This is a genomic window from Candidatus Symbiopectobacterium sp. 'North America', assembly GCF_015762685.1.
GTDB lineage: Bacteria > Pseudomonadota > Gammaproteobacteria > Enterobacterales > Enterobacteriaceae > Symbiopectobacterium.
On sequence record NZ_PEHF01000039.1, the window covers coordinates 1 to 42635 of the forward strand.

Genomic DNA, 42635 nt, shown 5'->3' on the forward strand with positions numbered 1-42635 from the left:
ATTTAAGCAAGCCCAACATCAATCGAAAATCAGTGTTGCAAAAACGGGGGTGACCATAGATTTTTTTGGCGCAGTCTGGCCATTAGCGCATGGTTGATGTTGAAACTTGTAACACTACTTGGTGATTATGTTTTGATGGATATAACCTAATGAGTTACAATTTTATTGATGCTGAGCATGGATGCGCAGATGGAAAAGAAAACTCCACATACCCGTCTGCACGTCGTGCAGGCCATGGTTGCAGAGGGAAACGTTAGAGCAACACGATCGGCGCTTGATTCAGCAGACGAACTGAATCTCGATTTTGATGGCATGTGTTCAGTAATAATGGCGCTGACCTGTCAGGATTTTTACAAGAGTATGACGACATACCACGATCATACGGTGTGGCAGGATGTGTACCGCCCGACGATAAAGGGCATCAGATTTTATATGAAAGTGACGATACTCGAGATGTACTCATCGTCTCATTTAAGGAGAAGTAGAATGAAATGTCCTCAGTGTGGCGGTGCCGAAATGGAACAACGTGTAAAAGATGTTCCCTATTCATGGCGTGGCAAAAAAACGATGTTGCAGCAAATCCGTGCGTTGCATTGCCCTAAGTGCGGTGAAACGGTGATGGACAAAGCCGAGTCGGCTGAGTACATGGCGAAAGTGGTCGAGTTTAAGAATTCGATTATTAATGACACGGTCAAACCGGGGTATATCATGAACGTGCGAAAGAAACTCGAATTATCGCAACGGGAAGCCGGGCGGATATTTGGTGGCGGTGATAACGCATTTTACCGGTATGAAGCGGGAAAATCGCAGCCCCATCCTTCTACGGTGAAATTGCTGAAACTTCTCGATCGCCACCCTGAGTTACTCAATGAAATTTGTGGTTGAGTTGAGCAAAAATCGATGGTGGTTCACGACATCTTTCGCCTGAATAACCCGTAGGCCGCGCTGCCGGTAGTCGCAGTGATAATCAGCGGTGGCCACAGGCTGTGCCATACCACGCTGAAATCGGCCCCTTTGAGGTAAATCTGCTTGGTGATGTCAGTAAATTGGCGGATGGGATTTACCCAGGTCAGGTTCTGTAACCACAGCGGCATGTTTTCCACCGGTGAGACGTAGCCTGAGAGTAGGATCGCGGGCATCAGAAAGATAAACACGCCGATGAACGCCTGCTGTTGCGTGGCGCACAGCGACGAAATCAGTAAACCAAACCCCACCAGCGACAAGCCGTACAGTAGCATCGCGGCATAAAACAGCAGCAGTGAACCCGCAAACGGAATCTGGTAAGCGAAGATCCCTGCCAGCAGCACGATGGTGGCCTGACCGGTGGCGACAATCAGTGCCGGGACCGCTTTACCAACGAAAGTTTGCCAGGTCGCCAGCGGTGAGACCAGCAGTTGGTCGAGTGTTCCCTGTTGACTGTTCACGCTCCCGCGCTACCGAGAGCGCCGTCACAATCAATACGCCGATGGTAGTAATCATGGCGATAAGCGAAGGCACCACAAACCACTTGTAGTTCAGATTCGGGTTATACCAGTGGCGCACCACCAGTTCGCTCTGGTTGTTGCGCGTTTTCCCCGCCAGTAGTTCCCGTTCATATTCCTGAACAATCTGCTGTATATCATTTGCCGCAATTTGCGCGCTGTTAGAACGCCGTCCATCCAGAATGACCTGAAGCGAGGTGCTGTTGCCGTTGGCAATATCGCGGGAGAAATCGGGCGGAAAGCGCACCAGCAATAACGCTTTCTGGTTATCGGTAGTTGGCGTGATGGCCTGCGGGCTACGCAGCGTGAGCACCTGAGAGAAGGTGCGCGCGTTGGCGATGCGCTGTGTCAGTTCAATCGATGCGGGGCCGCTGTCTTCGCTATAAATAGCGATGGTAGCATTGGTGACATCCAGCGTCGCGGCGAATGGGAACAGAGAGACCTGAAGCACCACCGGGAGCACTAGCAGGCTGCGGGTTTGCGGTTCGCGCAGCAGCGATTGAAGCTCTTTCACGATCAGCGTCCATAAGCGGTAAAACATTGCGATCCCTCCCTAATCCAATCTGCGCCGCGTTTTCAACGCGGTCAGCCCGATGAAAAACAGCGTGGCAAGGCTTAAAAAGCCCAGATTGATCAGCAAGATGCTGACCACGTTACCCGTGAGGAATAAGCTTTGCAGCGTACTGACGAAATAGCGTGCGGGAATGACGTAAGAGACAGCTCGCACCAGCGCCGGCATGCTGTCAATCTCAAAGATAAACCCGGAGAGCATGACCGCCGGCAAGAATGCAGCGTTCAGCGCCACCATCGCCGCATTGAACTGGTTGCGCGTCAGGGTGGAAATCAGCAGTCCCATGCCGAGGGTGCAGGCGAGAAACAGGCTGCTAATGCCAAACAGTATCCAGAGCGATCCGCGGTAGGGAACATGCAGCACGAAGACGGCCACCACCATGCACAGCACCATGGCTATCATACCCAGCCCATAGTAGGGGATCAGCTTGGCCAGCAGCAGCTCTGCACGCGTAACTTGCGTTGACAGCAGCGCTTCCATGGTGCCGCACTCCCATTCTCGGGCAATCACTAACGAGGTCAGGATGGCACCAATCACGGTCATGATAATGGTGATGGCACCGGGAATGATAAAGTGTTGGCTGACCGCTGCCGGGTTGAACCAATAGCGCAGCTGTACCTCTATGGGTTGTGAAAATGTTCCCCCTTGAGCCAACGCGCGCTGCTCCTGCCAGACCCTCCAAACCCCTTGCACATAGCCGGAAACGAAATTGGCGGTATTAGGCTCACTGCCGTCAGTGATCACCTGGAGCGGGGCCAGCCCTCCGGGTTGTGACAACTGCTCGGCAAAATTGCCAGGGATGGTGATCAAACCGCGAATGCGCCCCGCTTGCATCAACTGGATCAATGTTTGGCGATCGCGGCTGATGGTTGGTTCAATATAGGGGGAGGCGGCAAAGGTTTGGGCTAAATCGCGCGCCGCTTCACTCTGTTCTTCCAGCAGGATACCGACGTGTAAGCGACTGGAGTCGAGGTTGATGCCATAGCCAAAAATAAACAACAGCATCAATGGGATGACAAAGGCAATCAGACTGCTGCTGGGATCGCGCACAATCTGCTTGCTCTCTTTGCGACACAATGCCCGCAAGCGTCGCCAGGAAAAGGCGGTGCTGTCCGAGACGGGGTTGCTGTTGGCATTAGTCATGGGCGTTCTCCATGGCGTAGGCCTGAATCAGGGCGATAAACGCCTGCTCCATGCTGGGATCGGGCATGTCTGGCGTAACCGCCTGTTGCTTTAAGGCATCGGGTGTGCCGCTGGCAATCAGTTTGCCGCGATAAAGCAGGCCGATACGATCGCAATATTCCGCCTCATCCATAAAGTGAGTGGTCACCATGACAGTCACACCCCGGCTGACCATGCCGTTGATGTGCATCCAGAACTCCCGGCGGGTGAGGGGATCGACGCCAGAGGTGGGTTCGTCAAGAAACAGAATATCCGGCTCGTGCATTAAGGCGCAGGCCAGGGCTAAGCGCTGTTTGAATCCAAGCGGCAGGGCGTCCGGCGTTTGTCGGCTTATCGGCGCAAAGTTGAATGCCTGCGTCATAGCCGCGACTTTCTCGCGTTGTTGGTGGCCACGTAGACCGTAGACGCCAGAGAAAAAGCGCAGGTTTTGTTCAACCGTCAGGTTACCGTACAGAGAAAATTTCTGTGCCATATAGCCCAGATGTTGACGCGCTTTGCCTGAGCTGATTTTAAGATCCAGGCCCAACACGCGCGCATGGCCTTCACTGGGGGTGAGCAAACCGCACATCATCTTGAAGGTGGTTGATTTTCCTGCGCCATTGGGGCCGAGCAGGCCGAAAATCTCGCCGCTTCGCACGGTAAAATCGACCCGATCGGTCGCGACAAATTCACCAAATTTTTTGGTCAGATGACGGGCTTCTATCACCTTGCCATCGCCGTCATCGGGAATGAGCGGAATAATGCGCGCCAGTGAAGAATCCCCTTTGGGGCCACCACCTAACAGGTCGATAAAGGCATCCTCAAAGCGCGGGGCTATCGCTTCGATGTTATCTGGTGTCAGCGGGAGCGTATCACACAGGCTGGATGGGGTTGCGTCTGCCTTCAGCATCAGACGCAAATACTTGCCTTGAATCACGCCGTCACTGACGGTGGGGTGCTGCAATGCCTGTTGCAGCAGCGTGCGGTGTGCAACGCCATCGGTATGGGCCAGCACACAGCGACCGGCCATGGTGGCGGTAAGATCTTGCGGCGCACCGCGATACAGCAATTCGCCGTTATTCAGCAGCAGCACATCACGACACTGCTCTGCCTCATCGAGATAAGAGGTGCTCCACAGGATCAGCATGCCGTCGCCAGCGAGTTCGTGCACCATGCGCCACAGCTCGCGCCGTGAGATTGGATCAACCCCAACCCCCGGCTCATCCAGCAACAGTAAGTTAGGCTGGCCCAGCAGAGTACAGGCCAGCCCCAGCTTCTGCTTCATACCGCCAGAAAGCTTTCCAGCCAGACGCGTGGTAAACCGCGCTAGGTCGGTAAACGTCAGCAAGCGTTCAAAGGTTTCCTGACTCTGTGTGCCGGTAATACCGCGTAGGTCGGCGTAAAGCGTCAGGTTTTCCATCACGCTCAGGTCTTCATACAGCCCAAATTTCTGCGGCATATAACCAAGGATGGCGTGCAATTGCCGGTCATCCTGTACCGGATCGAGCCCCATCACGCGCAGAGTACCACTACTCGGTGTTAACAGACCGGCCAGCATGCGAATCAGCGTAGTCTTACCCGCGCCGTCTGGCCCCACTAAGCCGATAACCACACCCGCATCAAGCGTGGCAGTCAGCGGTTTCAGCGCGGGCGTGGTGCTGCCGGGGAAGGTTTTTTCTACCCCGTCCAGCGTAATGCGTGGTATGGGGCTGTTCATGGCGTTACGCTGTCAGTGGCGAAGCGCGACGTCACTGGCATGCCTTGGCGCAGCAGATCGTCCGCATCGTTCACGATAATACGCAGCCGATAAACCAGATCGGTGCGCAGCGCCGGGGTTTCTACACTTTTAGGGGTGAATTCTGCGCTGGGGGGCACAAATCCGATCGTGCCGTGGTAGGGATGGTCTGGACGGCTGTCAGTATAAATTAGCACTTCTCGTCCTGGTTTCGCTTGCCCAAGCTGTGGCTCATCAATGTAGGCACGAATCCATACCGGGCGGGTCAACGAGAGCGTAAATACAGTGCCGCCCGCGCTGAGCATACTGCCTGCTTCTCCGGCGCGGGTGAGGATCACGCCATCAGAAGGGGCGGTTAGCGTGGTATCGCTCAGATCGAGAATGGCCTGCGCCTGTACTGCTTGCGCCTGTGCCAGTGCCGCCTCAGCGGCGGCAATCTCTTGCGGGCGGTTGCCGCTTTCGAATTGGCCCAATTTCTCTTTAGCGGCTTGCAGCGTAGCAAGTGCCTGTTGACGCGCCGAACGGGCATCGTCTAGCGTATTTTTTGCCACGGCACCCTTGCCCCACATGCCTTGCTGGCGTTGATAGAATTTGTCGGCGTACTCATAGGCGGCCTGCGCTTGGTCCACTTGAGAACGCACTTGAGCAACCTCTTCACGCCGATAACCTTCCTGAAGCAGTGCCAGCTGAGCCGCTGCGCTGGCAACGTTGGCGTCAGCCTGGCGCAGCGCATTATGGTGCGGTGCGGTATCCAGCGCCGCGATCGCCTGTCCTGCCTTAACGCTGTCCCCCTCATCCACCTGCAAAGTTGCCAGACGTCCACTGACGCGAAATGCCAGATTCACCGTGCGAATATCCATGTTACCGTACAGCGTGATGGGCGTGTCACGGCGTGCATAGTGCGCCCAGCCAGCATAGAGTGCGGCTGCCAGCAGTAAAAGCACCAGAATGGTCACGCGCAATTTAACTTTATTGATGGAAGGCTTCCCTTTTTGACCGGCTAAAGGCATCAGCGCTCTTGTGCGGCTCTCAGGCCGTCAAGCACCAGAGCTATGTGTTGTGTCACCACGTCGTTAATCACCAGGCTCTGTTCCAAACCGATGTCGTCCCAGCCCGCTCGTAGTCGTATGGTTTCTCCGGCAAAGCGGAACGCCAGTGCTTCACAGATCAGCGCATGGCGTGGATAACGGTTCTGCGATCGTTGCTGTTTAGCCTGGTGTAGCCAGCGACCAGTAGCGTCATCAACTGATGCATGGGCGCGATAATGCGATCGTGCATCAGCGGATAGGCATCTGTCGGTGACAACTGTTCGCGCGACATAAAGCGGCTGAAGTGCAACGTTTCCGGGCTGGTCATCAGCCGGGTGAAGTTCAGCACCAGTTTTTGCAGATACGCCATGTAGCGCTCTGGCGTGGCTGCGGGCTGTTGCAGATACTCGGTAATTTCTATGCGCAAAGGGAGATAGGTGTGCGCCACTTCATCGGCAATAGCGCTTGCCACCGCGCGATATAACCCCTCTTTGGAGTGAAAATGATAGGTGATAGCGGCGATGTTCTGCCCGGCACGGCGGGCAATGTCGCGCGTGGTGGCGGCTTGCAGGCTAAACTCGCCAAACACCTCAAGGGCTGCCTGTAACAGTTGTTGCTTGGTGTGGTCGCCTCGTGTAGGCGACGTTGCCGAGAAAAGCATGGCATAAGCCCCATTCAATCAATCGTATGATTAAATTTAGTGGTTTTTTGGATTTTTTATGTGATCTGGTTCTCAGTTAACAGGTGCGATTGTTTCTTCTACACGGGGGCAGGCACTGCATCGGCGATTTCAGACGACAAACGTTTTCTATATCCCTTTAATTTATAATGAAAAATGTGTGATTGTTAGTGTAACGAAAATATAGCGTAAAACTTGTTATTGCTGTTGTTGAATAGTAATAATTACCATTAATAATCTCATTATCTATAGTGCATAAACATCAACGGCCTGGCTGCTTACGGCCTGCCGTGCACTAGTAATGAATTCTGTCCGCCAACACCATTCCTAATCGGAGTGGCGTTGGGCGGATTTTTTTATGCCGGGCCATGTGGGGTCCCGGTGTCTCATTACCAGGTGAAAACAGGAGGAGCGCGTGATTCGGATGCGCATGTTATTGGCGGCAGCGCCGTGGGTCTGGGGGGTATCGCAATGTGCTTATGCAGAAGGTACAAATCGAACCGCAGGAAATGATGAAATGGTGGTCAGCGCGTCGCGTTCCAACGTGGAACAACCTAAAGCACCGCAGATGGTAACCATTATCAACCGTCAGCAAATTGAGCAACAGTTGCGCGTAACATCAGATTCATCGCAAGTGTTGAGTAACTTGTTGCCTGCCTTTTCTCCTAGCCGACAAAAAATGAGCGGCAGCGGTGAAACCTTCCGCGGTCGGTCTGCGTTGATTTTGGTCGATGGCATTCCACAATCGAATCCGCTACGCCCCACCGGACGTGAAATGCATACCATCGATTTTTCCATGATCGAGCGGATTGAGGTTATTCACGGGGCCAATGCCACGAATGGTTTGGGTGCGACTGGCGGTGTTATTAACCTGATCACCCGTCGCCCTGAAAACGGGGCGTTCAATCAGCATGTTTCCGTGCAAACCACGCTGCCCACAGAGAAAATCCGGGGCGAAACGGCCAGCTATAAAACCATTTATCGCGTCGATGGTCGCGTGGATAAACTCGATTATCTGGTGTCTCTGGGGTATGAAAATCAAGGGCTTTATCTTGATGGCAATGGACGGGCCATCGGAGTGGGTAACACCCAGGGCGATACCATGGATTCCCGCGCTTGCGATGTGTTGGCCAAGGTAGGGTACTGGCTTAATGACGATCAGCGCGTGCAATTGAGCGTCAACCGTTACCACATTCGCGGAGAAAATGACTACCTGAGCGTCGATGGCGTGCGTGCGCAAGGTATTCCGACCACATCCGCGCGCGGTACGCCACCGGGCGATGCGCCGTTTAACAGTGTGTGGAGCACGGGCCTTACTTACGATCACAACAATCTGGCGGGGTTCAAACTCTCGACGCTGTTATTCAGCCAGGAGTATGAAGCGCTGTTCGGTGCCACCAATTCGCAATCGTTCCAGGACACGACCACCGCGCCCAACAAAACGCTGTAAGATCAATCTCGCGCGGTATCCTCCAAACTTGGTGCAAAACTCGCACTCACACGTGACGACCTTCTGGAAGATACATTGAAAGTGACGGCGGGTTTTGATGTGTTGCTTGATAAGAACAAGCAGGATCTCTATCTGACCAAACGCACCTATGTGCCGGAAATCGAATACACCAACTACTCGCCTTTTTTACAAACCGAGTACGCGCTGCTGGATAACGTGACGCTGCATGCGGGTGTACGTCACGAAATTGCCAGACTAAAGGTTGATGACTATCGCACGCAATCAGCAGATGCAAAAGGTGTCTATGACGGCGTGGCGGTAAAAGGTGGAACTCCCAAGTTCAACCAGACGTTATATAACGTTGGCATTGTCTATTCGCCGTGGGAACCGCTTAGTCTGTTCGCCAACTACTCGGAAGGGTTTGGCATGCCTGATGTCGGACGTGCACTGCGCGATATTGACACCAAGGGTGTCGATCTGAGCTGGGCGAATAACGTCAAACCGGTGGTTACCAAAAATATTGAGACGGGTTTCCGGGTGCAGCAGGGTGCTGTTGATTTTGAAGCCAGCTATTTCCGTTCCAGCGCGAAACTGGGGGATTCCGTTACGCTTAACAGCGATGACGATTTCGTTTCCAAGCGCGAGAAAACCCGCGTGCAAGGGGTTGAGGTCCGAAGCGGTTATCAGATTAACGAGCAGCATAAAGTCAATCTTTCCTATGCCCATACCGAAGGTAAACGCGACAGCAATGGTGATGGCAAACTGGATAAAAAGATGACTGGCCTGAACATCGCGCCGGATCGGGTGATTGCCAGTTGGTCGGCAAGTTGGACGGAGAAGGTGAACACGTTTGTCCAAGGCAACTATGCCTTCAGCCGCAGTTTTGATGATGCCGGACTAGGGTTCGACGGTTATCTGCTGGTGGATGCTGCCGTTGGCTACAAACTGCCTTATGGCCGTGTGAATCTGGCGGTTGCTAACATGCTGGATAAACAGTACATCACCTACTATTCGCAGTCAGTGGAACTGGGGACTGCGGCCAATACCCGCTATTTCTCCGGGCGTGGACGTACCGTGACATTGGGTTACTCCATTGATTTATAAGTGTTACTTATCCCGTCTCGTGGCCCGTGGCTGCGGGATGGGAAGATACCTGATGTTATGGTTGGTGCTGCTGTTCCTGTCGTTACAGGTTACAACAGGCTGGGCGCGTCAGGTGTCACACGCGCTTGGCGTAACCGTGATTAACGGGCAACCTAAACGGGTGGTTACCCTGTTTCAGGGGGCAACGGATACGGCTGTCGCGTTGGGGATAACGCCGGTAGGCGTCGTGGACTCCTGGATTGAAAAACCGATGTATCGCTATTTGCGTGGTGCGTTAGGTGATGTGCCCCATGTCGGGTTGGAAACGCAGCCGAATTTGGAAGCCATCGCATTGCTTAAACCCGACATGATCATTGCATCACGTTTTCGCCATGAACGGGTGTACACCTTGTTGTCGCAGATCGCCCCCACGGTGGCGATGGAGGATGTGTTTGAATTCAAACGCACCGTACAACTGATGGGGCAGGCTCTGGACAGAGAGACGCAAGTACAGGGCTTGCTCACCGCCTGGCAGGAGCGAGTATCGGTATTGCGCGACCGCCTGCGTGCTCATTATGGTTCACAGTGGCCACTCCGCGTTTCCCTGATTGAGTTTCGTGATGACCATATTCGTCAATATTTAGCACGCAGCTTTGCCGGCTCAGTGCTCTCGGAAGTGGGTTTATCTGGCCGGAAACGCAGGCAGATTCGCTCAGCGTGATGCGCAAACTGAGTACGCCAGAGAGTCTGCCAGTGCTGGACGCCGATCTGTTTTTTGTTTTTATGCGCTCGGAAAAACCAGCGGTGACGCAACGTTACCGCACCTGGACAGCGCACCCGTTATGGCAACGCCTGATTGCCCCACAACGCGAGCAAGTCTACACCGTGGACAGTGTGGCCTGGAGTTTGTCGGGAGGCATTTTAGGTGCGAACCGGATATTGGATGAGATCGCACAACGGCTGCTGCCTGCGGAGACAACGCCATGAGGCCTGTGTGGGTGTTGTGTGGCGGGGTGCTGCTGTTGATCCTCTCCAGCTTTGCCAGCCTGATGGTCGGGGCACAACCGATCGCGCCGCGCGTCGTGCTGGCTGCATGGCTTCACCCGGATGGGACGCAGCTCGAACATATTCTGGTGCAGACCACGCGTCTGACACGCACCTTGATGGCCCTGACGGTCGGCGCCAGTCTGGCCGTTGCTGGGGTGCTGATGCAGGCGATGACGCGCAATCCACTGGCCTCACCGGGGTTATTCGGCGTCAATGCCGGGGCGATCTTCTTTATCGTCCTGAGCAGCATTTGGTTAGGTGCTGCATCACTGGCTACGTTGGTGTGGTCCGGATTTCTCGGTGCGGCAGTCGCGGGAGGATTGGTGTTCGGCATCGGCTCGTTGGGGCGAGGGTCTACAAGCCCTGTGAGAATTCTGCTGGCAGGGGCAGCGATCACGGCACTTTTCCTCTCGTTTACCCAAGCGATGTTGGTGATCAATCAGGACGGATTGGACAGCGTACTGTTTTGGCTGGCTGGCTCGGTGGCTGGACGAGAGAGCGATCTGCTGATGCCCTTGCTGCCCTATGTGGTGGTGGGGTTGGTATTCAGCAGGGTACTGGCACCGCATATTAATATTTTGGTTGCGGGTGATGACGTGGCACGCGGGTTAGGGGTGCGTACCGGATGGATTCGCGGCCTGATGGGCGTGTGTGTGATTGCGTTGGCGGGCAGTGCGGTGGCGATTGCGGGTAACATCGGTTTCATTGGTTTGATTGTGCTGCACATTGCCCGTCGGTTGTGTTCCCACGACCACCGTTGGCTGATCCCCGCGAGCGCTTTGCTGGGCGCTTGTCTGCTACTTTGGGCAGATATGGTGGCGCGCGTGGCGATTTTACCGCAGGAACTGCCGCTGGGGGTCATGACCGCCGTGCTGGGGGCACCTTATTTTATTGCGTTGGTTCGGCGGGAGGCGCGTCATGGCTAACGCTTACTCGCTGCGTATCGGCATGTTGTCTTGTCGGGTGGATAGCTGCGCGTGTCTTTGGAATCTTGCACTGCTCGGTGTAACGCTGGTGACGATACTCTTGGTGCTATCGCGAGGGGCTGTGCCGCTCTCTCCGTGGGAGGTGATGCACATACTGTTGGCACCGCACCAGACTATCGAGGGTAACGCTTTTATCGTCTGGGAGCTGCGCCTGCCTCGCGTCGTGTTGGCGGTGATGGTGGGAGGGGCATTAGCGCTTTCGGGGCTGATATTACAGAGTCTGGTGCGCAATCCGTTAGCGTCGCCCGATCTGCTGGGGGTTACCAGCGGCGCGTCTGCCGCAGCTGTCGCTTTTCTCTCTTTCGGCGCGGGTGTGCTCGGGCAGCATTGGATGCCGTTGGCGGCCATTGCGGGAGCCTGGGGAACGGCGCTGCTGATCTAACTGCTGACCTGGCGACGCGGGGTATCGCCTTACCGTCTGGTATTGGTTGGGGTAGGGATCTCCGCTTTGATGGGAGCAGTGGCGACGGGGTTGCTGCTGCTTAGCCCATTCAATACCACACTCTCGTCATACATCTGGCTGACCGGCAGTGTTTACGGTGCTAACTGGCAGGATGTGGCATCTCTGACTGGATGGCTGGCGCTCATCGCGCCGCTATTGGTATTACTGGCGCGCCATGTGCCGATCCATGAGTTGGACGACGATGTTGCCACGAGCGTGGGTGCCACTCTGGAGCGGCGACGTAGCGCATTGCTGTTGCTGAGCGTTGCGCTGGCCGGTAACGCGATCGCCCATGCGGGGGCGATCGGCTTCGTGGGGTTGATTGCCCCCCATATGGCGAAACGTCTGGTAGGTCGAGCCTTTGTTGGCAGTCCGCTGGCAACGGTATTGATCGGTGCCAATCTGGTCGTGGTGTCGGATTGGGTGGGGCGTACGCTCTTTTTACCGTTGGATTTGCCAGCAGGCATTTTTATTTCTGCGTTGGGCAGTCCTTTTTTTCTCTATTTACTGATTCGGCAACGTCATCATTAAGGCATAACGATGAATTCACCAAACCCTTTCCCGCTCTAAGGACGTGCACTGACGTTGCAATATGACCGACAGGTGATTATTGAACATCTGGATTTGCAAGTGCCTGCCGGGTGCATCACGGTATTTGTCGGAAGCAACGGATGTGACAAAAGCACCTTGCTAAAAGCCTTTGCCCGTTTGCTCTCGCCAGCCTCTGGCAGTGTCATGCTCAACGGTGCGGATATTCATCGCCAATCAACCCACGCCATCGCACGTAAGCTGTCAATTTTGCCACAGACACCGATTGCTCCAGAGGGAATGACCGTGCGTCAACTGGTTGCTATGGGGCGCTACCCTCACCAAAGTTGGCTACGCCAGTGGTCGACGCAGGATGAAGAAAAAGTGGAGCAGGCGCTGAACAGCACCGGGCTGACAGCGCTGGGCGAGCGGGTAGTGGATACGCTGTCTGGCGGGCAACGTCAGCGAGTGTGGATCGCCATGACGTTGGCGCAGGATACGGATATTTTGCTGCTGGATGAGCCAACCACCTATCTCGATTTGGCGCACCAGATTGAGGTGCTCGATTTGCTGCGCGAGCTCAACGAGCAACACAGTAAAACCATCGTCATGGTAATGCACGACTTGAATCTGGCATGCCGTTATGCACATCACATGGTGGCGGTTCACCAGCGAGGCGTATTTGCGCAAGGCGCGCCGCAGGCGATCCTGACGGAAACGCTGATTAAAACCGTATTCGATCTCGATAGCCGCATCATCGCTGACCCAGTGTTCGGTACGCCGCTCTGTATTCCACTGGGTCGTTATGCGCCGAAACAGCAAAGTTTGCGCGATACGTGATCTTTCCTTTCACGCCGAAGAGCGGGCAGATCTCGCCGATCGTTTTAACTTGATTGCGATGGCAGAGTACCCGTTCAGCAGCGCGGTGCCGGTATCGACACTCCTGGATACGTCGTCTTGTCAGCGTATGTTGCAACAGCTTGCTCCACGATTTGGGGCCCCCTCTCTGGGTATTACCGCGTCGTTGTTAAGTAAACGCGTGGCTTTTCTTACTACAGCGGCTGCCTTTTATCCCTTATCGATGTACAACAAAGGGCTAAACATGGCGCTGACGAACTGCCTGTTGGATACGCGTCACGATGGACATCTTTGGCAGTCGCATATGGTGATGGACGATTTATCGCTCTCAACGCCCCTGTCGGATTTGGATCGCGCGAGTTGGCGTGATGCCTTGCTACGTGGCGTATTTGCGGAACATTTGACGCCGTTGTGGCATGTGCTGTCGGCCGCGTCAGGCATCTCGTCGCGGATTTTGTGGGAGAATACCGCTGTACGGCTGTTTTCTCTGTTTGAACATCGGATGCAAGCCTCTGATACGGCGACAGAAGCGCGTGTAAAACAGGATTTTTACTATGTGGTTCACGAGGCTCCTGGCGCACTGTTTGGATTAGACGTTAATCCGCTTACCGTCTATTTTCGCCCGCTAACCTGGGTACCGGCGAACGGTGAGTGGATCCGCTTTCGTCGTACCTGCTGTTTTTACTATAAGGCCTCTCAGCCGCAGGAGTTCTGTCAAGCCTGTCCTTTGCTGAGGCCCGATAAATCGCATCGGTTACCTTTTAGGAACAGGCGGGGATTGTCAAAAGCCCATTTGTACAGGTGTTTGAGCGCATCGGTATTCCCTATGCTGCGGATATTTTTAACTTTGTCATTCTGACGGCGATCTTATCAGCGGCTAATTCCGGTCTTTATGCCTCGGGGCGTATGCTGTGGTCGCTTTCAAATGAGAAGACGCTGCCTGCCTGTTTTGCCCGCCTTACACGGTGCGGTATTCCGCTGATAGCGATCTCGGTCAGTATGTTGGGCGGGTTGTTGGCCCTGGCCTCAAGTATCGTTGCACCCGATACGGTATACGTGGCGCTTTCTGCCATCTCCGGGTTTGCCGTGGTTGCTGTGTGGCTCAGTATTTGTGCGTCTCATATTGCTTTTCGTCGTCACCATCTGCGTTCCGGGCGTTCATTGTCGGAGCTTAATTACCGCGCACCCTGGTTTCCTTTTACCCCGATCGCTGGTTTTTTACTTTGCCTGCTAGCCTGTATCGGGCTGGCATTCGATCCCGCGCAGCGTATTGCCTTGTGGTGCGGATTGCCTTTTGTTGCCATGTGCTATGCCGGGTATTATTTCACGCAGAGGCAACAGACACGTGAATTACCTGAGGAATTGGATAATGTTACCTGAGAATCCCCTTGCCGCGCTGCTGGAGCAGTCACCCGTGGTGATCCTGGGTGGTGCGCTGGCTACCGAACTGGAGGCGAGCGGCTGTGATTTGTGCGATCCGCTCTGGTCGGCGAAAGTGTTGATGGAAGCTCCAGAGTTAATTTATCAGGTGCATTACGATTATTTTGCTGCCGGGGCGCAATGCGCCATCACTGCCAGCTATCAGGCGACGCCGCAGGGGTTTGCGGCGCGCGGGCTGAGCGAAGCAGAGTCGTTGGCGCTGATCGCGCGCAGCGTTGAGCTGGCGGTGCGTGCCCGTGAAGATTATTACGCGGCACATCCCGATGTGGGCGTACTGTTAGTGGCGGGCTCGGTCGGGCCCTATGGGGCTTTTCTGGCGAATGGGGCTGAGTATCGTGGCGATTATCATCTGCCACAGGCGGAGATGATGGCATTCCACCGACCACGTATTGCGGCGCTGATCGACGCGGGCGTTGACCTGCTGGCGTTCAAAACCCAGCCCTCGTTGCCGGAGATGGCCGCGCTGTTACAGTTGCTGCGTGAGTTTCCCACTATCACTGCCTGGTTCTCGTTTACGCTGCGTGATGCGCAGCACATCAGCGATGGCACGCCGCTTCGTGACGTTGTGGCGCTATTGGATAACCATCCGCAAGTCGTGGCGATGAGGGTAAACTGTGTCGCATTGGAAAGTGCGACGGCGGCGTTAGCGCATTTATCCTCGCTGAAAGCGTTGCCGCTGGTTGTCTATCCTAATTCCGGCGAGCATTATGATGCGAATGCCAAACGCTGGAGCGCAACCGGGGAGCAGGCGTGTTCGTTGACCGCGCATTTGTCAGCCTGGAGAGCTGCGGGCGCGCGCCTGATCGGTGGGTGCTGTCGTACCACGCCGCAGGATATTGCCGCTGTTTCTCATGCGTGCAAGCATGAGTCGCACCATTATTGATGGAGAGATCATGACCAACCAGACTGAGGGCGCTCGCCGTGCTTATCGTCAACTGTGTGAGACACTGGGACTCACCTTACCCATCACCTTTCTGGATATCGCTGCGGAGCAAACCGTTGTCGTGGCATCGCCGGACGCTGATGCGCCGCGGCTGGCGTTAGGGTATGAGAAAGCCGCCGCGACTTTTTTTCGCCATCTGCCCCCGACGCCAGACGAAATGGAACGGGCAATCATGACCGTAGAGGATGAGGTCACCCGCATTCGCCAGCAGGTGGATACGCAACATCCCCTTTATCTGTGCGATCCGGCCCTGACGTCATTGGCCGATACTACCGGCGTACCGGCCAATGCGCACGGTTGGCATATTGAGCAGGACGATATCGAGCGACTGTTTAAACGTTTCGAGCAGGTGATGCTCGGCTGCCCTGCCAGTTGGGAAGCCATTCCGCTGGACAACGCCTTCACGGCCCGTTTGCTGATTCTGCGCGAGTTTATGCACCACTTGGGCTATCTGTCGGTATTTATTGTTAATACCACTGCCAGCGAGTCCCCCTAACGCTTGCCTCTGCGCGTGGTCTCGCGGTAAGGTCAGATTTTCTCTGGCCGTTGGTAGCGTGTTTATGGACATCCACGATCTGAATGACAACCCCGCGCACATTGCTGGTGTTGCCGCATTGCTCTACGCCGAATGGTCGGCGTTTCCCCGCTGGTCGAGTACGCCAGCAATTGAATCTGCTATACGCCAGCGCGGCGTAGCGACCGATCGCGCGTTCTCTCTGGGGATGTTTGCTCACGATGACCATGCGGTTGCTACCGCCAGTATCATCCGCTATGAACTGGACGATTGCCCAGAACGAGAATACTGGCTGGGGGAAGTGGTCACGGTCCCGTCTCAGCGCGGTAAAGGGTTGGCTACTGCGCTGGTCAATGCTTGCGTGGCACGCTGTCAGCAGCAGGGCATTGAGATGCTGTATTTGTATACGCCCGACAAACAGGCGCTCTATGCCCGAATGGGGTGGCAACCGCTGGAGCAGCGCCCGGTAGCGGGAGAAATTGTCACTGTGATGTGTTTATCGCTCGGAAAGTGAAACATGCTGGCAGACTATGTGATGAAGTCTATTATCTGTGGTAGGTTTGACATAGTAGCGGATATGCAGGCTGTGTTTTATCCAAAGGGACAGCCGTAAGCAATGCCATGAAGAATCTTGGCAGCGCAGGCGGCCTCGCCGTTCACCGGACGTGGAGAAGAGTCATGACGACACACTTTTTGGGGAAATATGAGATCGAGCTGAAATTCAAGATTAAGGATATTAGCGAGTTTCGTGACACTTTATTAAGTCTTCATCCAGAAGCTTTCGTGTTTGAGAATAGTGAATACGATATTTATTACGATGACCCACTCGCCTCGCTACATAAAAGAAATATGAGCATGGTGTTACGGTCTATGTCACCTTCTGGAATTAAATTATGGATTGTTAAAGGTCCAGAGGAAAGACATTGCGAGGCTGTTAATATCGAATCATTTGAAAAAGTAGACAGCATGTTGCATACGTTAGGCTATATTTCCATTCATCATGTAAATAAAACCCGCAGTATCTATTTCCTCGATCAGTTCCACATCACGCTCGACTATATTGCTATGCTGGGACACTACGTGGAAATATAGGTCATGACCGATGATGAGGCTGCGTTGCCGGACCTGGAAGAGGCCTGTGTGCAGTGCACACTGCATCTGGGGCTGGATATGGAAAATAAAGAGCCTCGCTCATATCGTCAATTATTGGGTTTTTGACGGTGTCAACCTGGATTAAACTCGATGCATAGAATTGGCAAAAGGATTTATCATTCTATGATCGAGTTAAAATAATTATTCTGTTATCAGCGTAGTATCTGAATAAGCACCGTCGTTGCACGTCGTACACCATGATTAAAATCCATGATGGGGCCGCGCGGTGTGAATTATGTTGTGAAAACTTTAACGCGTTGTATAAAGATGTTCTGGGGCGAATTGATTTTTGAGATATCGGTGGTAAAAGTGGCAGGCAGTAAATATTATATCACCGGCTTTTGTAAGTAAAAAAATCAATCGTATTTACTTCATCCTGCAAAATAACAGAATAAAGGAACCGAATTATGAAAAAAAGGTTCTGTTATTCAGTGTGCTGGCACTCGCTTTTTCTTCCATGGCGCAAAGTGAGACGCCCGAATCTACCGATCTGGTGATCATCGGCGCGGGTGGCGCAGGCATGTCTGCGGCCATTGAGGCACATAACCAGGGTGCAAAAGTTATCCTGCTGGAAAAAATGCCGTTTGCCGGGGGCAATACGGCGCGCGCCGAGGCGGGGCTAAACGCTGCCGGCACCCATTATCAAAAGGCCAAGGGTATTCAGGACAGCCCGGAGTTGTTCTTCCAGGACACCATGAAAGGTGGCCGTAACATCAACAAACCCGATCTGGTGCGCACGCTGTCTGAACGTGCAAAAGACTCTGTGCAATTCTTGAAGGATAACGGCTCTGAGTTAGCCGATTTAACCCGTACTGGCGGTGCCAGTGTGGATCGTACCCACCGGCCTGCCGGCGGTGAACCGGCCGGTAGTTTCATTGCGACCGCATTGATCAAAAAGGTAAAAGCGCTGAATATCGATTTGTGCACCAATACGTCCGCCACGGAAATTGTGCAAAATGACAAGGGCGAAGTCACCGGCATTAAAGCGAAAGGCAAAGATGGCAAAGAATTTGCGCTCAATGCTAAAAAAGTGATGATTACGTCAGGTGGATTTGGTGCCAACTTTGACATGATCAAGCAATACGATCCGAAACTCGCCAACTTCAAAACTACCAATGCGCCGGGTTCACTGGGCGAAGGGGTTAAGATGGCGGAGAAAATCAACGCCAAGCTGGTGGATATGGAATATATCCAGATTCACCCCAGCACCGTGCCGGGTAAAGAGATTCTGATCACCGAAGCTGTGCGTGGCGACGGCGCGATTTTGATCAATGAAGCGGGCAAACGTTTTATCAACGAATTGCAGACGCGCGATGTGGTTTCTCAAAGTATCCTGAAACAACCGGGTGCTCACGCTTATCTGGTCTTTAACGATGATTTGGTGAAACAAAATAAAACCATCAACAGCTACTTCAAGCAAAAACTGGTGGCTGAAGGTGATACACCGGAAGCGTTGGCAAACGCTATCAAGGTTGATGCCAAGCAGTTGCCGTTAACCCTGAAAACCTATACCGGCTACGCAAAAGCCAACAAAGATACTGAATTCGGGCGTGACAGCTTTAAACAGGCGCTGGATACCGATAAATATTACGCGATTGAAGTAACGCCGGGCATCCACCACACCATGGGCGGTATTGCTATCAACACCAAAGCGCAAGTGGTCGACAAAGACGGGAAAGTCATTCCGAACCTGTTTGCAGCGGGTGAAGCGGCAGGTGGTGTCCGCGGTGCTAACCGCCTGGGTGGTAATTCATTGGCGGATATTGTTACCTTTGGCCGTATCGGTGCCGATGAAGCCGTGAAAGAAATCAAAGCAGGTAAATAAGTCATATTATTTAGGGGACGCCGCTTCGTGAGCAGCGGCGTTGCTATTATCACAAAATCAGAGAAAGCGAGAAAATTATGAAAAAAATCGTTCCATCGTTGGTGGCTGCTGCTGCCTTGTTGTTTGTTGCCTCAGCCGGCGTTCAGGCTGCCCAAACGTATAAAGACGGTACCTACACCGGCAAAGCGCAGGGTAAAGAAGGGAAGATCGAAGTTTCGGTGAAAATCAGCGAGGGCAAAATTGCCAATGTGGAAGTGGTAAAACACGAGGATACAGAAGCGCTGATGCTCGGTGTTATTGATAATATCGTGCCGGAAATTGTGGAAAAACAAACGGCAGACGGTATTGATGCGGTAACGGGTGCCACCATGTCGAGTACTGGTGTACTGGAAGCTGCGAAACAGGCGCTGGCACAAGCGAAATCCTAATCAGTCAGACGCCTGTGGCCGATGTCACAGGCGTTATTACCATCCACACTTTTTATTCCTCTTTATTATAAATACCACTGCTATATCCTCCCTTTTATCGATAATTTCGAAGCGGTTATTATTTCCTTGAATAACGGTTATCACTGAATGTTTTCGTTATGTTGATATCATGCGGAATATTGATAACAAACTTGTTTAATCATGCTGGCGTTTAATTTACCGGTAGTGAAAAGCGTCGAGGGTTATCATTTCATGATCGAGTTAAAATAATTATTCTGCTAAGGGTGTAGTATTTGAAAAAGCAGCGCCGTTGCACGTCGTATACCATGATTAAAAGTCATGATGGTGCAATGCACTGTGAATAGTTGTGACAATACTATTGAATAAAGGAATATATCATGAAAAGAAAGGTGCTGTTATTCAGTGCGCTAGCACTCGCTTTTTCTTCTATGGCGCAAAGTGAAAACCGGGAATCTACCGATCTGGTTATCATTGGTGCCGGTGGAGCGGGCATGTCCGCTGCCATTGAAGCACACAACCAGCGTGTTAATGTTATTCTGTTGGAAAAAATGCCGTTTGCCGGGGGAAATACTGCGCGCGCGGAGGGCGGTTTAAACGCGGCGGGAACGCCTTATCAAAAAGCCAAAGGAATTGAGGATAATCCTGAGCTGTTCTTTAAAGATACGATGAAAGGAGGGAGGAACATTAATAATTCTGAATTGGTACGTATCCTTTCAGAGCAGGCGAAAGACTCCATTGAATTCTTGAAAATCAATGGCGCTGAACTGGCTGATGTGTCGCGAACGGGTGGCGCCAGCGTCGACCGCATTCACCGACCCGTGGGCGGGGAGCCAGCCGGCAGCTTTATTGCTACGGCGCTGATCAAGAAAGTCAAAGCGCTTAATATCGATTTGCGTACACGCACTTCCGCGACGGAAATTATCAAAAATGATAAAGGTGAAGTAACGGGAATTAAAGCCAAAGGCAAAGAGGGAAACGTTTACACTATTGATGCCAAGAAAGTAATGATCACTGCCGGTGGATTTAGTGCCAACTTTGACATGATTAAACATTACGATCCCAAACTGGTTGGTTTTAAAACGACGAATGCGCCAGGTTCCTTGGGTGAAAGGGTTAAAATGGCGGAAAGCATTAACGCCAAGCTGGTGGATATGGAATATATCCAGATTCACCCAACCACCGTCCCCGGAAAAGGCATTTTGATCACGGAGGGTGTTCGCGGCGATGGTGCTATTTTGGTCAATGAACAAGGGAAGCGTTTTATTAATGAATTGCTGACGCGTGACGTGGTTTCGCAAAACATTTTAAAACAACCTAATGCGCATGCTTACGTGATATTTAATGACGCGCTGGTTAAACAGAACAAAATCATTGATACCTATTTTAAACAGAAATTGGTGTTTGAAGGCTATTCTGTTGAAGCGCTTGCCACTGCCATCAAGATGGATCCCAAACAGCTGTCTGCCACGCTTGCGGCCTATACGGGCTATACGAAAGCGAAAAAAGATACTGAGTTTGGCCGTGAAAGCTTTAAGCAAGCATTGGATAGCGGAAAATATTACGCTATTGAAGTGACGCCGGGTATCCACCACTCCATGGGCGGTATCGCCATCAACACCAAAGCGCAGGTGGTCGATAATCAGGGCAAGGTGATCCCGAACCTGTTTGCAGCCGGTGAAGCGGCGGGTGGGGTACACGGAGCTAATCGCCTGGGGGGGTAACTCACTGGCAGATATCGTGACCTTTGGCCGTATCGGTGCTGATGAGTATGTGAAAGAAATTAAAGCCGGTCAATAAACATCACCCAACGCAGCGCCTGTGACTGAGTTCACAGGAGTTATTGTGTGTTCTTGCGTTCAGCGCCTAAGCAGGAAGAATAATCGCTGTTAAACTTTGTCACAAAAGCTTTTTCTGCTGCGCAGTGCGTAGCGGCGAGCGCTAACTTATAATGCCCGGGTTGTTACCAATACCGTAACCGTTATTTATTTAAGACTTTAAATAATAATTAAAAAAATAAGTTTTCTCTGCTTGTATTGCTGCTACTGTCCGCACCTATGACATTCACCCCCTCCGTATTGGCGAAAACGGCTGCGCCAGCCATTGCCAGTACACATCAGGAGATCGCCTCAGGCAGTGCGATGGTGGTCGATCTGCTTGATAATAAAGTGCTTTATTCCGCTAACCCGGATGCGGTGGTGCCTATCGCCTCTGTCACCAAACTGATGACGGCGCTGGTGGTGCTTGATGCGAATTTGCCGTTGGATGAAGTTATCTCAGTTGATATCAGCCACACGCCGGAAATGAAGGGTGTTTATTCTCGCGTGCGCCTGAACAGTCAGATCAGCCGCCGCGACATGCTGCTGCTGGCTCTGATGTCCTCCGAAAACCGCGCCGCTGCCAGTCTGGCACACCACTATCCGGGCGGCTATCAGGCGTTTATCGCTTCGATGAACGCCAAGGCCAAAGCATTGGGTATGACGCACACCCGCTACGTGGAACCGACGGGGCTGTCAATTAACAACGTCTCTACCACGCGTGACCTGGTCAAATTGCTGATTGCCAGCAAGCAATATCCGCTGCTGAGCCAGTTGAGCACCACGCAGGAGAAAACCGCCACCTTCACCAACCCGGGCTATAGCCTGCCCTTTCGCAATACCAATCATCTGGTCTACAAAAATGACTGGAATATTCAGTTGACCAAAACCGGGTTTACTAATCAGGCGGGCCATTGTCTGGTAATGCGTACCGTGATCAATCAGAAACCGGTAGCGCTGGTTGTACTGGACGCATTCGGTAAATACACCCACTTTGCGGATGCCGCGTTAAGCTATAAAAAGCAAAAATCGCTAGCCTCACGTGCACCGGGTCAGGTGGCGCGAGTTACAACAGATATTGAATAATGCGTTTTAACGCTGACGCTTTGTAGCAAACCCTGACGGACACCTTTTCCGTCGGGTTTGGTTCCTCGCCGTCAGGCGCGAAAATCCTCCACCACCACACGCTTGCCGTTATCCGTGACTTCCTCTTCGTGCGCCGGTTCGCGCCAGGTTTCAGCCAACGCGCTGGTGTACCAACGTTGCATGGCGGGTTGCCCTAACAGGTGTTGGCAGTAGCTATTCACGGCTGATGAAACCGGCAAATTATACGTTTGAATGCGAAATACCACCGGCGCGAAAAAGGCATCCACGGCGCTGAAGGTGTTCCCTGCCAAAAACGGCCCGCCAAAACGCGTAAGACCTTCCGTCCAGAGCACATCAAGGCGGGCTAACTCATCGCGCAATGCCGCTGACAGCTCCGGTATCGCTACGCGTACACCACAGCTCATAGCACACTGGTTGCGCAACGCGGTAAAGCCTGAGTGCATTTTCGCTGACGCACAGCGGGCCTAGGTGCGAGCCGTACTCGCTTCGGGCCACACGCCGCGATGGCGTTCAGCCAGATATTCAATGATGGCCAGCGAATCCCACACCACCTGATTATCATCGACCAGACAAGGCACTTTTGCTGTTGGAGAAAAGGCTTTGAAGGCGTTTTGTACCGCACCTGCGCTAAACGGCGTCAGCTGTTCGGTAAAGGGAATATCGAGTGCGGTCATCAATACCCAGGGGCGCAGTGACCAGGACGAATAGTTTTTATTGGCGATATGCAGTTGATACATCGTTAATGATGCTTCAGGCAGTTTAGCGGTGGGAGAGATCAGTAGGAGTATCATGAAATGCGACTAATGACACGCGGTAGATGAGAGATGGCGCAGGATTGCGTAATTCTTTCAGTTTTTACTAAAGACAATCAGAACAAATACATTATGATTACGCGCTGGATATTTTGACGACGTTACTGACGTCATTTTCAAACCTCACAGGCGCTCCCCGATGACGTGGAGTGCGGCATGCTCGGGCTAGAATAACGAATGAAATTGCTTACCTCTTTGACGATTGCGATTGGCCTGGCCTGCTCTCCGGCCGGAGCGCAACTGACCAACACTGCACCTGTTGCGGCACAAAGCAATGCAGCTCATCAGGCGCAGCGTGATGCCTTTGTCTCCGATCTGCTGCGTAAAATGACCACCGACGAAAAAATTGGGCAGTTACGCCTGATCAGTGTGGGAACTGATAACCCGAAACACGTGATCTGCGAGATGATCAGAGACGGGCAGGTGGGCGCGATTTTCAACACGGTAACGCGTCAGGACATTCGAGCGATGCAGGATCAGGTGATGGAACTGAGTCGCCTGAAAATTCCGCTGTTTTTTGCCTACGATGTGGTGCACGGTCATCGAACCATTTTCCCAATTGCGCTGGGGTTAGCCTCTTCCTGGGACATGAACAACATTGCAAAAAGCGCACGCGTCTCTGCTTATGAAGCCACCGAAGATGGGTTAAACATGACCTGGGCGCCGATGGTCGATATCACCCGCGATCCGCGCTGGGGGCGGGTATCGGAAGGCTTTGGGGAAGACACCTGGCTGACCAGCCAAATTGCGCGCGTGGTGGTGAAAGCGTTTCAGGGCGAGGCACCGACCGACAGACATTCACTGATGACCAGCGTCAAACATTTTGCCCTCTATGGTGCGGTGGAAGGCGGACGCGATTACAACACCGTGGACATGAGTCCACTGCGTATGTTTCAGGATTACTTGCCGCCCTATAAAGCGGCAATTGATGCCGGCAGTGGCGGCGTGATGGTCGCTCTGAACTCCATCAATGGCGTGCCTGCAACCGCAAATCGCTGGTTGTTGAAAGAGTTACTGCGCGATCAGTGGAAATTCCAAGGGATTACCATCACCGATCACGGGGCGATTAAAGAACTGATGAAACACGGTGTGGCGAGCGATCCACGTGACGCGTCGCGCATTGTTCTGAAATCTGGCATCGCGATGAGCATGAGCGATGAGTACTTTGTGAAGTACCTGCCTGAGTTGGTGAAAAGCGGTGCTATCACCATGCAAGAACTGGATGAGGCTTGCCGTCAGGTGCTGAACGTGAAGTATGACATGGGGCTGTTTGCCGATCCTTACCGCATGCTGGGCGCTGCTAGCAGCGATCTGGTAGATACCAATGCGGAAAGCCGCTTACACCGTGCCGAGGCGCGTGATGTTGCCAAACGCAGCCTGGTGTTGCTGAAAAACCGCCTCAACATTCTGCCACTGAAAAAATCGGGCGTGATTGCGGTGGTGGGGCCGTTGGCGGACAGCAAGCGCGATACCATGGGCAGTTGGTCTGCGGCCGGATTAGCGCGCCAAACGGTGACCGTGTATCGCGGTATTCGCACTGCGGTGGGAAATGACGCGACGGTATTTTATGCCAAGGGCGCTAACGTCAGTAATCACAAAGGCATTATCGATTTCCTGAATCAATACGAAGATGCGGTACAGGTTGACCCGCGTTCGCCGCAAGAGATGATTGATGAAGCGGTGGCGGTGGCGAAGAAATCTGATGTGGTGGTTGCGGTCGTTGGTGAAGCAGCCGGTATGGCCCATGAGGCTTCCAGCCGTTCCAACATTGATTTACCGCAGAGCCAGCGCGATCTTATCGCCGCGCTCAAAGCCACCGGCAAGCCGTTGGTGCTGGTGTTGATGAACGGTCGCCCACTGGCGCTGGTGCGCGAAGATCAGCAAGCGGATGCGCTGCTGGAAACCTGGTTTAGCGGTACGGAAGGGGGCAATGCGATCGCCGATGTGCTGTTTGGTGATTATAACCCGTCAGGCAAGTTGCCGATGTCCTTCCCGCGTTCCGTTGGGCAAATCCCAATTTATTACAACCATTTGCCAACTGGCCGTCCATATACGCCGGAAAATCCCGGCAAGTACACCTCGCATTACTATGACGAAGCCAATGGCCCACTGTATCCGTTTGGCTACGGCTTGAGTTACACCACCTTCAGCCTGTCGGATGTGAGCATGTCCAGTCCGCTGATGAAACGTAACGGCAGTGTGAAAGCGAGCGTAACGGTCACCAACACCGGTAAGCGTGCAGGCGAAACCGTGGTGCAGCTATACCTGCACGATGTGGTCGCTTCTATCAGCCGTCCAGTCAAGGAACTGCGTGGTTACGAGAAGGTGATGCTGCAACCGGGCGAAAGCCGCGTTATCAGCTTTACCATCACTGAAGATGATCTGAAGTTCTACAATGCGCAAATGCAGCAGGTTGTCGAACCGGGCAAATTTGAGGTATTTATTGGTCTGGATTCACAACGTGTAAAACAACAGAGCTTTACGCTGCTCTGACAACCGTCGCGCACTTACGATCCTCGACCTCTGCCGGGGATCGCTTTCGCTAACGGCATCGCTGGCGCGGTGGCATCAACCGCCGTGAACCAGAATGATATAGCCGACCAGCATCAGACCGCTAATCCCGCCTAACGTCATCAATTAGAACAAGCCGATCATGGCGATTTTGCCGAGGTTCATAAAGTTATCCTTTTGTTAATCGCCATAAATTATAAAGCCTATCGCGTATGAAACAAGCGGCCTGAACGATTAACGGTGTCAGCCCAGCCATAAACCCAGCAACAGATAACCGCCAAACAGCATCAAAATAGCCCCTGCTCCGCGTTCAATCAGATAAAGGGAGAGCTGCAACGTCTGCTGTAGCCGTTGTTGACCTATGGTCGCAGCTAATGCGATATCCCACAGTAATACCACGATGAACATCCACCCGCCGCTGACGGCTTGTTGCTTCAGAGTAACGGATGGGCCAAGAATACTGGCCATCAGGCTGATAAAAACAGCATATTTTTGGGGTTAAGCAACGAGGAACCCAGTCCGAGTAGTAACTGATGTGCCAGTGAAGGTACGCGCAGCGTCTCCGTGATCGTTAGCGCGGTAGTTCGTGCCGAACTGCGTACCAGCTGTGAACCGATCCACAGCAGATACAGCGCCCCGGCGAGTTGCAGCAGAACAAAAAGCACTGGCATTTGCTGAATGGCAGCATCGCCCATAATGGCCAGCAGGATATAGCAGCCGTTGCCCAGCGCGATGCCAATACAAATCCCGATACTGCCGCGCAGGCGGTGGCGCAGCGCGAAGGCCGCCAGCAAGAAGAAATCGGGGCCGGGGCTGAGCAATGCGACAAAATGTGCTAAGGCAAGCACGGGGAAATGGGCAGGAAACAGGGTATCAATAACCATAACAGTGACCTCAACGAAATAAACGAGGCCAAGTCTAGAGGGCTTGTCAGGCTAATTATTGTCAAATAGTGATCGTGGTAGACGGAGATTCACCCGCTTGCTGATATTGCCTCGGTGTTGCCGCCGTGTGCAGCACAAAGATTTTGTGAAAATGACTTTGATCGCTAAAGCCGCTTTGGTATCCGGCATCGGCCAGCGGTACGCCTTGCTTAATCAGCGTCTTGGCATATTCAATGCGCGCATTGTTAAGGAAAGCCATGGGCGTGAGGCCGGTATCTTCACGGAAATGGCGTACTAGAGTTTCCCGGCGCAGATGTAGCTTTTCTGCCAGCGTGGTCAGCGACGGCGATGTTTGCAAATTGCTGAGCAAGCGCTGGCGCATATAGCGCGTGGTGGATTGCTCTGCGAGTGGCTGTTGTGCAGCGCAGTAACGGGACAACAGCGTGGACACCAGCGCGTTCAACTGTGGTGTCGCGCTGTTTATATCGTGGCGATAGAGACTGTTGAGCAGTTGCAGGCCATCGCCAAACAGGGCGTGATCTTGCACGTGCACCGGGTGGCAATGAATCGCCGCTATTGGCTGTCCGCACTGTTGGGCCAAAAGCGTCCGGCACCAGGCTGCGTCGAGGTAAAACATATGATAGCTGCGCGTTTGTCCGGGCAGCGGGGTACAGCTGTGCGGCTGCGGGTCGATCAAAACCATATCACCGGCGCGCAACAGGTGGTCTGCACCGCGATAGTGGCAGACGGTGCTGCCCGCCACGAACAGGCCGAGGGAGAGTTGGGTGTGTGTATGGGTTTTATAACCCTGACTGCTGCACCAGGTCGAACGGCATTCAACCTGAGGCAGGCGCGGAGAAAACCAATTTTTTGCTTGACGCGGTGCACCGCCGCCATGAGAAAGACTCTTTATCACGATTTGCTTTACCCTACTGGCTGCGTGCGGGTTTGTCGAGGGGAATGGCGGCTGACGTTTGCCGCTGTCTGTGGGACAATAGTCGCAGAATTGGACAGACATTGAGATGGCATGGCGCTTACTCCCACAATCAAGCAGCAAATCGACCAGTGGTATAAGGCGCTGCAACAACATATTCCTGATTTTATCTCCCGTGCTCCGCAGCGACAGATGATCGCCGAAGTGGCGAAAACGTTGGCGAGTGAATATCCGCGTCACGTGGTTATTGAGGCGCCTACCGGCGTGGGCAAAACCCTGTCCTACCTGATTCCCGGTATCGCGATTGCACGCGCAGAGAGCAAGACGTTGGTGATCAGCACCGCCAATATCGCGTTGCAGGACCAGATTGTCACCAAAGATCTGCCGTTGCTGAAAAAATTTATCCCTGAGCTCACATTCACCGCCGCTTTTGGCCGGGCGCGTTATCTCTGCCCGCGCAATCTGGTGGCGCTGACCTCCGAGACCGCACAAGGGGATTTGCTGGCATTTCTCAGTGATGAACTGGAACCAGTCAGCAAAGAAGAGCGCGGGGCGTGTCTCAAGATGGCGAAAGCGTTTCAAGGGTATGAATGGGACGGGATGCGCGACCATTATAGCCTGACGATCGAAGATGCTTTATGGCGTAAGGTCAGTACCGATAAAGCCAACTGTCTGGGTAAAAATTGTCACTATTATCGTGACTGCCCATTTTTTATCGCCCGTCGCGAGATTGAAAATACGGAAGTTGTGGTGAGCAATCACGCCTTGGTGATGGCGGCAATGGAAAGCGATTCGGTGCTGCCTGCCGCGAAAGATCTGCTGTTGGTGCTCGATGAAGGGCATCACGTGCCGGATGTGGCGCGCGATTCGCTGGAAATGGCGGGGGACATTACCCCGGCGTATGTCAAAGCGCAGATGGACAGTGTGATCCAGTTGGTGGCGACCTGTATGGCGCAGTTCCCGCCAAAATCGCCGCCGCGTTTGACTAACCCTGAACGGTTGACAGCGCACATTGAAGAGATGGTCGAGCAGAACGCCGCCTTTGTTGCCATGAGTGAGCTGTTTCTCCAGGGCGAAGGGCAAGAAAGCGATTATCGCTTCCCGATGGGGGTTATGCCGGAAGAGATGCGCCAGGTGTGTGTCAGACTGCATAAACTAACGGATGGCCTGCGCGGCTTAACCGAATAACTGTCTCACGATCTCGGAGAGAAAACCGGCAAGCACGATGTAGTGCGGGTTCATCAGACGCTTTTACGTATGAGCCGTGCGATGGGCTGTCTGGAGAGTAAAACGCAACTTTGGCATTTGGCCGTGCTGGAGAAAGTATCCAATGCACCGGTATCCAAATGGCTACATCGGGAATACCGCGAAGGGCAGTGGCGGCTATCGTTGCACTGTGCGGGAATTCGCGTCTGTGACCAGCTCGACCGATTGCTGTGGCGCAATGTTTCGCACGTGGTACTGACCTCCGCGACCTTGCGCTCCCTGAACAGTTACCAGCGGCTGAAAGAACCGTCAGGCCTGGATGAAGATGAGGGCGATCGTTTTATTACGCTGGATTCGCCTTTCAACCACTGTCAACAAGGCAAGCTGGTGATCCCGAAAATGCACTGTGAACCCTTGCTGGAAAATGAAGTGCCACATATTGCTGAAATGGCGCGTTTTTTCCGCCAATCATTGGCCTAGCACGCGCATAAAGGAATTCTGGTGTTGTTCGCCAGCCAAAGAGCGATGCAGCAGTTTCTCTCACAGGTCACCGATTTGCGCTTAATGCTGCTGGTGCAAGGGGATCAGCCGCGTTCGCGCCTGATTGCGTTGCACCGACAACGTGTGGAGGCGGGCGACGTCAGCGTACTGGTTGGTTTGCAATCTTTTGCCGAAGGGCTGGATTTGAAAGGTGAACTGCTGTCGCAAGTGCATATTCATAAGATTGCCTTTCCCCCGATTGACAGCCCGGTGATCCTGACCGAAGGGGAGTGGTTAAAAAGTCAGAAACGCCATCCCTTTGTGGTGCAACGCCTGCCAGCCGCTTCATTTAATCTGATCCAGCAGGTCGGGCGTTTGATTCGCAGTCATACCTGTTTTGGTGAAATCGTTATCTATGACAGACGCTTGTTGACCAAGGGATACGGAGCGCAACTGTTGGCGGCGTTGCCGGTATTTCCCATTGAACAACGTGATGTGCCAGCCTGATATAAACATGCTATTTTTGCAGAATGAGATCGATCTTCTTTTTCGCGGGAGAACGCATGGACTTTACCACCGTCATCAAAGAGATCGGGCGGGGGAAAAATCACGCACGTGATTTGGATCAGGACGCTGCCTACTCGCTATATCGTCATATGTTGCAAGGTGATGTGCCCGATCTGGAACTGGGCGGTGTACTGATTGCCTTGCGAATCAAAGGGGAAGGTGAAGCAGAGCTGCGTGGTTTCTATCAGGCCGCCAGCGAGCAGGTGTTGCGCTTGCACGCGCCTGCGGATCGCCCGATGCCTATTGTCATCCCTAGCTACAACAGTGCGAGGCGCCAGCCCAATCTGACGCCGTTGCTGGCATTGTTGCTGGTTAAATTGGGCTTTCCGGTGGTGGTTCACGGAGTTGAAAATGACCCGACGCGGGTAACCAGCGCGGAAATTTTGCAAGCGCTCGGGGTGAAAAGTGCTAGCAGTGCCAAGGCGGCGCAGTCATTGATTGATGAAGGGTTCCCGGTATTTATTCCGATTTCTGCCCTGAGTCCTGCCTTGGACAGACAGTTGCAACTGCGCTGGCGCATGGGCGTGCGCAATAGCAGCCATACGTTGGCTAAATTGTTGACGTCGTTTGGCGAGCAAGAGGCATTGCGTTTGACCAGTGTTTCTCATCCGGAATACGTCACTCGGCTTAATCAGTTTTTCCTCAATATTGAGACCAGGGCCTTGCTGATGCACGGCACGGAAGGTGAGGTCTATGCTAATCCGCAGCGATGCCCTGAAATTCATTTTATTCGGGGTCAACACAGCGTAGTGCTGCAACAGCGTCAGGATATTGTTGTAGCACCGGATAAGTTGCCGATTGCCCGTGATGTACCGACGACCGCGCGTTGGACAGCGCAGTGCCTGGCGGGGGAAATTGCGGTACCTTATGCCCTGCGTTTACAGCTTGCTTGCTGTCTGGTTGCTGGCGGTATGTCTCCAGCTATGGAGCAAGCGGTGGCGACCATTAGCAAACGTTTTGGCTAAAATGCCTGCACACTCAAAATCTGATATTATCTTTGATACCCTGAAAAACCAATCGAATGCATTTTGTATTCACTGGTTTTTTTTCGATATGTCGTATACATTATCGCTGGTCGCCGTTAGATTTTCGTTTAAACTTCTGACAATACATTTCCATAATAAAAATATTGCTAATGCCTTTTTGATTTTAGATTCTATCGCGTAAAGTACGGCACGCAAACCCTGATAATACCTTTATTTGATATTCATTTTTTCTTTAGTACGCGATCATATTGAAATGAGTGATCTTGAGGGGGGAAATAAATTATGATGCCCATCAATAACAGTAATCAGCCACATTTTACTTTGCCAAATGATACACCCACAGTCGCACAGACCTTTCAGTCAGGTAGTACTTCTCAAACGACGACAATATTCCATGATCATAGTGAGTATCATACAGTCTGGTCATCCTGGAAAGAGGGAACTCCTGTAGGCGGAGGTGAGAAGAGAGATATTGCTGTAGAGAGAATGCATTGTGCCTTGGCAATGAAGTCTGCTTTTCTTGACCTTAGCGGACTGAACCTAAGCTCATTGCCTGATCTTATTCCTGAACAACTGGAAGAGCTCTATTTGGATAAAAACCAAATCCACGTACTACCTGAAAACATGCCAGAAGATCTTAACTAATTGATTGTTAATGACAATGAACTAACAGCTCTACCTAAAACACTACCAAAGAACCTTTTAGTGTTATCTGCTTGTAATAACCAACTTGAATCATTGCCTGACCTTATTCCTGATCAACTGGAACAACTCTATTTGGATAAAAATATAATTCACGTATTACCTGAAAACATGCCAGAAGACCTTCAAGTATTGAGCGTTAATGACAATGAACTGACTGCTCTACCTAAAATACTGCCAAATAATCTTTTAGTGTTATCTGCTTGTAATAACCAACTTGAGTTATTACCGGATATCTGGCCCGAAGAGCTTTATAAAATCACATTGTGCCGTAATGCCCTAAAGAAATTTCCTGAAAACTTCCCCTCATCTCTTAGTATTTTGAAAATAAGTCATAATCAATTAGGTGGTACCATCGGTCGTCTCCCAGACAAGCTAGAATATGCAGATTTACATCATAATAAATTGAATGGGTTACCTGATGCATTGCCAAAACACCTGCAAAGAATCGACATAAGCAATAATAATTTAGAAATTCTCTCTGAATGCATTCTGCTCAGTACTGAAGATGTTTTAATTTATCTTAGTGGAAATCCACTTTCAGAAAATACAATCCAAAAATTGCACTCCCATCCGAGAAACTCTAGTGACAGTGGGCCGATTTTTATCTTATCCTGAGGTCAGCGTTGTGATCAGTCCCATTGGTATCAGAAAATTAAGTGAGCTTATTCAATAAAACCCAGTTTAAACTGTGCCTTATCTGCCAGAGATATTAATTCTATGTTTTCTGAATAAGATCGAAGTAAAGGGAAAAAGACAGAACCACCAATGATACTCCGACTTTTCGAGACTTCCGGGTGCAATCCCCAAATATTTTGGTACGTCATCGGAACCATCTGATTATCAATCGCTACGTTCCCGATATACAACATGATATGCCCTGGAATGTAAACCAGAGTAGTAAAAGGTTTACCACGTTCCTTGAGATAATGTATTCGTGTGTTTACATTTTCTCTACTTAGATCAACAATCTTGGATGTGGCCAGTATTTGTTCTTCAGAGTTTCTGGGTAAAAATATACCAAAAGGCATCAGCAAACTTCTTATCTCAGCAGAGCAATCATTGTAGAAATTATAATTTCCCCAGCCGTAGGGCCTACCGCTCATCGATTTTAATAGTGTCGCAATATTACCTTGCGTCATTTTCCACGGCATGGCAACAAACTCATCATCCGTCAATTTGACCCACCGAATTTTCGCTATACCGTCACTGTTACCCACAGGCACAGCGACTTCAATATGACCAGGATATTTATTCTTGAAGGGTAAAACCGTTCCGGGCCTTGCTGTAAAATAATATTGACCACGTTGTTGAATAGAGACCTGCACCTTAATAATGGCGCCCAGATTTCTTCTGGTCAGGGAAACCCACTTTGTTACAAATTTCTGATCCACCATAGCGATATCTTCACTGTGAATCCACCCAGTCACCGTGGGGGACACAATATACTGCCAGCGTTTATCACTGCTGGCAGTATATTGGCGTACCAGGACGTATAGAGGATATCTGTAAATTATCAAAGGGGTATCCTTGCCCCGCTTGGCGAGGATTGTCGTAAGTAGGATCATCCGTTGGAAGCCCCCTGATAAGGGTTTCTCTTATGACAATATTCCGGCCGGAAGAGCGATAAATATCATCAATGTCGATATATGCATTATTTCTCACGTCCTCCTTCCATCGGGTTGAATGGATCCTAAAATTTTCTCCCCAGAAAATACTGTCTTTACCAAGGAATCTGTCAATGCTCGCGTTGCGGATACTTACCGCTTCTTTACTTAGAATTGATGCAATGTAATGAGGATTCCAAGGGGATCTGTCTTCAGACCCCATTCCGAAAAGGTGGGATTTAAGAGCCGAAAAATACCTTTTTTGGGTGACTGTATTGATAAGAGGAACATCTGCCCTGTCCGAATCTGGAGGAAGCCATTTATCGACCGACTGTGAATAGTCCTCTATCGGGAAAAGGGATTTGGTCGGGTCGATATAATTCAACGTTGCATAGCTGGCGGACATTGAGGCTTCAATGCGTGGTTCGAACTCAGAGATATGGCACGCCGATAACAACAGCGTAAAAATCAAGCAACAGGCATTTTTTTTACCTGGCATCCGAATTCTTTTCATACCCTATCTCCGGTCACAGCCCTGTCAGTCAGCCCTCAACACAACAATGCCTGGCTTTGAATGCATGTATTCCATAAATTGCGAGTCCACCACTTTCCTGTTCGAAATCAGAGAGGACGCATTTCGGAACCAAACTTGCTCATCATACCGGACGACAATACCAACATGCGATACATCCAAGCCCTCAAGCGGAGAGTAAACGCCAACATAATCTCCCGTTTTCAGGCGATTCAGCTCCTGTTCGTTAATCGCCTTACCTGGGATATAATTTATTATGCGTGGATGAATCCCCAGTCCCTGCACATATTCACCGCCATCAGGTCTGCGGTTAAGTTGTTTTTCAATCCTGACAAAGGCTGGTCTGATGTCACGTCACGGGCATTGCGTGGTTCGGTGGCAAACCAGTCTGAGAAGAAATGCCGCCGACTGAGATAGTTAACCTTGCCGTCTACGTAACGCGTTTTGACGAGATTATGTAGAAACGTTTTCTGGTCATGGCTCCGGCTAAGGGCTTCAACATAATCAGTCAAGGTGAAACAGTCTACGCCGTTAAAATTAGCAACAAGGACTTCAGGAATGTCAGCCCCACCGATGAGCGTGCTGGCTTTATAGGGGGTTCCCAGAAAAGCGGATGACACACGGCTTATAACTTCACCGTGGTTTTCCTCAGCATACGGAACAACGTCCGATCGGACAATTCGGTTTACTTTTCCCGCAGTGGCGCTGTCTATAATAGTTTGGTATTTTTCTGCACCGGGAGAGGCGCATGCCGTAAGGTACAATGACACCAGCAGAACTGCATATGCCTTTATCTTCATCATCATCTCCGTTAAAGTTGCGAATCTTTTGTTTTACCGGAGATGGCTTTTGTTTCTATCAATAAACGACATTGGTTGATTTTTTATTAAAGAAAATGCGTATTTATGTTATTGAGCGTGAGATTCATCACATGAAGCAATTTCTTGCTGTGCCTCCGCATCACTATAAAGGCAGTTCAGCCTTTGCGGTGCATCCCCCATTATTATGGACAATGCCGATTCGCTGGTGAGTATCATCAACGCGCTTCGTGAGCGCTTGTTGCCCAGCAGGATGTAGCGAGGTGTCGGACCATCATCTATGCAAGCTAACACATCAAAAGGTATGATTAAGTAAGCCTTGTTAAGCCTGACCTTTGTGGTAAGTGAGAGCAGAAGGGCGGCTTGATTTTTACAGATAAACACCCTTATAGGCGCTTGGATCAATTTTAGAAAGGGATGCATATGCAACATGCTTTGGATTATTTTAATACCCTGAACCGCGACTATCTCGCCGTGCATCAGGAGAAAGAAACATGCTTTTGGCAACACTATATGGGCATTGGCGATGACAGCGCAGCGGAGAAATTCTCCACTACTGAAAGCGCCTATAAACGCTTTATCGCTGCGCCTGAACGTTTGAAAGAATTGCGCACTTATATCGCAACCCTTGAGTCTTTGCCGAACCAGGGGCAGGACTCCCAGGCAGCCGCGTTAATTCATGGCTTGCAGGGGTGGTATCGTTTTTTTGATTGTAATGTGATTGAAGATCCCCGGGCACAAGCGCTGATGGATGAGATTATCGCTGCGGAAAGTGCACTCTATACGCGGCGAAAAAGCTATGAGGTGACTCACCTGAATGCCGATGGCGTCAAAGTCGCTGCATCCTTGGGTGAACTGCTCACCAACCAGGCGACCAGCGACAATGAATCTTATCGCCAAAGTTCGCAACAGGCTCTGCGCGATGTGGAACAGTGGTTATTACACCATGGTTTCCCTGAGCTGATTACCCTGCGTAACCGTTTTGCCCGGCAGATGGGGTATCGCAATTATTTTGACTATAAAGTGAATAAAACGGAGCAGATGACCGCTGAGCAGTTGTTTGCCATCCTCGACCGCTTTAAAGAGCAAAAGCGCGATGCGAATGCACGCAGTCTGGCCGCATTGGCGAGCGAAAAGGGCGATAATGCGCTGCAACCGTGGAATATTCGTTATGCCAGTGCAGGAGACGTCACCCGCCAACTGGATCCCTACTTTCCTTTCTCGGCCTCGTTAGAACGCTGGATTAACAGCTTTAAGCGACTGCACATCGGGTTCAACGGTGCAGAGATGCAACTGGACCTGCTGGTGCGCAAAGGCAAGTATGAAAATGGCTTTATGCACGGTCCGGTTCCGCCCTTTGTGCAGGAAGGGCAGTGGCTGCCAGCAAAAATCAATTTCACCAGTTTGGCTAAACCTGATCAAGTGGGCAGCGGTGCAACGGGCATCAATACCCTGTTTCATGAAGGTGGTCATGCGGCGCATTTTGCCAATATTCGTCAGAATGCCCCTTGCTTCTCGCAGGAATTCCCGCCTACATCGATCGCATATGCGGAAACGCAATCCATGTTTTGCTACAGCCTGCTGCACGACGCTGACTGGCTCAAACGTTATGCTAAGAACCGCCAGGGCGAAGCCATTTCTGAAGCGTTGATCAAAGCGGATATCGCTGTGCGCCAACCAATGCGTGCCTTTAACGAGCGCCACATTTTGCTGGTGCCTTACTTTGAATGGCAGCTTTACAGCATGGATGATGATGCACGCACTCCAGCAGCTATTACACAACTGGCGCGTGACATCGAGCAGCGTATTTTAGGCATTGACGGCAGCCCACGTCCTACCATTGCCATCCCGCATTTTTTATCGATGGAATCAGCCTGTTCCTACCAAGGTTATCTGCTGGCGCTGATGGCGGTAGAGCAGACGCGGCATTTCTTTCTTAAGCGCGATGGCTATCTTACGGATAACCCAGCCATTGGCCCGGATCTGGCTCTGCATTACTGGCGTCCTGGCAACAGCGTCAGCCATGATGACACGCTGCGCAGTTTGACAGGCGAAGGGTTCAATCCAGCGTATCTGGCCGAGGCCTGTAATTTGACGATTGAGCAGGCGTGGCAGCAGGCACAAGCGGCTATCCATCATGCCGCCCAGCATCCGCAACCTGAGGCTGATGCAGATTTGAATGCCCACATTCGTATTGTCGATGGTACTCGTATATTGGCAGACAATCGGGATGGCGATAATGCGATGTGTGAGGCGTTTGCGGCGTTCATTGAACGCGAATACCCGTACACAGCGTGAGTCTCTAAATCGGGTGCGTTCTGGCAGGAGCGTGGTGATTTCGGCGGGCAACGCAAGGGGCAGTGACAAAGAGAAGGGGAGCCCGGTAAGGTGCTCCCCTTTTTTAATGCACTCTTGCGACAGTATCAGGAGACATGCTGCAAGAATTCACGCAACCGCTCACTGGGAGGATTGGTGATCAGCTCTTCAGGATCGCCATCTTGAGCGATACGGCCTTTATCAATAAAAATCAACCGTGAAGCGACTTTATGAGCGAATCCCACTTCGTGCGTAACGATGACCATGGTCATGCCTTCGTCCGCAAGATCTTTCATTACAGTCAGTACTTCGTGACGTAATTCTGGATCGAGTGCCGAGGTTGGCTCATCAAACAGCATCAGTTTGGGTTTGACGGCAAGTGCACGTGCGATTGCTACGCGCTGCTGCTGACCGCCAGAAAGCTCTGACGGAAAGTGGTTAGCACGTTCAGACAGACCCACTTTCGCCAACAGTTCCAGTGCCAACTTTTTGGCTTCCGCTTTGCTGGCACCGCGCACGCGAATCGGGCCAAATGCCACGTTTTCCAGCGTGGTCAGATGCGGGAAAAGATAAAATTGTTGAAACACCATACCCGCTTCCTGGCGGATAAGGCGCTCATCAACTTTAGGATCGTTCACTTTCAGGCCGTCGACAATCAGTTCACCGCTGGTAATTTCTTCCAGCTTATTGATGCAGCGCAGCAGCGTGGATTTACCGGAGCCTGAGGGGCCGATAATCACCACCACTTCACCCTGGTTGATATTCAGATTGATGTCATGCAACACCTTTGTCTGACCAAAGTGTTTAGAAACGTTCTTGAATTCAATCATATAATCTTAAGTTTTCTTTCCAGCTGACGCAAAATGAAACTCAGTACCAAGGTAATGACAAGGTAAATCACCGCAACCGCGCTCCAGATTTCCAGTGCGCGAAAATTACCCGCAATGATTTCTTGCCCGGAACGCGTCAGTTCCGCCACGCCGATAACGATGAACAGCGAGGTATCTTTGATACTGATGATCCATTGGTTGCCTAATGGCGGTAACATCCGGCGCAACGCCAACGGTGCAATCACATGGCGTAGCGTATCGCGTTTTGATAACCCCAGTGCGAAACCCGCCTCACGAAACCCTTTGTGAATCGACAATACCGATCCGCGCGTAATTTCCGCGATATAGGCACCTGAGTTGATCATGATGGTGACTACCGCAGCAGCGAAGGGATCGATACGCACCGACGTCAGGATCATCGGCAAGGCGAAGTAAATAAACATGACTTGTACAACAATCGGTGTACCGCGGATGATTTCAATAAACACCAACGCGATCTTGTTGGAAATCCAACTCCCGTAGACGCGGGCAAAGCCCGCGACGACACCGATAACCAAGCCACCCAGCAGACCCAGCACGGAAATCAGCAAGGTCATTTTTGCCCCTTCTAACAGAAGGGGCAGAGAAGGCCAGATGGCACTCCAATCAAACTGCATGAACGTTCTCCAGACTGATACGGCAATTATTTCGGTTCAGTGCCGAACCATTTTTTATAAATTTCAGCATAGGTGCCGTTGTCACGCAGCGTTTGCAATGCCGTATTCATTTTTTCACGCAGTTCGCTGCCTTTCGGGAAGGCGACACCGTATTGCTGTGCCTTGATGGAGCCACCCAGCGCTTTAAACTGACCGTTGCCTGCTGTTTTGATGAAGTACAGGATATTCGGCGTATCATGCAGTACCGCATCGGCACGACCGACACCTAACTCCATGTAGGCATTGTCAATATTTGGGAACTGGCGCAGTTCTTTGGTCTTGATATTGGCCTTGGCGTAGTCAACCGAACCGGTACCACTTTTCACTGCCACTACTTTGCCCGCCAGATCCTGTTCACCCTGAATGCTGGTGTTATCTGATTTTACCATGACCAGCAAGCCGCTGTTGTAATAACCCTCAGAAAAATCGACGGCACGTTTACGTTCTTCCGTAATGGTGATCCCGGCCAGCGCCAAGTCAACGTTGCGGGTTTGCAGGGCAGGAATGATACCTGCGAAATCCATCGGTTTCAGGGTGTATTCCAGTTTCAACTCTTTCGCGATAGCGTCCCAGAGATCGATGTCAAAGCCGACGTATTTATCGCCTTGCTTGAACTCGAAGGGAACAAACGCTGTGTCTGTGGCAACGATGAGAGGCTTATCCGCCGCGTGGCTGGAAACGCTCATGGTCAGCGTCAGCGCTGCCAGTGAGGTCTTAAGTAGTGATTTCATCCGATCCTTCCTAATTAGCCGTTTGTGGGAAGCCTGTTTCAAGCAGGCACTACTAATAATAGTATTTAAGGAAAAAGCTGTAGAAACAGAGGGTTGTGTTTTATAACTCCTTGTTTTTATTCAGTGTTGCCAATGCACGCAAACGTCGCCTCCGGAACGGGACGCCGCTATGAATAACTGATTATGCTGCGAGACACAACCGTTGATTGTGTTTAAAGGGATAAAAGCTAACTTTTTTGTACGAATTTTAAGAGGAAAATGTATGAATGGCAGGATAGATAAACCCTAATGGAATAGACAGGCCATCGCAACGCGATGTCGACGATGGCCTGGTGCTATTTATTTATAGAATACCACGGTTATTCTGCAATGTTGGCTTCGATAAACCACAGGAATTTATCCAGATCGCGAGAGGCTGCCGTTAAAATACTCCTCACTGTCTTCATCTTCTGTTTTCGCAATAGCACTGCGCACTTCGTTTGCGACAACTCTGTAACGCTCCGCCAGCGCTTTCAGATGATCCTGTACACTGTGAATATTGGTCGGATAGCTTTTCAGCGAGGTTTCTTTATTAATGACCTGGACCGTACCCAGTGCGACGCCACCCAGTTGTACTATGCGCTCTGCCAACGTATCCAGATGGTCGGTCAGTGCGGTACGAAAGCCGTCCAGCATCTCGTGAACGGCGATGAAATTGGCACCGCGCATGTTCCAGTGGGCTTGCTTGGTGATCAATGATAAATCGATTAAGTCGACAACTAACTTGTCCAACAGTTTGATGGTGGACGTTTTAACGTGCTCATCCAGATTATTGCGAGTATAGATGAGATCGGATGCTGCTGCTTTTACCAATTTAGCCGTAGCCATAAGGTATCTCCTCCTGACAAATGAAATAATAATCTGACTGCTCAATGGAAATAACTATAGCAGAATTCGAAGCAGGCAATAACAAGGTAATACTTATTATAGAAATTGCCCATGCACTATGCAGGCGTATGTCTTTTTGACTGATTTTATTATAGAAATCGCACTTCATTATTATAGTAAATAACGATAATGAATGAGAATTATTTAGCTCTTATAATAACTTGTGCCTATTCAGGCGCCACTGTCATTTGTGATGAAATATATCTGAAAGGGGCCTTCTCTTGCCGCAGTCTGCTGCTTGCAAGAGAAGAAACGCGATTGAATTCTGAAGGGAGTGCGTGTCAGCTTTGGGCGCTATCGGTGATGCGTGCTCGTTTTGCTGTGAGCGTAGCACCGAGGGAAGCGGCGATGATACAAAACAGCGCTACCCATTGCGTCAGCAAGAGGTGCTCACCGAGAAACAGAATCCCGGATAGGGCTGCAATGGCGGATTCCATGCTCATCAACGTGCTGAAGGTTTTAGCGGGGAGACGGGTCAGTGCCATCATCTCCAGCGAGTAGGGCAGTGCCGTGGAGAGGATCGCGATGGCGATACCAAGCGGCAGAATGGCAGGGGAGAGCAATGAAGTATCTGCAAAATAAGCGCCCAGGGGGCAAAACACCACGGCCGCAGCCAATGAGCCAATCGCCACTGTCGCCGGGCCATGGTTAGCGCCTGCGCGTTTTCCGAACACGATATATAAGGCCCAGCAGGCACCTGCGCCGATGGCACAGAGCGCGCCTTGCATATCGACGTTGGCAATGTCGTTATCCAGCGGTAATAGAAACCACATACCAGTTAGTGCCAAAAGGATCCAAAGGAAATCAAGCGCCCTACGCGATGAGAATATGGCCACGGCCAGTGGGCCGGTAAATTCAAGCGCGACCGCTACACCCAGTGGAACAGTTCGAATAGAGAGATAAAACAAAAAGTTCATGCCACCGAGGGTCAGGCCGTACAGCAGCAGCGGTAATCGATTCCCCTGAATACGCATGCGCCACGGTTTAAAAACAATGCATAAAATCAGGGCACCAAGCCCAAGGCGCAGCGCTGTAACGCCGGGAGCCCCTATCAGCTGAAACAAGTTTTTCGCTAAAGCTGCCCCACTTTGGATGGAAAGCATTGCAATCACGATAAGAATAACAGGCATCAGCGTCGAGCCGCGCAAAGCAGATAAGGTCATCTTTTGGGCCTTGATGAGCAGGGAAGAAGTCACGATGGTGTGAGAAAGAACGTCCATAAATATGGTTTTTCCACAATCTATTGTAAATGATTTGTCGGCACGGCGCTTACTTTAATTGACTTTTATTTGCGATATATTTATTTTCGGTGTGGAATGAATCGTGGCCTGTATATTAACTGAACACAGCCTTAAGATTTGTCTGTATTTTTCTGTCAGGTGGGAATTAATTTTAGTTTCGTGGTCCGTGTTTTTTAATGATTATAAATCATTGTGTTACGTATTTACTGAAGGTTTTTGTTACATCTATAAGCGGTTTGATAAATATTTAATGCGCAGCACATCAGGTTTTTTTGTTATATTAAGTCTGCTTAAACTTCTTTCATAAGATGAATTCGAGGCAGTATATGAAAAAATTTGCGTGTCTTTCCGCACTGGCTTGCGTATTTGCAGTAAGCGAAGGTTCCGCATTCGCCGGCCAAAGTACCGTATCCTCCGGTTATGCTCACGGTGATGCCCAGGGCGTGGTGAACAAAGCGAAAGGTTTTAACCTTAAATACCGCTATGAGTTTGACGACAGCCAGGTTGGCGTGATCAGCTCCTTCACCTATCTGGAAGACAGCCAGTCCAAGGGCGGTTACTACAATAAAGGCCAATACATGGGCTTTACTGCGGGCCCGGCTTACCGCCCAATAATTGGGCAAGCATCTATGGCGTGATTGGCCTGAGCCACGGTAAATACACTTACAATGCGGTAGACGGTACTGACAACAACCATAACGATGACTATGGTTTCACTTACGGTGCAGGTCTACAATTCAACCCGATTCAGGACGTTGCCCTGGATATTGGTTATGAGCAAAGCCGTATCCGTAGCGTCGAGGTTGGGCGGTTGGGCGGTTGGGCGGTTGGCGTAGGCTACCGTTTCTAGGGGTGTTGTGCGGTCAGAAAATCTATTCTGAAATGCAATACGATGCCATATAAAAATCCGCCGTCATGGCGGATTTTTTTGTCTGTGGCGCGAAACGGTAACATAGGGGTAGATGATTATTGTCTTGACGTTAAGATAATTTATGCAAGAATACGCGCTAAGAAAGTAAGCATCCATCTGCGTTTTGTTGACACAACCCTCAGCGCCAAGATAGCCATCACAGGATCATTTTATGCCCGTTTCCCCCAGGTACTCACGCCAATTTCTCTTTATCGCTATTCTACTGCTCGGGATAAACCTGCACCCGATTCTGGCCGTGGTGGGTAAATTACTTGAACAAATTCAGCACTATACTGGCCTGGGCGACAGCCAGGCTGGTATGTTAACCACGTTGCCCATTCTGGCAATGGGGATTTGTGCGCTTTACGACGGCTGGTTGCAACGTCATCTGGGTGAGTATCACGGCATTCTGCTCGGCATTACCATCATTACGGTTGCTTGTCTGGTGCGCTTTCCTTGGGATACGCGCATTGGGTTGTTGGTGAGTGCTGCGCTTGGCGGTGTAGGCATTGCGCTGATTCAGGCATTGGTGCCGTCGTTTATCAAGTTCTTCTTTCTCCAGTGCAGCAGTCTGTTGATGGGGCTTTATAGGGGTTTGACGGTCAATGATGTAAAAAACCACGCTAAGGAGATAATTGATTGTTTACATAAAG

Annotated in this window: 27 protein-coding genes and 15 pseudogenes; 26 read left to right on the top strand and 16 right to left on the bottom strand. The window is 51.4% G+C overall.

Annotation, left to right across the window (positions count from 1 at the left end):
• Positions 1-189 precede the first annotated feature (189 nt).
• Positions 190-485, top strand: a pseudogene (locus tag CS369_RS25110) (type II toxin-antitoxin system MqsR family toxin).
• Position 486: 1 nt separating this feature from the next.
• Positions 487-885 (top strand): type II TA system antitoxin MqsA family protein, encoded by a 399-nt coding sequence (locus CS369_RS08610; RefSeq protein WP_196906763.1) that lies wholly within the window; start codon positions 487-489, stop codon positions 883-885.
• Positions 886-908: 23 nt separating this feature from the next.
• Here CS369_RS08610 and CS369_RS08615 read toward each other — a convergent pair.
• The 5 genes and pseudogenes from CS369_RS08615 to cecR form a co-directional block, all read right to left on the bottom strand.
• Positions 909-2022 (bottom strand): annotated as a pseudogene (locus CS369_RS08615) (ABC transporter permease).
• A gap of 12 nt (positions 2023-2034) precedes the next feature.
• Positions 2035-3195 (bottom strand): ABC transporter permease, encoded by a 1161-nt coding sequence (locus tag CS369_RS08620; RefSeq protein WP_196906764.1) that lies wholly within the window; start codon positions 3193-3195, stop codon positions 2035-2037.
• Entirely contained in the window at positions 3188-4930 is a 1743-nt protein-coding gene (locus tag CS369_RS08625) for an ATP-binding cassette domain-containing protein (protein WP_196906765.1), read from the bottom strand. The genes CS369_RS08620 and CS369_RS08625 overlap by 8 nt, the downstream gene beginning before the upstream one ends.
• Positions 4927-5925, bottom strand: a complete 999-nt coding sequence (gene hlyD, locus CS369_RS08630; RefSeq protein WP_244664910.1) for a secretion protein HlyD — start codon at positions 5923-5925, stop codon at positions 4927-4929. Before hlyD ends, CS369_RS08625 begins: the two co-directional genes overlap by 4 nt.
• Before the next feature lie 32 nt (positions 5926-5957).
• Positions 5958-6637 (bottom strand): annotated as a pseudogene (gene cecR, locus CS369_RS08635) (transcriptional regulator CecR).
• A gap of 442 nt (positions 6638-7079) precedes the next feature.
• On the opposite strand from cecR, the pseudogene CS369_RS08640 reads away from it, so the two are divergent.
• The 16 genes and pseudogenes from CS369_RS08640 (at position 7080) to pbpG (ending at position 22272) form a co-directional block, all read left to right on the top strand.
• Positions 7080-9209: pseudogene (locus tag CS369_RS08640) on the top strand (TonB-dependent receptor).
• A 52-nt stretch (positions 9210-9261) separates the two neighbouring features.
• A complete protein-coding gene (locus CS369_RS08645) occupies positions 9262-9909 on the top strand; it encodes an iron-siderophore ABC transporter substrate-binding protein (RefSeq protein WP_307833680.1) in 648 nt (215 codons plus the stop codon).
• Positions 9906-10175 (top strand): hypothetical protein, encoded by a 270-nt coding sequence (locus CS369_RS24925; protein WP_307833682.1) that lies wholly within the window; start codon positions 9906-9908, stop codon positions 10173-10175. The genes CS369_RS08645 and CS369_RS24925 overlap by 4 nt, the downstream gene beginning before the upstream one ends.
• Complete coding sequence (locus CS369_RS08650; protein ID WP_196906767.1) at positions 10172-11161, top strand: iron ABC transporter permease; 990 nt, start codon at positions 10172-10174, stop codon at positions 11159-11161. The genes CS369_RS24925 and CS369_RS08650 overlap by 4 nt, the downstream gene beginning before the upstream one ends.
• A 22-nt stretch (positions 11162-11183) precedes the next feature.
• Positions 11184-12194, top strand: a pseudogene (locus CS369_RS08655) (FecCD family ABC transporter permease).
• A 48-nt stretch (positions 12195-12242) separates the two neighbouring features.
• The gene (locus CS369_RS08660; RefSeq protein ID WP_196906783.1) at positions 12243-13031 is read left to right on the top strand and encodes an ABC transporter ATP-binding protein; all 789 of its coding nucleotides are present in this window, start codon (positions 12243-12245) and stop codon (positions 13029-13031) included.
• Positions 12997-13908, top strand: coding sequence for an IucA/IucC family C-terminal-domain containing protein (locus CS369_RS08665; protein WP_196906768.1), 912 nt, complete (start codon positions 12997-12999; stop codon positions 13906-13908). Before CS369_RS08660 ends, CS369_RS08665 begins: the two co-directional genes overlap by 35 nt.
• Positions 13815-14429, top strand: a pseudogene (locus CS369_RS08670) (amino acid permease); the annotation flags it as partial. The gene CS369_RS08665 and the pseudogene CS369_RS08670, both read left to right, overlap by 94 nt.
• The gene (mmuM, locus tag CS369_RS08675; protein ID WP_196906769.1) at positions 14419-15372 is read left to right on the top strand and encodes a homocysteine S-methyltransferase; all 954 of its coding nucleotides are present in this window, start codon (positions 14419-14421) and stop codon (positions 15370-15372) included. The pseudogene CS369_RS08670 and the gene mmuM, both read left to right, overlap by 11 nt.
• Positions 15353-15928 carry a hypothetical protein gene (locus CS369_RS08680; RefSeq protein ID WP_244664907.1) on the top strand — a complete coding sequence of 192 codons (576 nt, stop codon included), beginning with the start codon at positions 15353-15355 and terminating at the stop codon, positions 15926-15928. The genes mmuM and CS369_RS08680 overlap by 20 nt, the downstream gene beginning before the upstream one ends.
• Positions 15929-15992: 64 nt before the next feature.
• On the top strand, positions 15993-16460 hold the full coding sequence (locus CS369_RS08685) for a GNAT family N-acetyltransferase (RefSeq protein ID WP_196906770.1): 468 nt from the start codon (positions 15993-15995) through the stop codon (positions 16458-16460).
• A 164-nt stretch (positions 16461-16624) separates the two neighbouring features.
• Positions 16625-17164 (top strand): annotated as a pseudogene (gene cyaB, locus CS369_RS08690) (class IV adenylate cyclase).
• A 367-nt stretch (positions 17165-17531) separates the two neighbouring features.
• The gene (locus tag CS369_RS08695; RefSeq protein ID WP_244664908.1) at positions 17532-18923 is read left to right on the top strand and encodes a flavocytochrome c; all 1392 of its coding nucleotides are present in this window, start codon (positions 17532-17534) and stop codon (positions 18921-18923) included.
• A 77-nt stretch (positions 18924-19000) separates the two neighbouring features.
• A complete protein-coding gene (locus CS369_RS08700; protein ID WP_196906771.1) occupies positions 19001-19351 on the top strand; it encodes an FMN-binding protein in 351 nt (116 codons plus the stop codon).
• 398 nt (positions 19352-19749) lie between these two features.
• Positions 19750-21093 (top strand): flavocytochrome c, encoded by a 1344-nt coding sequence (locus CS369_RS08705; RefSeq protein ID WP_196906772.1) that lies wholly within the window; start codon positions 19750-19752, stop codon positions 21091-21093.
• A gap of 303 nt (positions 21094-21396) precedes the next feature.
• A complete protein-coding gene (pbpG, locus tag CS369_RS08710) occupies positions 21397-22272 on the top strand; it encodes a D-alanyl-D-alanine endopeptidase (RefSeq protein WP_280514755.1) in 876 nt (291 codons plus the stop codon).
• Positions 22273-22343: 71 nt separating this feature from the next.
• On the opposite strand, the pseudogene CS369_RS08715 reads toward pbpG, so the two are convergent.
• A pseudogene (locus CS369_RS08715) lies at positions 22344-23030 on the bottom strand (glutathione S-transferase family protein).
• Between the two features lie 252 nt (positions 23031-23282).
• On the opposite strand from CS369_RS08715, the gene bglX reads away from it, so the two are divergent.
• Positions 23283-25598: a beta-glucosidase BglX gene (gene bglX / locus CS369_RS08720; protein ID WP_196906774.1), complete on the top strand. Its 2316-nt coding sequence runs from the start codon at positions 23283-23285 to the stop codon at positions 25596-25598.
• A 261-nt stretch (positions 25599-25859) separates the two neighbouring features.
• On the opposite strand, the pseudogene CS369_RS08725 reads toward bglX, so the two are convergent.
• Positions 25860-26500 (bottom strand): annotated as a pseudogene (locus CS369_RS08725) (LysE family translocator).
• A 61-nt stretch (positions 26501-26561) separates the two neighbouring features.
• On the bottom strand, positions 26562-27416 hold the full coding sequence (locus CS369_RS08730; RefSeq protein ID WP_244664909.1) for an AraC family transcriptional regulator: 855 nt from the start codon (positions 27414-27416) through the stop codon (positions 26562-26564).
• Positions 27417-27527: 111 nt separating this feature from the next.
• Here CS369_RS08730 and dinG point away from each other — a divergent pair.
• From dinG to CS369_RS08750, 4 genes and pseudogenes are all read left to right on the top strand, one after another.
• Positions 27528-29627, top strand: a pseudogene (gene dinG, locus CS369_RS08735) (ATP-dependent DNA helicase DinG).
• Between the two features lie 56 nt (positions 29628-29683).
• On the top strand, positions 29684-30652 hold the full coding sequence (ybiB, locus tag CS369_RS08740) for a DNA-binding protein YbiB (RefSeq protein ID WP_196906776.1): 969 nt from the start codon (positions 29684-29686) through the stop codon (positions 30650-30652).
• A gap of 303 nt (positions 30653-30955) precedes the next feature.
• Complete coding sequence (locus tag CS369_RS08745; RefSeq protein WP_196906777.1) at positions 30956-31318, top strand: leucine-rich repeat domain-containing protein; 363 nt, start codon at positions 30956-30958, stop codon at positions 31316-31318.
• Entirely contained in the window at positions 31319-31993 is a 675-nt protein-coding gene (locus CS369_RS08750) for a hypothetical protein (RefSeq protein WP_196906778.1), read from the top strand.
• A gap of 47 nt (positions 31994-32040) precedes the next feature.
• On the opposite strand, the pseudogene CS369_RS08755 reads toward CS369_RS08750, so the two are convergent.
• The 3 genes and pseudogenes from CS369_RS08755 to CS369_RS22590 form a co-directional block, all read right to left on the bottom strand.
• Positions 32041-33481, bottom strand: a pseudogene (locus CS369_RS08755) (SH3 domain-containing protein).
• A 39-nt stretch (positions 33482-33520) separates the two neighbouring features.
• Positions 33521-34320, bottom strand: a pseudogene (locus CS369_RS08760) (DUF1460 domain-containing protein).
• A 102-nt stretch (positions 34321-34422) separates the two neighbouring features.
• A complete protein-coding gene (locus tag CS369_RS22590) occupies positions 34423-34755 on the bottom strand; it encodes a hypothetical protein (protein WP_210769484.1) in 333 nt (110 codons plus the stop codon).
• Between CS369_RS22590 and CS369_RS08765 the strand changes: the two genes are divergently transcribed.
• Positions 34756-36630, top strand: coding sequence for a M3 family metallopeptidase (locus CS369_RS08765; protein ID WP_196906779.1), 1875 nt, complete (start codon positions 34756-34758; stop codon positions 36628-36630).
• A gap of 125 nt (positions 36631-36755) precedes the next feature.
• On the opposite strand, the gene glnQ is transcribed toward CS369_RS08765, so the two are convergent.
• From glnQ to rhtA, 5 genes and pseudogenes are all read right to left on the bottom strand, one after another.
• Entirely contained in the window at positions 36756-37478 is a 723-nt protein-coding gene (gene glnQ / locus CS369_RS08770) for a glutamine ABC transporter ATP-binding protein GlnQ (protein ID WP_196906780.1), read from the bottom strand.
• Positions 37475-38134 (bottom strand): glutamine ABC transporter permease GlnP, encoded by a 660-nt coding sequence (glnP, locus tag CS369_RS08775; RefSeq protein WP_196906781.1) that lies wholly within the window; start codon positions 38132-38134, stop codon positions 37475-37477. Before glnP ends, glnQ begins: the two co-directional genes overlap by 4 nt.
• A 26-nt stretch (positions 38135-38160) precedes the next feature.
• The gene (gene glnH / locus CS369_RS08780) at positions 38161-38904 is read right to left on the bottom strand and encodes a glutamine ABC transporter substrate-binding protein GlnH (protein ID WP_196906782.1); all 744 of its coding nucleotides are present in this window, start codon (positions 38902-38904) and stop codon (positions 38161-38163) included.
• A gap of 359 nt (positions 38905-39263) precedes the next feature.
• Positions 39264-39771: pseudogene (gene dps, locus CS369_RS08785) on the bottom strand (DNA starvation/stationary phase protection protein Dps).
• 341 nt (positions 39772-40112) lie between these two features.
• The gene (gene rhtA, locus CS369_RS08790) at positions 40113-40994 is read right to left on the bottom strand and encodes a threonine/homoserine exporter RhtA (RefSeq protein ID WP_196906786.1); all 882 of its coding nucleotides are present in this window, start codon (positions 40992-40994) and stop codon (positions 40113-40115) included.
• A 404-nt stretch (positions 40995-41398) separates the two neighbouring features.
• On the opposite strand from rhtA, the pseudogene ompX reads away from it, so the two are divergent.
• Together ompX and CS369_RS08800 are read left to right on the top strand one after the other, a co-directional pair.
• A pseudogene (gene ompX / locus CS369_RS08795) lies at positions 41399-41922 on the top strand (outer membrane protein OmpX).
• A gap of 232 nt (positions 41923-42154) precedes the next feature.
• Positions 42155-42635: pseudogene (locus CS369_RS08800) on the top strand (hypothetical protein); the annotation flags it as partial.

Coding starts and splice junctions, on each gene's coding strand:
- CS369_RS08610 (WP_196906763.1), top strand. CDS start 487: ATGAAATGTCCTCAGTGTGGCGGTGCCGAAATGGAACAACGTGTAAAA.
- CS369_RS08620 (WP_196906764.1), bottom strand. CDS start 3,195: ATGACTAATGCCAACAGCAACCCCGTCTCGGACAGCACCGCCTTTTCC.
- CS369_RS08625 (WP_196906765.1), bottom strand. CDS start 4,930: ATGAACAGCCCCATACCACGCATTACGCTGGACGGGGTAGAAAAAACC.
- CS369_RS08645 (WP_307833680.1), top strand. CDS start 9,262: ATGTTATGGTTGGTGCTGCTGTTCCTGTCGTTACAGGTTACAACAGGC.
- CS369_RS08650 (WP_196906767.1), top strand. CDS start 10,172: ATGAGGCCTGTGTGGGTGTTGTGTGGCGGGGTGCTGCTGTTGATCCTC.
- CS369_RS08665 (WP_196906768.1), top strand. CDS start 12,997: ATGCGCCGAAACAGCAAAGTTTGCGCGATACGTGATCTTTCCTTTCAC.
- mmuM (WP_196906769.1), top strand. CDS start 14,419: ATGTTACCTGAGAATCCCCTTGCCGCGCTGCTGGAGCAGTCACCCGTG.
- CS369_RS08680 (WP_244664907.1), top strand. CDS start 15,353: ATGAGTCGCACCATTATTGATGGAGAGATCATGACCAACCAGACTGAG.
- CS369_RS08685 (WP_196906770.1), top strand. CDS start 15,993: ATGGACATCCACGATCTGAATGACAACCCCGCGCACATTGCTGGTGTT.
- CS369_RS08700 (WP_196906771.1), top strand. CDS start 19,001: ATGAAAAAAATCGTTCCATCGTTGGTGGCTGCTGCTGCCTTGTTGTTT.
- CS369_RS08705 (WP_196906772.1), top strand. CDS start 19,750: ATGAAAAGAAAGGTGCTGTTATTCAGTGCGCTAGCACTCGCTTTTTCT.
- bglX (WP_196906774.1), top strand. CDS start 23,283: ATGAAATTGCTTACCTCTTTGACGATTGCGATTGGCCTGGCCTGCTCT.
- ybiB (WP_196906776.1), top strand. CDS start 29,684: ATGGACTTTACCACCGTCATCAAAGAGATCGGGCGGGGGAAAAATCAC.
- CS369_RS08745 (WP_196906777.1), top strand. CDS start 30,956: ATGATGCCCATCAATAACAGTAATCAGCCACATTTTACTTTGCCAAAT.
- CS369_RS22590 (WP_210769484.1), bottom strand. CDS start 34,755: ATGCATCCCTTTCTAAAATTGATCCAAGCGCCTATAAGGGTGTTTATC.
- CS369_RS08765 (WP_196906779.1), top strand. CDS start 34,756: ATGCAACATGCTTTGGATTATTTTAATACCCTGAACCGCGACTATCTC.
- glnQ (WP_196906780.1), bottom strand. CDS start 37,478: ATGATTGAATTCAAGAACGTTTCTAAACACTTTGGTCAGACAAAGGTG.
- glnP (WP_196906781.1), bottom strand. CDS start 38,134: ATGCAGTTTGATTGGAGTGCCATCTGGCCTTCTCTGCCCCTTCTGTTA.
- glnH (WP_196906782.1), bottom strand. CDS start 38,904: ATGAAATCACTACTTAAGACCTCACTGGCAGCGCTGACGCTGACCATG.
- rhtA (WP_196906786.1), bottom strand. CDS start 40,994: ATGACCTTATCTGCTTTGCGCGGCTCGACGCTGATGCCTGTTATTCTT.